This is a genomic window from Myroides sp. C15-4 (assembly GCF_050522745.1).
GTDB lineage: Bacteria > Bacteroidota > Bacteroidia > Flavobacteriales > Flavobacteriaceae > Flavobacterium.
On sequence record NZ_JBMVQX010000005.1, the window covers coordinates 115343 to 162130 of the forward strand.

General features: G+C 38.1%; 40 protein-coding genes and 3 tRNA genes (1 of these 43 running past the window's edge). 17 read left to right on the plus strand and 26 right to left on the minus strand.

Annotation, left to right across the window (positions count from 1 at the left end):
* The 10 genes from ACPDHL_RS03970 to gpmI all read right to left on the minus strand — a co-directional run.
* On the minus strand, nucleotides 1-638 hold the start of the coding sequence (locus ACPDHL_RS03970) for a BCCT family transporter (RefSeq protein ID WP_430531505.1). 949 nt of this gene lie to the left of the window's left edge; 638 of the gene's 1587 nt are visible here — the first part of the coding sequence; it begins with the start codon at nucleotides 636-638; the stop codon falls past the left edge of the window.
* 205 nt (nucleotides 639-843) lie between these two features.
* A complete protein-coding gene (gene pruA, locus ACPDHL_RS03975; protein ID WP_430531506.1) occupies nucleotides 844-2469 on the minus strand; it encodes an L-glutamate gamma-semialdehyde dehydrogenase in 1626 nt (541 codons plus the stop codon).
* A gap of 98 nt (nucleotides 2470-2567) precedes the next feature.
* A complete protein-coding gene (gene apaG / locus ACPDHL_RS03980) occupies nucleotides 2568-2954 on the minus strand; it encodes a Co2+/Mg2+ efflux protein ApaG (RefSeq protein WP_430531507.1) in 387 nt (128 codons plus the stop codon).
* A gap of 18 nt (nucleotides 2955-2972) precedes the next feature.
* Entirely contained in the window at nucleotides 2973-4217 is a 1245-nt protein-coding gene (locus ACPDHL_RS03985; protein WP_430531508.1) for a DUF5103 domain-containing protein, read from the minus strand.
* 13 nt (nucleotides 4218-4230) lie between these two features.
* Nucleotides 4231-4896: a hexitol phosphatase HxpB gene (gene hxpB, locus ACPDHL_RS03990; RefSeq protein WP_430531509.1), complete on the minus strand. Its 666-nt coding sequence runs from the start codon at nucleotides 4894-4896 to the stop codon at nucleotides 4231-4233.
* Between the two features lie 69 nt (nucleotides 4897-4965).
* A complete protein-coding gene (locus tag ACPDHL_RS03995) occupies nucleotides 4966-5736 on the minus strand; it encodes a class I SAM-dependent methyltransferase (protein ID WP_430531510.1) in 771 nt (256 codons plus the stop codon).
* 13 nt (nucleotides 5737-5749) lie between these two features.
* The gene (gene map, locus ACPDHL_RS04000; RefSeq protein WP_430531511.1) at nucleotides 5750-6568 is read right to left on the minus strand and encodes a type I methionyl aminopeptidase; all 819 of its coding nucleotides are present in this window, start codon (nucleotides 6566-6568) and stop codon (nucleotides 5750-5752) included.
* A gap of 117 nt (nucleotides 6569-6685) precedes the next feature.
* Nucleotides 6686-7351, minus strand: coding sequence for a VOC family protein (locus ACPDHL_RS04005; protein WP_430531512.1), 666 nt, complete (start codon nucleotides 7349-7351; stop codon nucleotides 6686-6688).
* A gap of 130 nt (nucleotides 7352-7481) precedes the next feature.
* On the minus strand, nucleotides 7482-8054 hold the full coding sequence (locus ACPDHL_RS04010) for a hypothetical protein (protein WP_430531513.1): 573 nt from the start codon (nucleotides 8052-8054) through the stop codon (nucleotides 7482-7484).
* 218 nt (nucleotides 8055-8272) lie between these two features.
* The gene (gpmI, locus tag ACPDHL_RS04015; protein ID WP_430531514.1) at nucleotides 8273-9790 is read right to left on the minus strand and encodes a 2,3-bisphosphoglycerate-independent phosphoglycerate mutase; all 1518 of its coding nucleotides are present in this window, start codon (nucleotides 9788-9790) and stop codon (nucleotides 8273-8275) included.
* A gap of 303 nt (nucleotides 9791-10093) precedes the next feature.
* Here gpmI and ACPDHL_RS04020 point away from each other — a divergent pair, with 303 nt between their 5' ends.
* Both ACPDHL_RS04020 and ACPDHL_RS04025 read left to right on the plus strand, forming a co-directional pair.
* The gene (locus ACPDHL_RS04020; RefSeq protein WP_430531515.1) at nucleotides 10094-10876 is read left to right on the plus strand and encodes a murein L,D-transpeptidase catalytic domain-containing protein; all 783 of its coding nucleotides are present in this window, start codon (nucleotides 10094-10096) and stop codon (nucleotides 10874-10876) included.
* A 154-nt stretch (nucleotides 10877-11030) separates the two neighbouring features.
* Nucleotides 11031-11471: a MoaF-related domain-containing protein gene (locus ACPDHL_RS04025; RefSeq protein WP_430531516.1), complete on the plus strand. Its 441-nt coding sequence runs from the start codon at nucleotides 11031-11033 to the stop codon at nucleotides 11469-11471.
* 107 nt (nucleotides 11472-11578) lie between these two features.
* On the opposite strand, the gene ACPDHL_RS04030 is transcribed toward ACPDHL_RS04025, so the two are convergent.
* Nucleotides 11579-13171, minus strand: a complete 1593-nt coding sequence (locus ACPDHL_RS04030; protein WP_430531517.1) for a L,D-transpeptidase family protein — start codon at nucleotides 13169-13171, stop codon at nucleotides 11579-11581.
* A 225-nt stretch (nucleotides 13172-13396) separates the two neighbouring features.
* On the opposite strand from ACPDHL_RS04030, the gene ACPDHL_RS04035 reads away from it, so the two are divergent.
* A complete protein-coding gene (locus tag ACPDHL_RS04035) occupies nucleotides 13397-15274 on the plus strand; it encodes a TonB-dependent receptor plug domain-containing protein (RefSeq protein ID WP_430531550.1) in 1878 nt (625 codons plus the stop codon).
* A 141-nt stretch (nucleotides 15275-15415) separates the two neighbouring features.
* Here ACPDHL_RS04035 and ACPDHL_RS04040 read toward each other — a convergent pair whose 3' ends face one another.
* Genes ACPDHL_RS04040 through ACPDHL_RS04070 form a run of 7 tightly spaced genes read right to left on the minus strand, consistent with a single transcriptional unit; the run spans nucleotide 15416 to nucleotide 21654 of the window.
* Nucleotides 15416-16078: a WG repeat-containing protein gene (locus tag ACPDHL_RS04040; RefSeq protein ID WP_430531518.1), complete on the minus strand. Its 663-nt coding sequence runs from the start codon at nucleotides 16076-16078 to the stop codon at nucleotides 15416-15418.
* 27 nt (nucleotides 16079-16105) lie between these two features.
* Complete coding sequence (locus ACPDHL_RS04045; RefSeq protein WP_430531519.1) at nucleotides 16106-16861, minus strand: SDR family NAD(P)-dependent oxidoreductase; 756 nt, start codon at nucleotides 16859-16861, stop codon at nucleotides 16106-16108.
* 11 nt (nucleotides 16862-16872) lie between these two features.
* Nucleotides 16873-19161 (minus strand): hypothetical protein, encoded by a 2289-nt coding sequence (locus tag ACPDHL_RS04050; protein WP_430531520.1) that lies wholly within the window; start codon nucleotides 19159-19161, stop codon nucleotides 16873-16875.
* 50 nt (nucleotides 19162-19211) lie between these two features.
* Nucleotides 19212-19784 (minus strand): pentapeptide repeat-containing protein, encoded by a 573-nt coding sequence (locus ACPDHL_RS04055; protein WP_430531521.1) that lies wholly within the window; start codon nucleotides 19782-19784, stop codon nucleotides 19212-19214.
* A 50-nt stretch (nucleotides 19785-19834) separates the two neighbouring features.
* The gene (locus tag ACPDHL_RS04060) at nucleotides 19835-20977 is read right to left on the minus strand and encodes a glutathionylspermidine synthase family protein (protein WP_430531522.1); all 1143 of its coding nucleotides are present in this window, start codon (nucleotides 20975-20977) and stop codon (nucleotides 19835-19837) included.
* 9 nt (nucleotides 20978-20986) lie between these two features.
* A complete protein-coding gene (locus ACPDHL_RS04065) occupies nucleotides 20987-21355 on the minus strand; it encodes a hypothetical protein (protein ID WP_430531523.1) in 369 nt (122 codons plus the stop codon).
* Between the two features lie 2 nt (nucleotides 21356-21357).
* A complete protein-coding gene (locus tag ACPDHL_RS04070; RefSeq protein ID WP_430531524.1) occupies nucleotides 21358-21654 on the minus strand; it encodes a hypothetical protein in 297 nt (98 codons plus the stop codon).
* A 153-nt stretch (nucleotides 21655-21807) separates the two neighbouring features.
* Between ACPDHL_RS04070 and ACPDHL_RS04075 the strand changes: the two genes are divergently transcribed.
* Nucleotides 21808-22683, plus strand: a complete 876-nt coding sequence (locus ACPDHL_RS04075; protein WP_430531525.1) for an AraC family transcriptional regulator — start codon at nucleotides 21808-21810, stop codon at nucleotides 22681-22683.
* A gap of 57 nt (nucleotides 22684-22740) precedes the next feature.
* On the opposite strand, the gene ACPDHL_RS04080 is transcribed toward ACPDHL_RS04075, so the two are convergent.
* From ACPDHL_RS04080 to ACPDHL_RS04090, 3 genes are all read right to left on the minus strand, one after another.
* A tRNA-Trp gene (locus ACPDHL_RS04080) sits at nucleotides 22741-22811 on the minus strand.
* 44 nt (nucleotides 22812-22855) lie between these two features.
* Entirely contained in the window at nucleotides 22856-23224 is a 369-nt protein-coding gene (locus ACPDHL_RS04085; protein WP_430531526.1) for a DUF983 domain-containing protein, read from the minus strand.
* A 248-nt stretch (nucleotides 23225-23472) separates the two neighbouring features.
* Nucleotides 23473-24222 carry a hypothetical protein gene (locus tag ACPDHL_RS04090; protein WP_430531527.1) on the minus strand — a complete coding sequence of 250 codons (750 nt, stop codon included), beginning with the start codon at nucleotides 24220-24222 and terminating at the stop codon, nucleotides 23473-23475.
* A 471-nt stretch (nucleotides 24223-24693) separates the two neighbouring features.
* Here ACPDHL_RS04090 and ACPDHL_RS04095 point away from each other — a divergent pair, with 471 nt between their 5' ends.
* The 6 genes from ACPDHL_RS04095 (at nucleotide 24694) to ACPDHL_RS04120 (ending at nucleotide 29927) form a co-directional block, all read left to right on the plus strand.
* Nucleotides 24694-25158 (plus strand): hypothetical protein, encoded by a 465-nt coding sequence (locus ACPDHL_RS04095; protein WP_430531528.1) that lies wholly within the window; start codon nucleotides 24694-24696, stop codon nucleotides 25156-25158.
* A 150-nt stretch (nucleotides 25159-25308) separates the two neighbouring features.
* Nucleotides 25309-26082 carry a hypothetical protein gene (locus ACPDHL_RS04100; protein WP_430531529.1) on the plus strand — a complete coding sequence of 258 codons (774 nt, stop codon included), beginning with the start codon at nucleotides 25309-25311 and terminating at the stop codon, nucleotides 26080-26082.
* 394 nt (nucleotides 26083-26476) lie between these two features.
* Nucleotides 26477-27034 carry a zinc ribbon domain-containing protein gene (locus tag ACPDHL_RS04105; RefSeq protein ID WP_430531530.1) on the plus strand — a complete coding sequence of 186 codons (558 nt, stop codon included), beginning with the start codon at nucleotides 26477-26479 and terminating at the stop codon, nucleotides 27032-27034.
* Nucleotides 27035-27277: 243 nt separating this feature from the next.
* Complete coding sequence (locus ACPDHL_RS04110) at nucleotides 27278-28828, plus strand: WG repeat-containing protein (RefSeq protein WP_430531531.1); 1551 nt, start codon at nucleotides 27278-27280, stop codon at nucleotides 28826-28828.
* Between the two features lie 84 nt (nucleotides 28829-28912).
* Nucleotides 28913-29743 (plus strand): hypothetical protein, encoded by an 831-nt coding sequence (locus ACPDHL_RS04115; protein WP_430531532.1) that lies wholly within the window; start codon nucleotides 28913-28915, stop codon nucleotides 29741-29743.
* 34 nt (nucleotides 29744-29777) lie between these two features.
* Nucleotides 29778-29927, plus strand: a complete 150-nt coding sequence (locus ACPDHL_RS04120) for a hypothetical protein (RefSeq protein WP_430531533.1) — start codon at nucleotides 29778-29780, stop codon at nucleotides 29925-29927.
* A gap of 74 nt (nucleotides 29928-30001) precedes the next feature.
* On the opposite strand, the gene ACPDHL_RS04125 is transcribed toward ACPDHL_RS04120, so the two are convergent.
* The 3 genes from ACPDHL_RS04125 to ACPDHL_RS04135 all read right to left on the minus strand — a co-directional run bounded on the left by ACPDHL_RS04125 (nucleotide 30002) and on the right by ACPDHL_RS04135 (nucleotide 31292).
* Entirely contained in the window at nucleotides 30002-30925 is a 924-nt protein-coding gene (locus ACPDHL_RS04125; RefSeq protein WP_430531534.1) for an Abi family protein, read from the minus strand.
* 192 nt (nucleotides 30926-31117) lie between these two features.
* Nucleotides 31118-31191 (minus strand) — tRNA-Ile (locus tag ACPDHL_RS04130).
* Between the two features lie 27 nt (nucleotides 31192-31218).
* Nucleotides 31219-31292 (minus strand) — tRNA-Ile (locus ACPDHL_RS04135).
* 713 nt (nucleotides 31293-32005) lie between these two features.
* Here ACPDHL_RS04135 and rbfA point away from each other — a divergent pair.
* From rbfA to ACPDHL_RS04165, 6 genes are all read left to right on the plus strand, one after another.
* Nucleotides 32006-32398, plus strand: coding sequence for a 30S ribosome-binding factor RbfA (gene rbfA, locus ACPDHL_RS04140; protein WP_430531535.1), 393 nt, complete (start codon nucleotides 32006-32008; stop codon nucleotides 32396-32398).
* Between the two features lie 3 nt (nucleotides 32399-32401).
* Complete coding sequence (locus ACPDHL_RS04145; protein ID WP_430531536.1) at nucleotides 32402-33607, plus strand: ABC transporter permease; 1206 nt, start codon at nucleotides 32402-32404, stop codon at nucleotides 33605-33607.
* A 221-nt stretch (nucleotides 33608-33828) separates the two neighbouring features.
* A complete protein-coding gene (locus ACPDHL_RS04150) occupies nucleotides 33829-36342 on the plus strand; it encodes a tetratricopeptide repeat protein (RefSeq protein ID WP_430531537.1) in 2514 nt (837 codons plus the stop codon).
* On the plus strand, nucleotides 36342-38120 hold the full coding sequence (locus ACPDHL_RS04155; protein ID WP_430531538.1) for an HSP90 family protein: 1779 nt from the start codon (nucleotides 36342-36344) through the stop codon (nucleotides 38118-38120). The genes ACPDHL_RS04150 and ACPDHL_RS04155 overlap by 1 nt, the downstream gene beginning before the upstream one ends.
* Before the next feature lies 1 nt (nucleotide 38121).
* Entirely contained in the window at nucleotides 38122-39198 is a 1077-nt protein-coding gene (locus ACPDHL_RS04160; protein ID WP_430531539.1) for a hypothetical protein, read from the plus strand.
* Nucleotides 39199-39203: 5 nt separating this feature from the next.
* Nucleotides 39204-40262 (plus strand): hypothetical protein, encoded by a 1059-nt coding sequence (locus ACPDHL_RS04165; protein ID WP_430531540.1) that lies wholly within the window; start codon nucleotides 39204-39206, stop codon nucleotides 40260-40262.
* Between the two features lie 99 nt (nucleotides 40263-40361).
* Here ACPDHL_RS04165 and ACPDHL_RS04170 read toward each other — a convergent pair whose 3' ends face one another.
* Nucleotides 40362-41951 (minus strand): ABC-F family ATP-binding cassette domain-containing protein, encoded by a 1590-nt coding sequence (locus ACPDHL_RS04170; RefSeq protein WP_430531541.1) that lies wholly within the window; start codon nucleotides 41949-41951, stop codon nucleotides 40362-40364.
* 369 nt (nucleotides 41952-42320) lie between these two features.
* Entirely contained in the window at nucleotides 42321-43502 is a 1182-nt protein-coding gene (locus ACPDHL_RS04175) for a hypothetical protein (RefSeq protein ID WP_430531542.1), read from the minus strand.
* Between the two features lie 156 nt (nucleotides 43503-43658).
* On the opposite strand from ACPDHL_RS04175, the gene ACPDHL_RS04180 reads away from it, so the two are divergent.
* A complete protein-coding gene (locus tag ACPDHL_RS04180) occupies nucleotides 43659-46412 on the plus strand; it encodes a DEAD/DEAH box helicase family protein (protein WP_430531543.1) in 2754 nt (917 codons plus the stop codon).
* Nucleotides 46413-46788 lie beyond the last annotated feature (376 nt).

Genomic DNA, 46788 nt, shown 5'->3' on the forward strand with positions numbered 1-46788 from the left:
CCTAATCCCAAAGAAGTAGAGAGTCCAAATACGGTAGCTAGTGTAGAGAGGATATCGATGGTGTGTCCCCACCAACCGTGAATTTTTTCCTTTAAGAAAGGATATAGCAAGGAGCGAAAGGTCATGGGAAGCTTGCGATTAAAACTAAAGAATGCCAAAGCTAATCCCACAATGGCATAAATAGCCCATGCGTGCAGTCCCCAGTGTAAGCTGGTAAATTCCATGGCTTGGATAACAGCATCAATATCGTTATCTGTAGGTCGCGGTGGATTGAAAAAATGGGAAACAGGTTCTCCAATACTAAAGAACATGATTCCGATTCCCATACCTGTACTAAAGAGCATGGCAAACCAAGAGGGTTTAGAGAATTCGGGTTCGGCATCATCTCCACCAAGACGGATATTGCCGTATTTGCCAAAAGCTAAAAAGAGGGCAAAGATGAGTATGATATTGACCGTAAGGATAAAAAACCATCCAAAATTTTCTGTGACCGCCAATTGACCGACGTGAAACCAATCACCTACTTTGCTGGGAAATAGTAAACAGACCGCAATTAGTAAGGTTATTAAAAATAAGGAGGTGGTAAAAACAGGTGGGTTGATCACCAATTGTTTCTTTTCAAGTAATTTTTTAAACATGAGTTATATACTATTTGTTAATAATTATAACCCAGCACTTTAAAAATATAAAGGTTCTTTTTCTGTGGAAAAAGAATAAAAGCAAAATATAAACGTCATTTCTACTTAATTGCCTTCTCATTTTGAGGGGGCAATCCCAATAAAAAGCACTGAATTGTGAATAAAAAAGGCGGTTAGTAAAACGAACCGCCTTTGTATGTATAGTTTATCCTAAGAAAGGATATTTGTAATCTTTTGCAGGAACAAATGTTTCTTTAATTGTTCTTGGCGATACCCAACGCAATAGGTTTAAGATAGAACCTGCTTTGTCGTTTGTACCAGAAGCTCTTGCTCCACCAAATGGTTGTTGACCTACAACAGCACCTGTTGGTTTGTCATTGATGTAGAAGTTCCCAGCAGAGTTAACTAAAGCTTCCGTAGCTTCTACAATGGCGTAACGACATTGAGAGAAGATTGCTCCAGTTAAGGCATAAGCTGAAGTCTCATCTACTAATTTTAATGTTTCAGACCATTTAGCATCTTCGTATACATAAATCGTTAATACAGGACCGAATAGCTCCGTTTGCATGGTATCGTATTTCGGATTTGAAGTTAAGATAACCGTTGGTTCTACAAAGTACCCTACTGATTTATCGTATTTTCCACCCAATACTACTTCTGCATCTGGTGCTGCTTTAGCCGTTTCGATTGCTTTTGCCAATTTGTCAAAAGAACCTTCAGAAATAACAGAAGAAACGAAGTTTGATGGATCTTCAGGAGAACCCATTTTGATTGACGCTAAGTCAGCAGCCATATAGTCTTTTACTTGAGACCATAAAGAAGCAGGAATATACGCTCTTGAAGCAGCTGAACATTTTTGTCCTTGGTATTCGAAAGCCCCTCTAGTTAAAGCTACTGCCACCTCTTTTGGACAAGAAGATGGATGTGCTAACACATAATCTTTTCCTCCTGTTTCCCCAACGATTCTAGGGTAGGTTTTATAGTTGTTGATGTTTTGTCCGATTTTTGTCCACATGCTATTGAAAACACCTGTTGATCCTGTAAAGTGGATACCAGCGAAATCAGGACTAGCTAAAAGTGTATCTGTAATCATAGCAGAATCACCGTATACTACGTTGATTACACCATCAGGTAAACCGGCTAATTTAAACACTTCTACGATTACTCTAGCCGAGTAAATTTGCGTTGCAGATGGTTTCCAAACTACTACGTTCCCCATCATAGCTACTGAAGACGGTAAGTTTCCAGAGATAGCTGTAAAGTTGAAAGGTGTAATTGCATAAACGAAACCTTCTAAAGGTCTGTGCTCTAATCTATTCCAAACGCCATCCACAGATAAAGGTTGCTCTGAATAGATTTGTGTCATGTATTCCACATTGAATCTCAAGAAATCGATAAACTCACAAGCAGCATCAATCTCCGCTTGGTGTAGTGTTTTTGCTTGAGCGATCATTGTAGCAGCGTTGATTTTAGCACGGTAAGGACCTGCTAATAATTCAGCAGCTTTTAAGAAAATAGCAGCTCTATGCTCCCAAGGCATTACAGCCCATTTCTTTTTTGCTTCTAATGCCGTTGAAATCGCTTTTTCAACTAACGCTTTGTCTGCTTGGTGGTAAACACCTAATTTATGTTTATGATCGAAAGGAGGGAATAAATCTTTTGTATTTCCAGTTCTGATTTCCTCTCCACCAATGTATAATGGAATATCAACTAATTGGCTATATTGCTCTTTGAAAGAGTTCAAAGTCAATTCTCTCTCTTGCGTTCCTGGCGCATATGATTTTACAGGCTCATTGATAGCACTTGGAACTTTGTAGAATCCTTTTGACATAATGTACTTTTTTTCGGGTTTATTAAAAAATATAAATACAAAGGTAATTAATTTTACTCGAATTACAGGTTATCATTCACTAGTTTAACTTAAAGTAACTAGTTTAAAATAAATGGAGCTACGAGTTTGAAAAAGGGAATTTCGACGGTAATCATCTGTTGGTCTTCTGTGCGAATTACGTTGTAATATCCCTGCATAGCACCTGAGGTTGAGGTTAATACACAACCACTGCTATAGGTGTATTTTTCATTGGGCAAGATAAAGGGTTGTTCGCCAACTACACCTAATCCTTCTACTATTTCTTTCGCTTGTAGGGAATCGTATATTTCCCAATGACGCGAGTGGATCTGAATGGTCGAATCACTGTGATTTTCGATGGTAATTTCATAACTAAAGGCAAATTGCATGCTATTGCTTCGTTGAAAAAAACCTTCATATAGTGTTTCTACGGTTACCTGTACTCCTTTGGTTTGCTTTGATACCATACTGTTAGCTTTTTGTTTTTAATAGGTTATTTGTTCAGCGTTCGCTTCTGCAAAACCAATCACGCGATCGTATAAATCGGTTGCTCCTCTATAATATACTAAAACTTGATATTTATTTGTCGTTAAGGCATGATTGCCATCAGGATTGTTAGCCGTACTGACTTTGCCCTTTTTAACTGCTGTAATATTGTAGTTGGTAAAGCCTTGTTTAATGAGAATCGCCTTTTCATAACGATCCGTTTCAGCGTTGTATTCCAACAAATGTTCGGGTGTTAACTCATAATTGTTGAACATCCCTGTGATGAAATAGGACAGATCTTTGTCATCGGACATCGGCTGAAACACGAAGTAAACCCAGCTGTATTCTGCTTCTATACTCGCATTTTTTCCATACATATTACGCACTTTAAACGATCCGTTGATATCGGGATAATAGGAGTATTTCTTGTCCAACCAACCCGTAATTGGATAGAGATTTGTGCGATACATATCGTTTTCTCTACCATTGAAAAAAATCATATTATTGGTTTGTTTCAAATCGCTATTGTCAAAGTAGCGAAATTGATTGGCGCCCCAAAAACTGGTTTCTTGGTCATACTTGTAAATCAAATCAGTACCAATGGTGTATTGAGGGGGAATTTTAGTGACATAAGAATCCCAACGACCATTTTGAAATAGCGCTATCTTGATATTGGTGGTTGGATTTTGATACGTTTGGTCTCCCAATTTGATGGTGAGTTCCATGGTTTGTTTCGTATCCGTATAGGTAAGATCGCGCATGCGTTTTATCTGAGCCCCTACGCCAACTGTATTTTCATAGAGTACAAATTTACGTCGGATGACTACTTGGTTGTCTTCATCGTAAATTTCTAAGATGTAATTGCCACTTTTAGTAATACGATAGACCGAGTTGGGAAGGGTTAGTCTATAATGGGTGTACATTTGTAGCGTATTGAACGAATTGCTATATTGTTGAATACGCTGATTATCCATGCCCTGTATGTATTCAATTGGTCGCAATTGAGAAGGTGTCCAATCGTAATTATAGGCCTGAACGCGATAGTAATAATTTCCCTCATCGCCATATAAATCGTCAAATTCGATAGAGAAGCTTTCGTTCAAAGGGAAAAAAGGAACTTCTGCAAGATCGTTTTTGATAAAGGCAGCCATCTTAATGTAATTAGCTGTAAAATCTTGTGTTTTTTGACCGTAGCTAAAGGCGGTGCAAAAAAATAAAAGGAAGAGCCAATTCTTGTGTAGCATGAGCGATACAGGATTAAGGGGTTACATGACTTAAAGCTAAGAAATTTTCTTTAAATTCTTCTAAATTAACTAGTTTTCTATCGGCTAAATCAAATTTAGGATCGTTGTAAAATAGCGCTTCTGGTACAGCAAAGACGATCATTCCCGCGCGTTTACCTGCCGTTGCTCCTGTAAAAGAATCTTCGATAACCAAACAGTGTTCGGGTTTACTTTGCAGGTTTGCCGCAGCTTTCAGATAGACATCGGGTGCAGGTTTTCCCTGAGGAACATCTAATGCAGATACGGTGGTTTGAAAGAAAGAAGCAATTTCCAATCGCGCTAATACGGTCTGAATCAGTGAAGGAGTGGAGTTTGTAGCTAATCCAATTTTAATTCCTTCGGCTTGTAAAAAGCGCAAGGTGTCATAGACGCCTTGTTTGATTTCTCCATCTTGGCGGATTAATTCATCCACGCGATCCACAACTGCTTGTTCTACTTCTTCTAGGGTTTTGCCTTCCCAAGGAAATAGTTGAAACCAAAGTTCCGTAACGGCTCGAGTGGTTTGTCCTGTAGTTTGATGGGCGATTTCCTCACTCCATTGACAGCCTACGGAAGTAAAAACTTCTCTTTCTGCTTGTTGCCAAAATTTTTCGGAGTCAATTAGAACGCCATCCATGTCAAAAAGTACGGTCGTGATCATAGCTATTTACGTAAACTAAAATATAGTTGTACGAAGATACGCAAAACGGATAGAATGAGAAAGGAAGGACTAGTTTGCTTTGAAACAAACCGGGATAATTTCACCTGCTGCCAAGCAATAACGGTCTATTTCTTCAGGAGAAAGCTTTTGGGTGTAATCTTCTTCAATAACAGTAAAACCAATTTGACGTAATTTGTCAAAGTAGTCCAAACCATATACGCGAACATGATCATACTGACCAAAAATTAAGGTGCGTTCTTTTGGATCGGTAATGCTGTCATCTTGAAAGGTCGTTGGGCGTTTCAAGTCTTGTGGAACCTGAAAAATACCCATGCCTCCAGGTTTTAGAATCCGGTAAAGTTCTTGCATCGCTTTGGTATCGTCGGGAATGTGTTCCAAAACGTGGTTACACAAAATAATATCAAAGGAATGATCAGCAAAAGGCAAGTTGCAGATATCTGCTTTGACGTCCGCTAAAGGCGATTCTAAATCAGTAGTGGTATAGGTTAAGTTTGTTTGCTTTTTAAAGCGTTTGTAAAAGGCTTGTTCTGGAGCAAAATGTAAGACGCGATGTGGAGCAGTGAAAAAATCAGTTTCGCGTTGTAAGTACAACCACAACAATCGATGTCTTTCTAAAGACAAGGTACTGGGGGATAATACATTATTTCGCTGTGTTGCATAGCCGTAAGGTAAAAAACTCTTAAAACTCTTCCCGTCAATTGGATCGGTATAGCGATCGCCTTTGAGGTAGCATGCAAAAAGCGGTCGAACAACATAACTCAACCGAATTAAAATCGGTCGAGGTATAATGTTCAGTATTGTTTTAAAAAGTTTTTTCATTCGGGAGGGTGAATTATAAAACTAAAGGATTAGCTCTAAACTCATCTTCTTCGTTGCTTTGGATTCCCAAAGCTTGGTAAATGTATTGGAAGGTAGAAAGTAACTCGGGCTTGCCGTTTACTAAAGCTACATCGTGCTCAAAGTGAGCGGAAGGTTTTCCATCGCGGGTAACGATTGTCCATCCGTCATTTAATTGTTTGATGTTTCTCGTTCCTAGATTAATCATCGGTTCGATAGCAACCACCATGCCTTCAACGAATTTCTTTCCTCTACCTGGTTTACCATAATTTGGCATCTCAGGAGCTTCGTGCATTTTTGTTCCTAATCCGTGTCCAACTAATTCGCGAACAACGGTATAGCCTTCTTTTTCACAGTAACGTTGAATAGCACTTCCAACATCCTCTACGCGGTTTCCTAATTTGAATTCGCGGATTCCTACGTATAGTGATTCTTTGGTGATTTGCAATAAACGCTTCGTTTCTGGAGCCACTTCACCTACCTCAAAGGTATAAGCATGATCCCCGTAGTATCCATTCATAACCGTACCACAGTCAATCGAAACGATATCACCTTCTACGATGGGTTTGTCTGTAGGTAATCCGTGAACAATTTGCTCGTTCACACTGGTTAAGATGCTTGAAGGGCATCCGTATAGTCCTTTAAATCCCGGTACTGCACCGTGATCTCTGATGAATTCTTCTGCTTTTCTGTCTAATTCTAAAGTCGTTACTCCTGGCTTTAGCTCTGTTGCAAGCATCCCTAGTGTTTTAGAAACTAATAGGGCACTTTGTCTCATCAACTCAATTTGTTCTAGAGTTTTTGGAATGATCATACTTTATTTATTTAAGAGCTACAAAATTACGCTATTCCACCGAATCAAAAAAATCAAAAAAAAGTGATTTTGTAGAAATACGCGATTTCTATCTTCTTGAGGAACAAAATCGTTGTATTACTCCCAATCTAAGGTTTCAATCGTATGCAGTTGTCCTTCCACTTCTACTTGGATGGTAGCCGGGCTTCGTTGGGCCAAAATATCCGTAGGATACCATGTTCTGTTTGGAGTAACAAGGATTAACAAACCGTCGTCATCTCCTAATGCACAAAATTCAGCTAAAGGTGTGGCTTTGGAAAAGAAGTCAACTCCTATTTGTTGTTGAATCGCTTCTCCCGTAGCAATTGGTTTTTTCGTAATCAATCCAATTTCGCTGATATTCAACATTTCCTTTGGAGTAAAGGGAACTTCTTTTTGGATCTGTGTATCTTCTCGTGCAATAAACTCCAAGAGGTTTCCATTCTTGTCCCAGAAGTAAATCGATTGGGCTTTCCAGGTGTCAAAATAGGTAATGGTTTCGTCTTTAGGCGAAGGAAGCAGCATAAGACCAGTGGTTTGTGCCCATTCAATCGCTTGGTTTACGTGATTGGTCGCAATATTGAAGGCAAAGTGATATTGTGCCTTAGTTGTCGATTTAGCAATAAAAGTCAGTTGGGTATCACCTGCTTGAAAACGAAGTGCTGTTGGCGTTTGTTCCAAAATTTTTAACCCTAGGGTTTCGCTGTAAAATTCGAGAATTGTATCTAAGTTATTTGCTTCTAATTTGAGGTCGAGTATTTTCATAAGTCTCTTTGTTTTTGTTTAAAGTAAAGGTAGGCAGAGAGACTTGTTTATACTAAGAATTTACATTGCATAAAATAATACTGACATAAGAAAAAGCAATAAAAACAGAACGAAAAAAACCTTTACATCGTTACGGTTGGATGAATTTAGGTTCTAGTTGTAACAAGTCACGGGTATGTTGGGTGAGCTTGCCATTTTCAAAAGCGAAGAGATCGGAATAGTTGCCTTTGACAAGCGCTTGTGCATCTGCTTCATTTTGAAGTAAATCGAGGCGGAAACGCTTGTTGTATTTTCCATACATATTGGAGTTATAGGCTTTGTGGTTGACAATATACAAAGGCATATTCAGCTGTTGAATATAGGTAGCTCCCAGATTATTATAACTCGTAGCGACAAAATAGATCTTATATCCATTTTCGTCTGCCCATCGTTTGAACGTAGCTAAGGGATAACAGGTAGGCCCACTACAACCATTGGCAAATAGATACACTAACACTTTTTCTTGTTGTTCAAATTGTTGGCGAATTTGTTCTCCTGTGATGGTATAAAAATGATTGGGAAGGGTGTCTTTTCCAACTTCATAGGTACTGATATGGGAGTGAGCTGCTGGATCTAATTTTTTATAATCGCTGGTAAGTCCAGCAATTTGTATACAAGAGGTACACAAAAGTAGTAAGGATAAAAGCGCGAGTGATTTTGCCATGGTTTGTCTTTTAGACGGTTAGTAAGTATACGAATATAGAAAAAAAAGGCTGTCTTTTTCGGACAACCTTTATTTTATCGTTTTAGTGTCAGTACAATGGGAGCATACTGTGTCCATTGTGTGTCTATAGGAAGGACTTGATTTACTGGTGTCACTATGGAGTCATAATGGACTCATTCCAAAGAAAACCTGTCTCACTTTCGCACGGGTTTCGTTGTTTATACCAACGAATGTCTTGTCATCTCTTCAGGTTGTGGCAAGCCCATCAATTTTAGAATTGTTGGAGCAAGATCACCTAAAATTCCGTGGTTGATGGTTTTAATGTCTTTGTCAACTAAAATAATCGGCACTGGATTTGTGGTATGTGCCGTATTCGGCGTACCGTCCTCATTGATCATGGTTTCACAGTTTCCGTGGTCTGCTAGTACAATGGTAGTATAGTCATTAGCCAAAGCAGCTTCAATCACTTCTTTGACGCATTGATCAACCGCTTCACAAGCTTTGATTGCCGCTTCCATTACGCCTGTATGCCCAACCATATCGCCATTGGCAAAGTTTAAACACACGAAATCAACTTCTCCTTTTTGCAATTCAGGAATTAAAGCATCTTTTAAATCAAAAGCACTCATTTCTGGTTGTAAATCGTAGGTTGCTACTTTGGGAGAAGGACATAAAATGCGTTGTTCTCCTTCAAAAGGCAATTCTCTCCCTCCTGAAAAGAAGAAGGTTACGTGTGGGTATTTTTCAGTTTCTGCAATTCGAATTTGCTTCTTGCCATTTTTTGAAATGATTTCCCCTAGGGTTTGGTGTAAATTTTCCTTGTCGTATACCACGTGTACATTTCTAAATGTATCGTCGTAGTTCGTCAGGGTAACAAAATACAACGGCAAGGCTTTCATATGGTGTTCAGGGTAATTGTCTTGTGATAGTACTTGTGTTAACTCTCGACCGCGATCGGTGCGGAAGTTGAAGAAAATAACCACGTCATCTGCTTCGATGTTTCCAACGGGATGATTGTTATGGTCAACCATTACTATTGGTTCGATAAACTCATCCGTAATATCATTGGCATAGCTTGCTTCTATACTCTTCACAGCATCTGTGGCGTGAATTCCCTTTCCTTCCACTAAGAGATGGTAGGCTTTGGCAATGCGTTCCCAGCGTTTATCGCGATCCATTGCATAGTATCGACCAATAATAGACGCTAGTTTAGCAGGAGAATACGCCAAGTGCTCTGTCAATTTAGCCACGTGTTTGACTCCCGATTTCGGGTCAACATCGCGTCCATCGGTAAAGGCGTGAATAAATAGATCTTGTAAGCCGTAATCTACTGCAGCTTCTACTAATCCATATAGGTGTTTTTCGTGTGAGTGTACACCACCATCAGACAATAAGCCTAAGAAGTGAACTTTTTTATTATTTGCTTTGGCATAGGCAAAAGCAGCTTGTAATTCAGGTTCTTGAGCAATCGTTTTATGTTCAACTGCCATATTGATTTTGACTAAATCTTGGTAGACAATTCGACCTGCACCCAAGTTCATGTGGCCTACTTCCGAATTCCCCATCTGTCCTTCTGGTAGTCCTACATTTAATCCATCCGTTAATACATAGGTATTGGGATATTGGGTGTATAAGCTGTCAATGAAAGGCGTATGCGCTTGTTCAATGGCCGAAACTTTTGGGTCTTGTGTTTTCCCCCAGCCATCGAGTATCATTAAAATTACTTTTTTATTCATAGTTGTATTTTTTAGTGGTTTGATTCTATTCTAAAGACAAATTTACAGATTGTATTTTGAACACCTAGGGTTCAAGTGTAGATTCCTGCATTTTATTTTATTGAAAAAGTATGGGGACTGTACTCCTTTTGCCGTGTGACCTATTGTGATTATTTGAAAAGTTTATTTTCTTAAATTGAAGGATTTCATTAAAAAAAACACAATTATTTACTTAGTTGTGTGATAATCATTTGTTTGGTAAGAATATTTTTTTATTTTTACGACTTCGTAATTATAAATAACCCCTTTTAGAAAAACTGAATCATGAATTATAAGCAGTGGATAGTAGCTTCAGCAGCTTTGGTATTAGTTGGTGCAGGTATTGCAAAAAATTCAATACAATTTGAGATTTCATCCCTTCAGTTGGATATTGATATAGCAGATAAAACAGAAGACGTTCAAGAAGTCGAACATATAGAGAAAGTAGAATTAACGGCTGAGGAGCAATTTGCTTTGAAAGCAAATACACTTTACCAGACCTTGGATTTGAATGAGTTTGATTCTCCTTCAGAGAAAGTATTTACCATGGCTTTGAAAGGCTACTATAAGATGGAAGAAGAAGGTTTGTTAAAAAACAACAAATTGACCATTGTAGATTTTAGCGTTTCATCTACACAAAAACGACTATGGGTGATTGATATGGAGGAAAATGCTATTGTTTTGGAATCCGTAGTTGCCCACGGAAAACGAACAGGAGATGAATTTGCCACGGCTTTTTCAAATCGCATCAATTCCCATATGAGTAGTTTGGGGTTTTATAAAACAGGTGAAACCTACCAAGGAAGTAATGGATTTTCACTGCGTTTGGATGGTTTGGAAAAAGGAATCAATGACAACGCCAGAACGCGTGCTATTGTAGTACATGGCGCTGACTATGCTTCACCTTCTTTGGCTGTAAAACAAGGTAGATTAGGGAGAAGCTACGGATGTCCTGCTGTTCCCAATGAAGTAAATAGAGAATTAATCGAATTAATCAAGGATGAGTCGTGTTTGTTTATCTATTCTTCTCAACAAGATTACTTAAAGAAATCAAGATATTTGATCTAAACTCCTAGGAGTAATAGAAAAAAAATGCCTGTCAAAAGTTATACTTGACAGGCATTTTTTTTGATAAAGGATAAAAAAAGAAATGAAAAAAGTGATTATGTTGTACTTTTGAATAGAAACAGTCTAAATAATTTATTTTTTAATTCGAAAGAGTATGATGAAAAAAGGGGTAGTACTCGCCATGGTAGCCATGGGGATACTTTCTTGTTCACAGAAACAAGAGTCAACAAGTATTCCAACAACAGAAGTAGAAGAATCATCCTTTGCGCCTGTAACCTTAATTGGCAAGAAAGGAATTTTAACCTATCCTGATTTTACGGCCTATATGACCTATGAGTCTGAAAACCGTTTGCATTGGAAAACGGTAACCAAAGAGGGGGAAGTTGCAGAAGGAGAGGAAACAGTCAGCTATAAACGCATCAACGACCATGTCTTTTTTCTGAGTTGGATTGAAGCAGATGGATTTACCGTGAGTCAAGTCATCGACGTTCACCAGGGGAAAGTAGAAGCCTTTTTGAGTTTTGAAGAGGAAGAAAGTGAAAGAGGGAAGCGCGGTTCCGTAGCTACTTCTGCAACGTTTACTTTTGCGGAATAGTTCACCTCAATAAAGTGTAATATTGTGTCCATTTCCTTACAGGTAGAAAAACATAAAAAGCCAGTAATTAGTTGTAATTACTGGCTTTTTTATAGCCTATGGAGACCTTATTTGCTTAGGCGCTTATAGAGATCTTCATCGTATTTATAAATGTCTTTGAAGTATGTAAAGGCTCCGTGAGCATCAATTTGTACGGTCCAATACAACAAGTGTACATCAATGGGATTATTGCTTACAGAAACACTTTTGGTTTCTTTTGATTCAATGATTTTTTCTACGTCTTCTTTGCTGAGGTTCTTTTCTGCTTGAGCAAAAATATAAGCGGTTAAATCAAAAGGATCTTGAACGCGAACACAACCTGAGCTTAAGTTTCGATCATTACGAGCAAATCCCCATTGACTTGGTGTATCGTGTAAGTAAACGGCGTGGTTATTGGTAAACATAAATTTCACACGACCTAAAGTATTACCAGGTCCTCCTTTTTGGACATAGCGATAGGAAGTTCCTTTGCTCGCATCCCAATTCTCAGGGCTTACCACCTTTCCTTGACTGTCATAAATCGTAAAATTAAGCCTCGAAAAATAAGAGAGATCATTACTGGCTTTGGGCACAAGGTCATTTTTCTTAATTGTTGGAGGCACCGTCCAAGTCGGGTTGAGTACAACGTTGGTTAAGGTTGAACTTAAGATTGGCGTTTTTCGAGCCGTCGTTCCGACCACCACCTTGTGTTGCTGAATCGTATCTTGTTTGGATACAGAAACTAAACTAAAAGCAGGGATATTCACTAAAATATAATTGTCTGAAAACTCGCGTGGAAACCATCTCCAACGTTCTAAATTGACAATAAGCTTTTCTTTTAGTGTATTTTCATCTTGCAAGATGGCTGCAATGGTTTTGGTATCCGAATACCCTGTGGCATTTAATTTTTTCTTTTGTTGAAATGCCTTGATCGATTGGGCTATGGTTTTGGTATAAATCGCATTGGATTCGATACTATCTGCCAATTGATTTAAAAAGATCAAGTGTTTTTTAAGGGCAATGAGCTCGGGAATGGTATCGTTTATTTTCGCTTGCTTAAAGGGTTTTAGACTGTCCTTTTCTAAGGCATAATAGGACGATAGCTTGTTTCTTAACTGGGTGTAAACGGGCTGTTTGGTTCGAATACTGTCATACGTTAGCGTAATGTTTTTGTGTTCTAATGCTAGGAGTAAGGTTGCACTTGTATTGAGCGGTTTTGGCGTGATTTCCCAATCGCCATAGATTCGCTTCGCCTTTACACTTCCATTGTATAGATTGTTTAAGGTATTGACATACATCGTAGAAAATAGAAAATCCGCTTGAATTTTTTCACCTTCTTCAAGCTTATCATAGGTGGCATCTAAATCGACAAGTTGATGTAAATCTTTGGTTGCAACGTTAATTCCATCTAATTTAAGTTCCTGTAGACTTTCCAAGAGCTGTTGTCTATTTAGTTCATTAAACCAGCCCAAATGGTAGTTGTTAGTCTTGTAAAACAATCGCACATCTTCTTTGAGCTCACTTGTTTGCAAGGAATCAAATTGAATATCAGGAACTTCGAGCAGGGCTTCCACTTCAGGGTTTTCGCCGTAAATGACTCGCATGGCCTGTTTGCTTTTCTCGTTGCATGAGGAGAGCGCACAGGTTAACAATACTGCTGGGAGTAGCATCTTTTTTATCATATAGCAATTTTATATGTCAAAAATAATGAAAATAATTAATATGGAAAGCGGATAGTGTATTTGATTTTTTTGTATAACTCATAAAATGAGGAGAATAAGTTAAAATTTTTGGAATAAAAAAACCGGAGGAGTTACTATATTTAAACTGGACTAGAACAGGGAGATAGCGCTCTTATACTTTTGCATCATACAAATGAAAAACGAATGAAGTATCCCGATTATTTTATGAAGCGAAAATTTTATGCAACCTTCTTGTTTTGTAGCTTTTTATCTGTGACAGGACAAGCGCAAGAAAAAAGTAGTACCACTGTTGACGATGAAATGGATGAAATTGTAATCTACAATCAACGTTTACAACTTCCTAGTACGTTAAAAAATCGAAATATCACGATTGTTGGACAAGACCAAATTAAACAATTACCTGTGAGTTCTGTTCACGAATTGTTGAGTTTTGTGGCAGGTGTTGATTTGAGACAACGCGGACCTAATGGAACACAAGCGGATTTGAGTATTGACGGAGGAAGTTTTGAACAAAATATACTGTTGTTAAATGGGCAGAAAATTTCGGATCCCCAAACGGGACACAATTCTTTGAATATTCCCATTCCGTTAGAAGCGGTAGAACGCATAGAAATTGTTCGTGGGCCTTCTGCTCGACTGTATGGAATTAACAGTTTGACAGGAGTTGTTAATATTGTGACGAAAAACCCAAAAAAGGATGGTGTATTTGCTGCTGTGTATGGTGGTACGAGTTTTAAAAAGGACAAAGAGGATGACCATGGGGAAACCTATAATAACCGCGGTATTCAATTGGGAGGTACCCTGGTTCGTGCTAAGGATAATCACCTGTTGTTTGGAAGTCATGATTCGGGAAATGGATATCGCTATAATACAGCCTATCACAACAACAAGGTGTTTTATCAGGGGAATATCGTACCCAATGAAAACAATACAGTGATGATTTTGGCAGGTCATGCGACTAGTTCTTTTGGGGCTAATGGCTTTTATGCCGCACCAGGGGATAAGGAATCACAAGAAATTGTAAGTACAACACTGTTTAATCTTAGTTCACGCCATTATCTATCTGATCGATTTACTTTAATGCCAAGTTTGGCCTACCGTTATAATTTTGATGATTATCGCTATTTGCGCAATAAATTGGATGTAGCTAGAAGTAGACATTACACGCATGGAATTACTTCCAATCTCAACGGAGAGTATCGTGCAGATTACGGAAAATATACCTTTGGTGGGGAAATGCGCTATGAAGAAATAAATTCCACCAATATTGGTGATCACAGCAAGAGCAATTATGGTTTTTTTGCTGCTTTTCAACGCGAATGGTTTGAGAAATTAGATGTGAATCTAGGAGCCTATGTCAACTATAATACGCAATATGGGTGGGAAGTGTTTCCAGGTATTGATGCGAGCTATAATTTCAATTCGCACTGGCAAGCTACGTTCAATGCAGGAACGGCAAGTAGAATACCGTCTTTTACAGATCTTTATTTGGATCAACGCCCAGGTAATATCGGAAATCCGGACCTAACGCCTGAAAAGGCTTATCAAGTAGAGGTAGGAGGAAAATATAGAAAGAACAGATTCCAAGCGGAAGCTTTTGTTTTTTATCGCGATATTGATGATTTTGTCGATTGGATTCGAGAGGATACTAATCAGCCTTATCAACCCTATAATGCGTCAAAAAATAAAACAAAAGGAATGAATACCGCCATTCGCTATCGCCTTGGAACGGATACTTCGCTTTGGAATTTAGGACTGTCGTATACCTATTTATCACCGACGATTGAAAATAAAGCGGGAGGAATGCTATCTAAATATTCCTTGGAAAGTCTAAAGCATCAAGTGGTGGGGACGGTAAACTATACCAAGGATGCATTTAGTGTAACCGTAGCCAATCGCTTCAATGAACGATTGACGTATAAAAGTTATTGGATTACAGATATTCGTCTAAATTATGCCTTGGAAAAGGTGAAATTTTATATAGATGCTCAGAATATATTTGACACAACCTATATCGAAGCAGGAGCAGTACCTATGCCCGGTAGATGGTTTACACTGGGAATAAAGTTTGATGGACTATAAACAGACGAATGTTTTGGTTAGTTGTTAATGGAAATGGGAGGAGAGAAATGAGAAAGGAGTATTGTATACTCTGCTCTAATTTCCCTTCTCCCATTTCCTATTTTATTCATTAGGGTGCGCGCGCTCACCATTCACCACTCACTAATCACTAATTTTCATTCCTTTTTTATTAATGGTAAAAGCGCGAAATTTTACTTCAACTTGGGCTTGACCATTTTCAAAGTTACTGGCATATTCATATTGGAAGGGAATAATTACCTTTCCTTGTTTATTGATGTAACCAAATAAATTATCTTTAGAAGCCAAGGCTAATCCTTCCGAAAAATTACCTACAAATTCATAGGTAGCAGGAATGACTTTATCCCCTGAGGTAGAAAAGAACCCCCATAAACCGCCTTCATAAAAGGCTATGCGTTCTTCGCTACTGGTTTGTAGCTCTTCGTATATGTAAGGGATGACGATTTCTCCTTTATCGTTAATTGCTCCTTGAAAATCTTCGAAAGTCACGATCGAAATATTGTCAACAAATGATTCGATTTGGTGAAATAGTGGCTCAATATACAGACTACCTGTATTTGTTTTGATCCCAAAAAGGGCAAGTTCAGGATCTTGAAACCAGCGTAAATTAGTGACAAATTTAAAGTCTGGATCGTTTTTTAAGTCGATAAAGACTGTATCTGACACGGTTCCCATTAGGGGGATTAGATTGTCTTTCCAAGTTATCTTTGTTTCACGAGCTTGAAGAGATAAACTAAAGGCGCAATGAAGTCCAATAAAGAGACTAATTGCATAGAAGTGTTTCATAAAATGCTTTATTTAACGCGGTTTACACTATTCTGACTTTCTGTTGAAAGTTGTTCCGCTAGCTTGGGCTTTTGGGAAGATGGTCATATCAGCAAGTTGTACGTGTTCGGGTTGATTCACTGCATAGGCGATTGCCTGTGCAATGTCTTCTGGGTGTAAGGGTTGATATCCTTTATATACCTGATCTGCTTTTGATTGGTCTCCTTTGAAGCGAATGACAGAGAATTCTGTTTCTACTGCGCCAGGCGCTACATTGGTCACTTTGATTCCCCTTGCATTTAGATCGATACGCAAACCAGCTGAAATCGATTCAACCGCTGCTTTGGATGCACAGTATACTGCACCATTGGCATAGGTTTCTTTACCAGCAATGGAAGAAAGATTGACAATATGCCCCCCTTCATTGTGTGCTAATAGTAAGGGTAAAACGGCTTTAGTAACATAGATTAATCCTTTTACATTGATGTCGATCATCGCTTCTAAATCTTCTAATGCTGCGTCTTGAAAAGAAGATAAGCCATGTGCATTTCCTGCATTATTAATTAGAATATCGATTTTTTTCCACGTATCAGGCAAGCGATCTACCGCTTGAAATACTTCTGTTTTATTGCGAACATCAAAGGTTAGGATGTGGGTTTCTGTTGTTGCTTGAAGCTCTTGTGCTAAGGCTTCTAAGCGTTCTTTTCTTCTTCCACACAGGATTAAACGGTGATTGGGTGCTAATGCTTTGGCTGTCGCTTGTCCAATTCCTGAAGAAGCTCCTGTGATAAAAACTGTTTTCATAGGTGCGTGTGTTATAAAATGGTTTGTTTTAGACCTTGTAAAATACATAGCCAAAGGTAATTGAAAAAAGACTTCTCTTCTATTCGATTTACCTTTTTTATCTCAACTTGTTTGAGTTCGCCTGCAGAATTTTTGTGAATAAACCAATTGCCGACTTTGGAGAGTATTTTTCTCTTCTTCTCGCCATTTTTACGATATAAATTTACTTTTAAATCATGGTAATTCATGGCAAAAGTTCCTGTAGCAACTTTGTTATTTCCAGAAAAATTAAACTTGACTAAATCTAAGTTTCCTTCCGTAGAGGCTTTGACATAGGGTTGCAAAAACGGTTGCATAGCTGTAGCAGGGAAGTTTTGTATGGTTCCGCTAATGTGAAAAGCATCGTTTCGGTTTAAAATATTGAATGACCAATCGACATGCAGTGGTGCCGCATTCATAAAACGCGCATCCACAGCAATTGTCGTGGTTGGCAATTGGGTTTGTTGATAACCGCTATATACGTTTTGGATGGTGGCATTAAAACTACCAAAGGTCAATTTACCTGGAGCAACTGCCTTGGCATCGTATTCTTCATATTCCAAGGTAGAATTCGCGATTTGCACTTTTTGAACAGCTAAGGTAAAGGGAATTTCGCGTAGTTTTTTGCTAAACAACGGTTTGATACTCATGTTAAAGGTTGGGGTCTTATCGCGGAAAATATTGGCTTGAATCTGATCTAAGCGAATTTGATCGGCTTTAAAAAAGAGTACCGCTTGCTTGTCAAAACCCCAGTTGTAATTATCCAAGACAATGGATTTGGTTTTGATGGTGAAAATATCATCAGCATACTTAAACATACTCACCATTTTCTTGCGACCATATTTGGGGAGTAGTTCAAAATCACTACAGGTTAATGCCGTATTTTTTCCTTGAATCTTGCCTATTTTGACGTCGTAGAATCGACCCGTATTCCATTGAATATCCTCAGATGAAAACGATAAACCACGATACGTAAAGGGAACTGTTTCTGCTAGGGTTTGCGCATCGATGCGAATGTTTTCAATAGCGGCTTCAATGGCTTTTGTTTGCAAGACGAGTTCCTTGTTCTGCCCTTTTGTTGAGGTAAAGCTACCTTGGTGTATGGCTAAGGTGTCAATCTGAACCAAATCATCAACGTGTATGCTTGGTTGTGGGCTTTTTGTTTTTTTATTTTTTTGTTGCTGTTGTTGTTTAATTTTTGGACTATTGATGTGAATGGAAGCAACGTGTAGCTGCTCTTGTGCTTTGTTTTCGATCTGCTGTAGTACCAGTTCGCCTTGTTCAACAATCCATTGTTCAAGGGAATTTAGCTGAATGTCTCCTACAGAAATCTTGGTAATGCTGAGATCAAAAGGCAAGAGCTTGGGTGATTTTATTGCTTTCTCTTTGGGTTTTATCAATGAGTTTGTATTCTCTTTTACGGTTAAGGTTACCCCAGGGGTTTGTATGGAATCAATGTGTAAATAGAACTCCATTTTATTTTTATACCCCCAGTCTGTTCCTTTAAATACCAGTGCAGGTGCTTCAATGGACAGTAGACGAGGAGGTAAGTCACTTTTTTCCTTTAGATCCAGTAGCGGTTGTAGCGATAAGTTTGATGTACTAATTTGATCTTGACTAATTTTAATCGCGCCTATTTTCAAGCGGTGATTGTTGTGGATTATGCTGTACATCGAATCAGAGGATATCGCATAATCTTTATAGGTAAAGGGAATTGGCTTGTCTTGGGTTTCTACCCCCATATGAATGCCGTTGAGTTCAGCATTGAAATTGTAAATTTCTTGTATGCGCAAGTCTTGAACCGCATCGTGAATAGCTACATGCGCCTGTTTGACAAGGATTTCTTGAATATCAATGGATTTGATAAATTGTGATTGATCCTCTTTCAAGGTATCTTGAACGACTTTGTTTTGAAAGACCTCGATGTCGGGCTGGATAATCGCAATGGATTGAGCGCTTAAATTGTGTCGCTTGATTAAATTCCAAATCGCCACCTGTTGAATCTTGATTTGTTTGATGTGTCCCTTGATATAAGAAATTGAATCTGTTGATGAGGCTACCTTTGGATAGATTTCAACTCCCTTTACAGTCAGTTTACGCTCCGCTAAAGAATAGTGAACCGATTGGTATGCCAAGTCATAGGGAGAATCATTTTTTTCTTTGATTATTTCAGGTAAGTATTGATCCAATAGATAGTTGATAATCCATTGACTCGAACTGTATAGTACTATTCCTAAGGTAAGTACAAGCAATATGATCTTGTGTTTTCTTTTCAAACGCATACGTTAATTTCCTTAAGATTTAGACTTAAAGATACATTTTTATTTTTTATTTATTTTAAAATGAGCTGGTGTTTTCGCAACAGCCCTTCCAAACTATGTTTGGAGAAAATCGCGTTTTTAAGTTTAGTTGAATCAGGGTCAATATCAAAATCATAGCTGGTATAGAAATCTGTTTTCTCTGCTTTGGCTTTAGTGAAATTAGCGCGATACAAATTGCAGTTGTCAAACATGGCCTGCGTTAAATCAGCCTCCATAAAATCCGCACTGATTAAGCTGCAATTGATAAAACTGGTCTTTTTTAAGTTTAAACCATAGAATAAAGTAAACTCCAAATTACAATCCGTGAATGAAAACTCAAAAATAGTTTGGTCCATCATCGTAAAGTTAACATGCGTAAAATTACAGGTTTGAAAGTGACAGTTTCTCAGTCCGACATAGTTAATAGCGGCATTTTTGAAATTGCAATCTTTAAAATCGCAGTCGATGAATAAAGTCGAAAGAAAAGAACATGCACTAAAGTCGCATTGAATAAACTTGCAATTTTCGTATTCTCGAAATGAAATTGCATGGGGTTCAAATACTTTATTTTCGAAGGTTTGGTCGTATATAAAATCGGGCGTCATAGGATATAATGGATTAAAAAAAGCCTAATAAAGGTCATTAGGCTTAGGCGTTATTCAATAATATGGGGTACAAATCTACTCTTGTCTGTCGTAATGCGTTTGTCGCTTTCTCTAAAGGTAATTCCACAAGGTTCTTGTCCGATGAGCCAGCTGCCAATGATAAAGTAGCCTTTGCCTTCATTGGGAAGATTCGCTAGGGCTTGACAAATGTAGCCTTCATCTCCATAGTCGCCTTTTGTCGCTTCGACAATTTGGTTGTTGATATACAAGGTTACATTAGCTCCTTCACGAGATAACAGCGGTTTTTTGACAAAGTTTTGCATGCCATGGGGGTCGTCAAAATACGCTTCCAATAGTAAGGGATGATTCGGATACAACTTCCAAAGAATCGGTAAAATAGCTTTGTTGGATAAAATCATCTTCCACGAAGGTTCAATCCATTGCGCTTCTGCCATATCATTGGGTATATGCAAGGCAAAAGGTTCGTAGATCAACCATTCCCAAGGGTATAGTTTAAAAATATCCGTGATTACTTCATCTTCTAGATCGGTGAACGTTTCTCCATCCCAACCAATGTCATCGATATAAATCAATTTGGTTTGAATGCCTGCTTGAATAGCGCAATCACGTAGGTATTCAATATTGGTAAGGTCTTCTAGCGTTTCACGCATACAAGAAAAGTGCAGGGTAGTACCTTTCATATGAGCTTTAGCTTCTGTCCACGTTTCAATTAAGCGATCGTGTACCGAATTGAATTGATCTTTAGACGATCCAAAATACGTATTCATCCATTGCCATTGTACCACACCTGTTTCATATAGGGAAGTAGGTGTATCGGCATTGAATTCTAATACTTTCAACTGTTGGTGAACAGTGTCATAAACAAAATCAAAGCGCCCATAAATACTAAGTTCATCGTTTTCCCAAGAGCGTTCGATATGCTCGTGAAAGAACAAGGGAATTTGAAATTGGTCGTATAATTTATTCGCTATCACATGGTCAACAGCTTCGAGACACATTTGCCATAGGTCTGCTGTAGCAGCATAGACTTCATCTGCTAAGTCTTCCGAAATACTATAGTAGTATTCTTCTATCCAATAAGGAAGGTTGTTTTCATCGGTATGATAGCCAAAACCCTGCTGTTCCAATCGGTTTTGCCAATTGGATTGCGGTGTTATATATTTTATTTGCATGTGTTACAATTAAGAAGAAGCTGTATTGCTTTTGGCTGTACTGCCAAAACCACCCCGGGCGGTTTGTTTTTTGTACGCATCAGCTTTGGTTGCATTGGTTCCTACATTGGATTGGGTTGCTATACCTGGACTTGTATAGCCCATACCGCCACCCATCATTGGACGGAAGGCCATATACCACAATAAAGCACTTCCCATACCCATTCCTCCACCACTGCGTTGCTGTTGGTATTGATCTGTTACTTCAGTATAAGGTGCGCTGCTGTCTGCTCGCATAAACACACGCTGTTGCTCTTCTTTGGTTTCTGTAGGTTTAGAACAAGAAGCTAACGTTGCGGTGATTAAAACTAAGGAAACGGCTTTACTACTTTTTTTCATAATTATTCTACAGTTACGTAAATTGGAATTTTATCTAGACTTGTTGGTTGAGTCGCTCCCCAGTCGTTGATGTTTTTAGCGGTGGTAAGCGTATCTACTTTTTGAAGAACTACTTGCCCATTAGCCCAAATGGTTTGCGCGGTTATATGATAGATACTATCTCCAGCTGGAATTGTTTTTAACGTAACTTCTCTTGCGGATTTTTTATCTAGTGATTCTAAGTTTTGTGACGGCTGTTGTTGTGAACAAGCAGTCGAGATTAAGGCAATAAGGCCCACTACTACTATTGCTTTTTTCATTGGAGCAATTCTTTTTAGATTGAGTAACAAAGTTTGAAAATAAAATTTGCTTATGCAATTCTTATTTGCCAATAATCAAAGTTCTTGTAAGATAGTTAATTAAATTGGGCTTGGTGGGATTTCTTTTTACTTTTGTTACAAAAGGGGAAGGGCATGGATGAAATAGCAATTTTACAAATTAACGATATCACACATAATAATCTGCAAACGGATTTTTATGCTAATACGCTATCGCAACATTTAATTGACAATCACAGTCATATCGAACGGCCTCATAAGCACAATTTTTATGTAGGTGTTTTGTTTACCAAAGGAGAAGGTATGCACGAAATTGATTTCAATCGCTATGAGGTAAAGCCTGGAACAGCCTTTATGTTGGCTCCAGGACAGACCCATAGCTGGGAGTTGTCGGACGATATTGAGGGGTATATCTTCTTTCACACGCAGAATTTTTTAGATTTGTATATGTTGAAGGAATCGCTGCGTGATTATCCTGTATTTCGATCCGCTTTTTATCCCAATCGCGTTTGTTTAAATGATGCAGATACGCAGATTTTGGCTTTTGTACTCCAACGCATGGTCAAAGAAGTACGCGCAGAACAATGGAAGCGCAATCAGCAATTGGTGAGCTTGACTTTGCTGTTCTATATTGAAACGAATCGCATCTTGTTACAAGGAGAAACATTTAAGACGATCAACAATAATTTATATGCAACCCATTTGCAGCTGTTTGAAGAATTAATTGAACAACATTTTGCAGAAGAAAAATCCGCTGCAGTTTATGCGGGGTGGATGAATATGACGCAAAAGCATTTGAATCGCGTTTGTAAGACGATGGTCAACCAAACAACAACGGATATTATTTTAGATCGCGTGGTCTTAGAAGCCAAGCGAATGATGATTTATACGGACTATCCACTCAACGACATCGCATCTATGCTGGGGTATGATGATTATTCGTATTTCTCCAAGTTATTTAAAAAGCGAGTAGGTGAAACACCCAAAGAGTTTTTTAAGCGATACCAGTGATGGGGTACAGTTGACGGCAAATAAAAAAGTCCTTACAAGTTGTAAGGACTTTTTTTGCACGGGTGGAGGGATTCGAACCCCCATCAACGGTTTTGGAGACCGCTATTCTACCCTTGAACTACACCCGTTTTTGTTTCAAGTGGTGCAAAGATAACTAACTTTTCGAAAGAAACTATTCTTTTTTATAAAATATGTTTAACCAAATGATGCGTGATAAGCGGTAGTTAAACGTCCAAGATAAAAGGATAACAACTACAATAGCGATAAAGGTTTGAAGCAGAGTGATCTGCGTATCAAATAGCGCATTAATGATTAATCTCAATACCATCACCGCACACATTTGGGCAACCGTAAGTCCGTAGCTTACATACATCCCTCCAAAGTAAAAACCAGTCTCTCTATGGAAATTATAGTGACAATGTGAGCATTCTTTCGTCATTTTCGGCATGCGCATGGTTATGGGGTTTCCCTTATCATAGAATAAATCTTCTTTGCCACAGTTTGGGCATTTTCCACTAAGAACTCTTGATATGTATGACATAAGATAATTTTTATGCAAAGTAAAGTAAAAATACTGAAATGCAACGGTTTTAAAATGCTGTATTTTGGTGTAATTCGGACATTTTGAATTATCTTTTTATTTTTTATATTTTTCGTTTTTCTATTTATACCCTTGATTGTCTTTCCAAAAGAAAAAGAAAACAGACATTCTCTTAGAAAAAGATGAGGTATAAAAACACAAAACAGCAGTAAGCTCGAGTTTACTGCTGTTTGATCAGACGTATTTTTTTATTCCGTTTCGGATTCTTCAGAATAATTCTCTTCAGAATAATTCTCTTCAGAGTAGTTTTCTTGTTCAACTTCTACCTCATTAGTAGAACGCTCTCTGATATTTAAGTATTTCAACGGATTCGTTTCATTCTCTCCATTGTAGTAATCATCAAATTCTTTCACCAAGTTTGCGATTTCTTCTAATGACATCACATCATTTTCCTCTTTCTCTGCATTGTAATATTGGGCTAAGTTAAGGCGATCCGTTTCGTATTTTTTGCGAAGTGTTGCTTTTTGGGCAGCGTATATTTTTCGGTCCATGCCATACTTTCTGTAGATTTCTTTTTGGTCTGCTTTATAAATGGCATCCAACTCTTTTAAATCTACCTTGTAGCCATTGTCTTGCGTATTGGATAAATCGTATTCTACTTTTTTCTGTGCCCAAATATCCATTTGATCTTGGTTCAATGTACGTTGAATGAATAAGCGGTATGAATCTTTAATTTTCTTTGCTGTTTCTTTTTTCTCAACGGGTAACATATCAGTTCTATCATTTAAGGCTTGAAGATCTCTTTTGATGTATTCGTTTTTAACGACAAAAGAAGCTTCTTGCTTATGGCTTAGACCCAATTCCGCTTTATGCTCTAGAATTGTTTCTATGTCTTTGTATACTACAACGTCATTCGCTGTCATGATCACAGGTTTTCGCTGTGCATAAGTCGCAGACATCGTTAACAATAGGATGGATAATGAGATAATCTTTTTCATCTTTTCTTTTATTTCTTTCAATTGCAAATTTAATATAAAATAATCTTTTTCCTCTCGAAGTATAGTTAAATAAAGTGTCGTTTAACGTGTTGTTTTTCGCACTATTCCATACCGCGGTTTATGGTTCTCTATCAATTTTTGGCTTTGAACTTTACCCTATTTTTTTTCGATCATTGTGGGAGATTATCATCGTCCACAAAATTAAACATATGTTTATTAAAATTAGTTAAAATTTTTTAAAAAGTGAATTCTAATAACGTTTTGGCTGTTTTTTCTCGTTTGCTCTGTTTTTTGTCTTTGATTATAGGGGTAAACACCTTAAAAATAAACGCTAATTGTACGTTTTTGGTATGTCTCGTTTTTTGAATTGCATAAATATTTTGTTGATTTCTTTGGTCTCTGACTTTTTTATTTTTTTATTTGTTATGTATTTTTGGTTTTTTTATGATAATTAATTACATATGTGATTATATGCAAGAGTTGTGCCGAATTTTAAATTTTAGTTTTTTTTATGATAAATTGCGATTTAGTAGCGGTCTGCTTTTAGCTTGTTGCTTTCCCATTTTTCTTCAGGGACAAACGACAGAACCTCGAATACACGCCTTCCATGCAGGTACAACGACCGACTCAATACAAGTGGCTCCTGTAACCCAAGGCGGTATGTTTCTTGAAATTAAAAGCTATTTTGAAGAGTATAGTACCACAAAACCAGGGAGTATTACCCAGTTTTATTGGGTGGATCAACAAAAAAATGGCGATTTAAACGTACGTTATGTCTTTGCCAATAAGATGATCGACTTTCAAATGCAAACAATTATACAGTATGCGAATAATGAGCAGCAGATTTTGGAATTGAATTTAGGACGACGTATGCCCTTGCTTCTTCAAATCATGCTAGGTGTGAAAGAGGGAAAACTTCACGTCGATTTATTGTAAGGCACTCGTTTTCTCGCATCTAGATCGAATAGGAGGGGTGTTTTAAGTTAATTTTTAGTATTCGTTGACTTTATTTTTTGTAATGGTTGGTTTTTTTTCTACTTTGCGTACTCCTACGAGGAAAATGAACAACAAAACCTTAGATAATCAATGAAAAAGCCAGCGATTCTTACCTTACTATTGTTATCGATGAGTACTGGTGCATTTGCACAAATGGCACTCGATCGAATTGATTCTAATCCACAATGGAAACAGTATGATCATTTTTTTGAGAAAGATGCAGAAAGTGTATTTCCCAGTGATCGCATTGAGTATGAATTGAAAGATGGACGCATCAAGAGCTATCGTTTGTATTATAAAGATGAATTAGGAAAGTTGTTTGATGTTTTCTACGATGACAAAGGGCAAGTGTACCAAGAAGTACTCATGTATGATGCCGATCGCGGTCAAGTTCGCGAAGTGGTGTATCAAAGTACTTTTACCTATGATGACAAAGGGATGATGGTGGATGATGGGGAGCGTACCTATACTAAATTTGTGAAAGGTAGACCCATGTTGGTTACCTCACGTGAATATTCGGAGGAGTATGAACGCGGATTTAGTACCGTTAGAGCCTATAATGAAAATGGTTCTATACGTTTAGAAAAAACGACTTTTTTTGATGGGAGTCAGAAAAAAATTCGCACGACTACCTATAAGTATGATTCGTGTAACAATGTGATAGAAGCAAATAGTAGAACTATTGTAGCGCCCTCGTTTAGCAAACAAAAGAAACGCAAAAAAGACCGTACACCTCCGCAACGTCCTGTGATTGTAAAAGAAGTATTTGCTTATGATTACAACGATGACTGTCTATGGACAAAAAAATACAAAGTGGAAAACGATACAAAAACGGTAGTACGCGAAAGAGAACTTGTAAAATAGCACAAAAACCAATCAAACTATATTATGTTCGGCTCAATGAATTCTTATTCATTGGGCTTTTTTTATATAGGTTGGTTGCCAATTTATTTACAGCGTGATTGGCCGTGATTTGACCCTAAGTCAATCGACTCAGTTGTTCTTGTTTTATTTAGATACAACTTTAGATCATATTTTGATGTAGAGACTAGGCCTCAAATAAGACACAGGTCGGCCTGTACTTTAGGTGTGAAGTAGTAGAGGCGAAAAGAGGAATAAAAGCGGGTATTTTGAAAATGGGATTTGGGAATTTGGTAACTTTGCCAACTGAAGGAAGAAAGTAGAAAACGCAAACGAATAGAAGCGCCTATACTTCTTTGCATTACAGCGATAAAACCAACTAAAGTAAGTACAAAAGATGAAGATTATTTGTCAAAATTGCGATATAGAAAATGTGACTACATCAAAGTATTGTTCGAATTGTGGATACCAACTACCCAAGATCGAGGTCGAAACAGCAACACCTGTACAAACGGAAAAAGAGAAACCCAAGAAAAAAATGCCCCTTGCGTCATTGCTGGGTATTATTTTTGGCGTTTTACTCTTTGTTGGTGTAAGCCAATATTTTTTGAGACCGACACTTGATATTGATGAAACCCTAGCTGTAGTGGCTTCAGAGATAAACAAAAACTGCCCGATGTATATCGATCAGGAATTGAGAATGGACAATACGATGGCAATGCCGAATAAAACCTTGCAATACAACTATACAATTGTCAATTATGCATTAGAAGAACTCAATATGGAGGTCGTGGAATCAATGCTTTTTACGGGTATTTTGGAAAACATCCAAACGAATCCCGACCTGAAAGAAATGAGAGAAGCTAAGGTGACATTTAATTACTATTACAAGGATAAAAATGGGGTTTACGTAACGAAATACGTCGTTACTCCCGACATGTATGCAGCCAAATAGCAGTAGGTAAAGATAGCAATTCAGTCATCTAAACATGACGGAAAACCTCCTTGATCTTGGATTGAGGAGGTTTTTTTATTCATCCTGTACATGTGAGAGGTAAGTGGTGAACGAGCCTTGTTTTTTAGAAGATTTGTTTGTTGCGTTCCAAGTTTCAGTCCTAGTGCTTTAAGAAAAAGTAAAAGGATAACACCTACTTCATTGGTTTTTATCTAAATGGATGGTTAACTTTGTTAAAAAAAAATGAAAAAGTTACTACTGATTATGGTACTACTGTGTGGTACACTGACGCATGCGCAAAAATTTTTATCTAAATACAAAAAAAAGTACGAGGTTGTTACAGTTGATGATAGCTATCTCGCTATATCTAAAGGAGATGATCACGGATTCAAAATCTTAGATGAAGAAGGAAAAATCGTATTAGAGGGCGATAGAAAAACAATTGAGGGGTTTGCCTATCATCCCGATAATCAAACGTTATTATACTTAACAGGTCCAAGAGTTCCTGGCTATTTGTGTGGCACGAGTAAAAAAATGAACGTATTGAATTATTACGATTTTAAAACCAAAGAAAACAAACAATTTCCCTATCCAGTAGATTATTTTACGAAAATCCAAGAGAAGAAGTATTTAATCTTTGCCAATGAATCCAATACGAAATTGGGATTGATTGACCTCAATTTAACGGAATTACTAAAACCAGAATACGATCAACTGTTTCCCTTTGACAACGATTTGCTCTTTGTTTCTAAAGACAAAAAAAGCTTCTTAACTGACCTAACTGGAAAGAATATTTTAGGAGAAGAGTTTGCGAGTTTATCCAGTAAAATCTATCACATCAAAGACAAAATTTGCCTCGAAGCCTCTCGTGATGGACAAAAAGTGGGACTATTCGACATCTATGCGAAAGAAGCGGTGCTTCCTTTTGAATATAAATCTATTGGAATTTACCATTCAGCGCGTAATTTAATCGAATTGCGCAAAGATCAATACAGCTATTTGGCTCATTTTGATCGCCCTACAGAACTAGTGATCGATGAATCTTTTAAAGTAAATCGATTTAATGCGATTCACACATTCAATGGTGAACCTTTATATGAAACCTCAGAATACTTTACTGATGAGAAAGGGGCAACAAGTGAATATATCAATTTTATTTACAAAGGAGCGTATTTATTTGAACAAGGCGATGCGGTAAAAATTACCCGTGCCAAACTTGAAAAAGGATTTATATACGGGATATACAAAGAAAATAAAACCCTAATGTTTTATGATCTCAATAAGGAAAAGCTCATCTTTTCTCCAGCGGATAAAATGTTGCCGAAGTATCAATTGGAAGACGTGGATTACTTTAATTCCAAAGACAAAAAGGAGTATCGCTATACCTTCATCAATCCATCCAAGGAAAAGTTAAACTTTCTCTTTGATGAGGATAATGAGTGTTTGATGTTGATCCAGGGAACTGCTACCAAACTAGTCCTTGATCCAGAGACAGGGGAAGCGTTATATGAAACCATTCGCAAAGAAGGCCAATCCCACTATGTATCTGTTTATGTTGACTGTGTAAAGACAGTTGTTTTCAATAAAGATAAGCGAACGTTTTTGTATGGAGTAGACCCAGAGAGAAAGTTATTCTATACCTCAGAAACTGTTACGAGACAAGAGAGCAATGGGGATAAGTACTATCCGCGTACGCTGAACAATATGTACAGCATCAAATCGTACTATAATGGCAAAGGAGAACTAGTGGATACGGTAGAACAATACGAAGGAGAAAATACACGTGGGCTTTAAAAGAGAAACCACTAATGGTTGTTTTGCTCTATTTTAGCAATTGCTTAGCAATTGGCAACAAGAGTGATCATAAAAAAGAATAAAATGACAGTACAAGAAAATACACCACAAGAAAATACACCGCAAGAGCCTATAGTTCAAAAGGATCTAACTCAATCAGTCCAGTTTTATTCGACCGGGGCTATTGGGATGGCTACTTTTTTAGGCGGTCCTTTAATTGGAGGGTATTTGATTCGAGAGAATTATCGAATGCTTCAAGAAGAAAAGAAAGGCAAGCAGGCTCTTTTGTGGGGAATAGCTATTACAATTTTGGTCTTTGGGGGACTACTATTACTTCCAGCTTCTGTTTTGGATCGTCTGCCCAGCTATGTTTTACCTGCTATTTTTGCTGGTGTTGCCAGTTGGATTGTAGAAGTGAAACAGGGCGCTATATTACGCCAACACAAGGAGCAGAATCGTGCGTTTTATTCCAATTGGAAAGCAGCTGGACTTGCGTTGATTGCCGCTCTTATTCAGGTTGTCCTCATCTTTGTGACCGCCTTTTTTTTACCCAATGATCCCGCGTACGAAACCTATCAAACGCAATTGGATGTATTTACGCAAAATGAACAAAAGACGTTGGTTTTTTACGATGATCTGTATACGAAGCCCAACCGCGTTTTGTTGTATGAACTAGAGGAAATTGCCCTTCCGTTGTGGAAAGAAAATCTCCAACTGATCAATCAAACTGCTCAACTAGAAAATTTACCCAAAGAGCTGAGAGAGCACAATGACAAATTAAGGACATATAGTGAATTGAGAATTGAGGCCTTCGAGCTTTTTAAGCGCGCATTAAGTGAAGATACGGATCAATATGACTCGGAAATACAGGTGATTCACGAGAAAATAGATCAATTGTTGAACGAGTTGAATTAGCACGACACACCAAATGCACACATAAAAAAGTACAATGAAAACATCATTTACGGATAAAATAGGGATAGGCGTAGGAGTGGTTGTCAATCTCGTACTCAATATCCTACGGATGGGTATACTGCTTGTGGTGGTGTTAGGAAATAATCTGATCTACCTTTTGCGCAAAGCAAGGAGAAGAAAATAATAAAACAAAAGGATATAAAATACAAAACCTCGGAGCAAGTCCGAGGTTGTAATTTCTTATTTTATAGTGCTGCTCTATAGCAGAATGTATAGAGGGGCACTTTTGTTATACAAAGGTATGACATTTTTTGTAAAATCCAACTTAATATGATCCTGAATAATTGGATTTAACATTGCATTCTGTTGCTTTTCGTTGACTTTTTGGTAGAATAATTGCTCTAATTCATCGGCTCTATTAATTGAAATCTGACTTAGTATGAAGAGAATTAAGTTTAAGGAAGCGTTTAAGTTTGTTGTATTTCTAGATTGAATTCTAAATCGTTTATTTGGGATTCTAGTTATCCCTTTGGGTTGATTGTAATCAAAAAGAACATTGCTGTGTGAACAGATATTCCTAATATTAAGAATGGCTGTTAAGTAGTTTATTAATGTGTTATAGTCTCTTAGTTTGTAAGTGAGTGCAATATTACTTTTTAATTGTTCTTTTTTTAAATTTGAATAGATTTTAAGTACTTGTCCAAAGGTTAAAAATTCCATCGTTTTCCATGCAGGAGCATATTGATCGTCTGTATACTTTAGATGATGCTTCTTGATGATATTATTCTTAAATTTTAAGACTTCATATGATTTATGGATTTGAGTAACAACATTTTTATGCACGATCCTTTTATTAAGATACCAATCTGGTGTATTAGTATAGAAGTTGGATGCGTAATAAATCAGCTGTGTTCTGAAGTGTACCTCAATTCGATAAATATATTTTAGAAGTATGTTTTTTAAATCAATATCCAAATAGTATAAATCGATCACATCATCTAAATTGGTATTAGGTGCAAAATTATGTGTTTTGTCTATTTCAAAATAGTACCAATAAAAGCCTAATCTGTAGTAACCAATATCTAACAGATGCTCTTTTGCTTTTGCTTCATCAGGAATTGTCATTCCCCTATTGCGCAATGTTTCTATTTGTTCTTCGATAGTTGTTGCTGTTTTTCCCATATAGACTAGTTCACCACTAAAGATACTAATTTAGTGTGTTTAATGGGGATTAAAGAGAAGCTAAGGTTGAGAATATTTGAATCTTTAAGTTTTAAAAAGAAAAAAACTAGATTACAACTCTAACTTTTTTAAGTTATTTTAGTTTGAAAAAATAAAAAACCCTCAAACACAAAGTGTTGAGGGGTTTTTCTGTGGTCCCACCTGGGCTCGAACCAGGGACTTGCTGATTATGAGTCAGCTACTCTAACCAGCTGAGTTATAGGACCGGTCGATTTGACTGTAAATTTTGATTGTGGTCCCACCTGGGCTCGAACCAGGGACTTGCTGATTATGAGTCAGCTACTCTAACCAGCTGAGTTATAGGACCAGTCAAATTGACAATTAGAGGTTGCAATATTACTGCGTATTATTGGTTTTTGCAAGAAATAGATTTAAAAAATATTAATTTTATTCCCCCACGGTACTGCTTCCCTTTCTTGTCTGTGCTTGACTTTTACTCGGGGGATTCTCTCGCTTTTTCCTTTTTGCCTTCTCCTCGTTTTGTTTCTCTTTTTACCCCAAACAGTAGTGTGTTCAGTTCCAAAGTTTTGTCTGCTTTTTAGTCCCATACCGGATAAGGAGATCAAACGAAATAGCGACACTTTTTTCTTTCTTCCTAAGATCAACTAAAGGAAATGCATTGTGATTCGGTTATCCGTAAGATTGTAGCAGAGCTAACTTCGGAGTTGCTTCGACAGTTCTTCGACAGTCCTTCGATAGTGCTTGGGAAAAGTCCTGTTTTGTCGAAGGAATCTTCAAGAGAACTCGAAGGAATCTCCCTACAAACTCTTGTTTATCCCTTGTGAAGGTCTACTTCTTCCAATCTTAAATTAGCCTAGTACGTATAGAAATAAAATTGCGTTTTACAGCAGTATCACTACAGGAGTGTAGGTTACTCACCCCGCAACAGAGCGGAGAGATTCTTCTTTTAGTTCGAGGATGAATTCCTTTTTAGCTGTAGAAGTAGTAATTTTATCAAACAGAAGTAATTGAAGCGTGAAATATAAAAAAATCCTATCCAAAAAATTGTATTTTTGCACCATGGAGACAAATAGACAAAAGAAGATGGGAGCGCTTCTACAAGGTGACCTCGTAGATATATTACAAGGTGAAGTGCGCAAGAACGGAATAAGCAATTTGATTATTTCTGTTTCTAAAGTAAATGTTACAACGGATTTATCCATTGCGAAGGTGTTTTTGAGCATTTTTCCAGCGGAGCGTGGAAAAGAATTGTTGAAAGCCATTCAATCGAATGCGCCGCTAATCAAGCATGAGCTTGCACAACGCGTAAAAAATCAGTTGCGTAAAGTGCCTGATTTAGTGTTTTATGTAGACGATAGCTTAGAGTATATCGATCAAATTGACAAAGCATTAAAAGGAGACGAAAACCCAATTGCCAATCCAGACTTATTGGCGAAGAGAAAGAAAAAGTAAAGGTTGAAGATATCATTTTACATAGCCAAACGCTACGCTTTTAGTAAAAGCAAGAGCAAAGCAATTAACGTCATTACGGCAATAGCCTCCATCGGTATTGTGGTAAGCGCTATGGCGATGTTAATTGTATTAGCTGTGTTTAGTGGTCTTCGTTCGTTTAGTTTATCGTTTACCAATGAGTTAGATCCTGAGCTAAAAGTATTTAGTAAGCAAGGAAAGAACTTCGTTGTGGACGATGCTCAATATGCAAAATTGAGTCAATCCCCTTTATTTACGGGGGTTGCCCGTGTAGTAGAGGACCGTTTGCTTTTTACCTACAATGAAAAGCAAACCGTTGCTATACTCAAAGGCGTGGATGCTGATTTTCCTAAAGTCAGCCAATTCCCTGACAAAATAGATTTAGGTAACTGGATTCAACCAGATTCAGATGAGGTTGTTGTGGGCTTGGGCATGGCGTATTTACTGTCCATGGGATTATTTGATGTAGAACATAGCCTACAAGCCCTATCCATCAAACCGGGATCAGGTGTGGTCAGCAATCCAGAAGATGCCTTTTTGCGTACGTATTTACATCCCGTAGGTATTTATTCCCTTCGCAATGAAGAGCTAGATAGCAAATATGTATTTTGCGATATCGAATTAGCACAACACTTACTCAGTCTGTCCGAAAAAGAGTACACCAATTTGGAGCTTGCCCTGAATAAAGGGGTAACGGAAAAGCAAGCAGCGGACTTTATTCAGGAAGTCATGGGGGATACCGTTGTATTAAAAAATCGTATTCAATTGAACGATAGCCTTTATCGCATGTTGAATACCGAAAATGCCGTGGTGTATTTTATCTTTCTATTGGTGGTGATCATTGCCCTGTTTAACTTAGTAGGGGCCTTGCTTATGATTATCTTAGAAAAGAAAATGAACATCAAAACACTAAATGATTTAGGGGTTTCTTTAAAGCAACTCAAGCGAATCTTCTTGTTACAAGGGATGATTATCAGTACCGTTGGTGGAATCTTGGGGATTACGCTGGGGATTATTTGCGTATTGATCCAAGAGTATTTTGGATTAATCCTAATTCGCCCAGGCTTTGCTTATCCTGTAGAATTTAATATTAGCGATGTGTTTGTCGTATTCTTTTCTATCTTTATTTTAGGATTTATCGCTTCCTATATTGCTTCTTCTCGCGTAAATAAAAAATATTTACACGACTAAAATTCAATTGTTTTTCTATTTCCTTAGCATAAGACGGTAGGTCTTTTATTGTCATGGAAGGGTAGTTGTTTTTTACGTTCCCTATAATTGGGGAATTTTCCTTTTCCTCTGCACACTTTTTTATAATTAACAAATTATGTCGTTCGTGTTTCATAAATTTGTTGTTGGTGGAATAAAGACCATCCAGCAATAAAATTGTATTATTTGAAAAAGAAAAAATTATGGGCGAGTTTAATGTGAAATACTTGAGCTACATCAGTGAGTTTGCTAATGGGCAAGAAAGTTTAAGTGGAGCTGCACAAGTGTATTTGACAGCGAATGACTATTCAGATCCAGTACACTGGTTTAAGGCACATGCGTTGTGTATGTTGGCGTTGCAAACAGGAAAAGAGGGAGAAGTATTCCAACAGTTATACGAACAAATTAACGAGGATGCAAACCGCGAGCGCAGTAGTTTTTATTTGAATGACAAAGATTATGCCCTTTGGTTTGACGATGTTGTTTTACTCAATCAGTTGTTTATTGACAAAGGATATGCAAAGGCTTATACGTTTATGCATGAACTGTATATGAATGCGCGTTACGGGTTTAAAAACGACGAAAAAGCAACAGCCTATTTAAAACAAGGTTTTGAAACAGGAGACCATACAGCTCAAGCTTTTATGGGGTACAATCTGTACTATGGTAATTTAGGATTTGAACAAGATCAAGAAAAAGGATTGGAGCTGATTCACACTTCTTATGGTCCTGACAATCGTGTAGGTCCTTTATTTGCCTTAAATATTGAGTTTCGCGCTTGCGAATCTGGAGAGGAAGCACAAGCAGTGTTAGCGAAATACCACGATTTGATTCACCAAGAGAAACGTGGATTATACGTTTTAGCCGATTATTATCTACGTGAAGGAGAGGATGAAAAAGCAGTAGAAACCTTTTTGGAGGGAATCAAACACAACAGTGGTTATTGTAACTACATGATGGGCTTGATGATTTGCAATACGCGTTTTGCTCCTTTAGGCTATGAGATCGCACAAGGGGTTCCCTACTTACAAGTGGGGTTTGAGCACGGTATTGCTTATGCTGGTTTTGTTCAAGGATACTACTACTTATATCCAGCAGATCAAAGTGAACCTCAATTTGAAAAAGCCATCCAATCTTTGGAAAAAGCAGCGCTATATGAATCAAATGAAGCCCTGTTAGAACTGGCAATATTATACCTATACCACAGTGATTATAAAAATATCGAACGTGCATTCGCTTATTTAGATCGTGCAATTGATGCAAAATCTACACGTGCGATGAATGAAAAAGCTGTGGCATTACTCGAACACCAAGAGATAGAACACAACCCAGCAGAAGCAGAAGCGCTTTTGAGACAAGCGATGGAATTAGGGGATGATTATGCACCTTATCGCTTGGGATATGGGTATCAGTTTGGTGAATTTGGTACGGAAGAAGATTTTAATAGATGCATTGAATACTACGAAATTGCAGCAGAACGCAACAGTGGATTGGGAATTGAATATGCAGGTAGATACTATCGTTACAATGAAAATCCTGACTTGGATAAAGCGATTGCTTTCTATGAAAAAGGAGTAGAGCTATACAATTCCAATTACTGTAAAGTAGAATTGGCGATGATGTTGGAACGCGGCTATGGATTAGAAGCAGATCCCGCAAAAGCAGAACAATTTTACCTAGAAGCATTGGAAAATAATTACCCATTTGCAGCAGTTCGCCTGGGTTATTTGTATGAAGATGGTTTACTAGGAGAAGCAGATGTTGAAAAAGCGAGATCGTACTTTGAACTGGCAGCTGATGCTGATCTAGCAGAGGGGATTTATCAATTTGCGCGTTGTAACCGCTACGGCATTGGAGGTCCTGAAAATCGAGAGTTGGCGTTTGACCTCTTTGAAAAAGCCTTAGAATATGGCTATCAGGATGCGAATGTAGACTTAGCCTTAGCACATGAAGAAGGAATGGGAGGCCGAGAGGAAAACCCAGAAAAAGCAGTCGAATACATGACGGCAGGTGCTGAAATAGGTTTCAGCTATGCACAATATAAATTAGGGTGTTATTACCTCTATGCCTATGGTTTAGAAAAAGATTTAGATCTAGCCAAATACTGGTTGGAAAAAGCCAATGAAAATGGATCTGCATTAGCGATGCTAACCTTAGGAGATTACTATCTATACGGGTATGAAGAAGATCAACCCTATGATTTAGCTTTCCCTTATTACGAAGCTGCTGAACAGCGTGGTTATGTGTCAGAAGGATTGGGAATTTGTTATCAATTCGCCATTGGAGTTGAACGCGATGAGAAAAAAGCCTTCCACTTCTATAAAATGGCGGTAGAGCGCGGTTATGATGCAGCTTATTTCCGTATGGGGATGTGCTATTACTACGGCATTGGTACAGAAAAAGACTATGTAGAAGCGATGTACTATTTGAGAGAAGTAGCCGATCGCGGAAATATGGAAGCAGCTGCTTATGTCGGGGTAATGTTAGTCAAAGGAGAGGGCGTGGCACAAGAAGCAGAAGAAGGCGTGAGCTACCTAGAGAAAGCAGCAAATAATGGGTATGAAATGGCACAGTATGAATTAGGTAATTGTTATTTAAAAGGAGAAGGTGTAGAGCAAAATGATGAACTAGCCCTACATTGGTACCAACAAGCGGCAGAGAATGGAAATGAAGATGCACAAAAAATTGTTGGTGGCCCAAGAAAAAGAAGAAGATAATGGACAATAAAAAGAATTATCAGTTCCAAGTCAATATGAAGGGAATGATCGAACTGTTGAGCGAACACATTTACAGTTCGCCAACAGTATTCATTCGCGAATTATTGCAAAACGGCGTGGATGCCGTTACAGTGAGAAAGGGAATTGATGAAAGTTTTCAAGGAAAAATAACCTTGTTTTTTGATAAGGATCAGCTGATTTTTCAAGACAATGGCGTTGGATTAACACTGGATGATATGCACCAATTTTTATCGGTTATTGGACAAAGTTCAAAACGCGGTGAATTGGCAGAAAAGGACTTAATCGGTCGTTTTGGAATTGGATTGCTTTCGTGTTTGGTCGTATCTGAGGAAATTGTCGTGGAATCTCGCTCGTTGTACAAAGAAGAATCTGTGCGTTGGACCGGTCGAGCCGATGGAACCTATGATGTAGAAATGATTGACCTACTTCCTGAAGTGGGAACACGCGTGATCTTACAAGCAAAGAAGAACTGGAGATCCCTATTTAAAAAAGAAGAGGTCAAACAAAATGTACTGTTTTACGGCAGTGCTTTGCCCATTGAAATCAAATTGGTAGAAGATGGAGTGGTTGAAGTTCTATCTGATGGAAATCCGATTTGGTTGAATCCAAATGCGTCTAAAGAAGATTTATTGGCTTATGGAAAAGAAATTTTTAAAACGAAATTCTTAGATGTGTTTCCAATTTCATCCGAAGCAGGGGATATTCAAGGAGTCGCTTATGTTATTCCCAACAAAGTGAATACCTCTACCTCTAAAGAGCATAAAATCTTTTTGAAACGCATGTATTTATGTGATCAAGCGACTAATTTGTTGCCGGAATGGACGTCGTTTGTACGTTGCATTATCAATTCCAATGGATTACAACCGACGGCATCTCGTGAATCACTGATGAATAATGCCTTGTTAACCGAGGCAAAAAAAGAGCTAACAACGTGTTTCAAAGACTATTTGAAACTCTTGTCTGTGTCGAATTTGGAAAAGTTAGAACACCTGATCTCTATTCACCATTTGTTTATCAAATCACTGGCAGCTTCAGATAATGAAATTTTGAAATTATTTGAAGACTATTTGCCGTTTGAAACCAATCAAGGGATGTTGTTGTTTCGAGATATTCGAACGAATTACAGCTCTATTTTCTATACGCCTTCCCTGGATGATTTTAGACAAATTCGCCGTATTGCGGGATCCCAACAAAAGTTGGTGATTAATGCTGCCTATAGCTACGAAGCAGATTTGATTCAGAAGATAAAGGCAAGCAATCCAGCATTAACCATTGCATTGATCAAGCCCAATGATGTACTAGATAGTTTTGAAGCCGCTTCGATTACAGATGATAGCATTGATACTTTTATCGAAAAGGCGAACAAAATACTAAAGCAACATTACTGTAAGGCGGAAGTAAAGCGATTTGACCCCCAAGATACTACGGCAATCTATATTGCCAATGAAGAAGCATTGAGCAGTAAGAGTATGCAAAATTTATCACAGAGTTCAAATCCTTTTGCTGCAGCTTTAGGTCATTTTAAAAAACAAGAAGAGGTATTGCCTACCTTGTGTTTTAACCAACAAAATGATTTGGTAGCTAAGCTTTTAGTGATTAAAGATCCCGAGCTTTTTGAGGCGTTGATTAACGTTTTATATGTACAAGCCTTAATGTTGGGTGGTTATACAATCAATAAGCAAGAAATGGATATTTTTAACCATGCCCTTTATCAATTTGTGATTTTGGGAATGACTAACTTTTTGCCTGAATTCTAGGATGTTTTATCGTTTAGAGATACAAAAGATACTCCTGCAGATTCAAGAGGAAGTACAAGATTCAAAGCATTGTATTGCTTTGCTGAAGCAAGCCATTCATTTGGCGGATAAGCATGGTGATCTCAGTTGGGGGATCGATTTGCGCATTATGCTTATACGCGAAGAGCGCTGTTCTTCTGCCTGTATCGAAAGCCCTTTGGCTTTTGCCTGGCTCTTAGAACAAGCGCGTTTACACCCCGAACTGTTATCAGAAGCTGAATTTTTGGAAGAATACGAATGGATGATTTGCTCGGCTTATGGAAATGTTGCTATTTCCTTAGCACAAGTTTACGCCATTGCCGAAGATCTTGAACAAAAGTTAGAACAATTCAAGGTGTCTAAACGAAGCTATTACTATACCATGGCTGGTTTTGCACAGCATTTAGGAGATTATCTGTTAGGGGCGACCTATGTGGCAAAGGCTAGAGGGGAAGCGCTAGGCGAAGATTGCAGCGAAGCTATGGCTTATGACAATGAAATTGAAAGTGCCGCTCGCTTAGGGCATTTTGACGAAGCCATCGCGCTGATGCAACAAATGGAGTATAAGAAAATACGCGATTTTTCCTTGCCTTTTGAAACTTATATCTCTATGGGGTATTTTATGGCTCGCTATGGCGATGAACGCGCCTCACAGTATATCGATAAAGCAAAAGAGGAATTCACAAAACTATCCGAAGTAAATAGTTCGTTGCTCTATGGCTTAACCCGTCTCATTTACGCCTTGCATTTATTGGAAGATGAAGATCTATGGGGGTATTATGAAATTGTTGCGGGCTGGGATATCGATGCAGAAGATGACTTACAATTAATGCTGAGCCGTCATATGATGTTCGTCTTAGATCAACAAGAAAAGAAACAATTAACCTTATCGCCTTCTATTCCCTTTTATCAAGAAGATGGATGGTACGACTTGAAAGAACTATCCAAGGCATATCGTGAAAGTGCCTATGAATGGGCGAGGAAATTCGACCTGCGCAATGGAAATACCTTTGCTCAAGACGATTTACAGCGAATGGAAGAAGAGAATAAAAGAAAATAAATGCTATGAATTACAATTTAGAAATCCAAAAAATCCTCCTAAAAGTAGAGGGATTAAAGAGTTTAGAAGATAAAATAGTCGCGTTAAAAGAAGCAATTCAACTCGCAGATCAACACAATGATATCGATTGGGGATTTGATTTGCGTTTGGATTTAATTCGTCAAGAGCGCAATACCTCGCGTTGTAATGAGAGTTTCCCCGCTTTTGCGTGGATCTTACACACCAGTGACGCCAATGAGGATTACTTTGATGAATCAGAGTTCTTATGGGAGTATAAGTGGATGTTTTGCTCAGCCTACCGCAGTGCACTGATTCCATTAGAGGAAATCGAAAAAATTGGAGAAGACCTCAAACGCAGGTTAGAGAAAAATGGTTTCAGCTCCCGTGCCTATCACAATGTAATGACGGGATTGGCTTTCCATTTGCGCGATTACGATTTAGCCAAAACCTATATTGATGCAGCGAATGCCGCATTAGTAGACGATATGACCAATTGTTCCGCTTGTGAGTTAGATACCGAAGTGGAATTGTTGTTGTTTCAAGGAAAACTGGACGATGCAATCATTAAAGCGCAAGACTTAATTCACAAAAAGTTGACTTGTTATTCTATGCCTTTTCAAACCTTTTGTAGCTTGACGTACTATTCTTGGTTGGCAGGTGATGCAGCAGGAGCAGCCAAATATTTTGATAAAGCGATCGAAGAATACGAAGCTCATGATCAATATGACAGCTCAGTAGGCTATTCTATGGGATTGTTGATGTCGTATATGCACGCGATTAATCACCCAGAAACTTGGTCTATTTTTGAGCGTATTGCCACTTGGGATATCGATGCAGAAGATATTCACCGTTACAACTTCGCCCGTTATATGTTGCCTATTATGAAGCAAGGAGGAAAAAGAGAACTGCAACTATCTCCTCAATTGCCGTACTACAAAGAAAGTGGCATATACGATTTGGAGGAGCTTTACGCTTACTTCAAACAACAAGCGGAAGCATTTGCTACGCGTTTTGATGCGCGTAATAAAAATGCCAATTACACAACTGAAATTGCTGCATTATAATTAAAACGGGAGACGATGAAGTCTCCCTTTTTTTATACTTTCATTCTTCTGTATCCGGTGTAATTGCATCTTAAACGAAGTATTTCGTTAAGATTGAATCTACAGCTGGACGATGCGATTCGGCTGAATAGCTTGGCGTAAATTGACATCATGGGACACAAATACAATTGTGCCTTTATAGGTGCTCAAGGCCTGATACAAGCTTTCTAAACCAAAAATGTCCAAGTTGTTACTCGGTTCATCTAGCACTAAGACATCTATTGTATCCAGGGATAGATTCAAACAGCAAATAGTCAGACGCAAACACTCTCCACCACTTAACTGGGTGATGGGTTTACTCCAAATGACAGGCTGAAAACCATACTGAAACAAGGTGTTTTTTAAACTTGCCTCATCGAGTAAGCGGAGGTTAAAGGTTTGGGCTTGTTCAAGTACTGTTTTGGTGTGATCCAAAAGGGAGTAAAATTGATCCAAGTACACGATTCGAGACGTTAGTCGCTCAAGCTGACCCGATGTTGGTTGAATATGTCCAACCAATAGGTGTAATAACGTCGACTTTCCTGAACCGTTTTTTCCTTCGATTAAGATTCGCTCTCCGCTTCGAATTTCAAGGGTTAGTGGATCCACCCAAACAGGAGCTTCTGCTGTATCGTATTGAAAATTGAGATCTTTGCCTTGAAAAAGAACTTTATTTACATGAAGATCAGAGTCATTGAAATGCAACTGAAAAGGTTTAGCCTGTTCCAGTTGATCTTTTACATGCCAAAGCTCTTCTTGAAGTTTCGCTTGTTTAGCAGCTTGAACTTCAGTGCTTTTGGCATTGCTGTTTTCTGCTGCATTCTTTAAGGTATTGATCACAATCTTTGGCAATCCGCCTTTTTGTTCTGCTTTTTTATTTTGCCCTACTGCTTTTTGTTGTTTTTGTAACAGCTTCTGTTGTTCGACCTTAACGCTTTTCAAGTCCTTGTTCAGCACGTCTATTTTATGCTGTAAGGTCGTTAATTCCTCTTGTTTTTGAACCTTGTAGAAATCGTAATTTCCCTTGTATTGCTGAATGCCATGAGGGGTAATTTCAAAGGTGAGGGCTTGTCGATTTAAAAGTTCCATATCGTGACTCACCACTAACACGGTTCCCTTGTATTGATCCAAAAAGTGGAACAACAACTGTCGGGTATCTTGGTCGATGTGATTGGTCGGTTCATCTAACAAGAGTACATCGGGCTGGTGAATGTGGATAGACGCAAAGTAGACCCGCATCTGTTGCCCTCCACTGAGCTGATTCATCGGTTGGGTTAGATCTTTTCCCTCCAATTGCCAATACTGTAAGGCTTGCGCTATTTTTTCTTCGATTAGCCAATCGTCATTTAGATCGATATAATCTTGTTCGTCTATAGAACCTTGTAAAATACGATGTAACGCTTCTATTTTTTTGTCGATAGCCAAGGCTTCCTGTATAGTTTGTACAACGGTTTGATTGGCGTTGATCTGTGGCAAATAGTAAGCTGTTCCATCCAATTGAATGGCTGGAAGCTCTGCCGTTGCGATAAGTTTTAATAGGGTGCTTTTTCCCGTGCCATTGGCTCCAATTAAATTGGCTTTTTCGCCTTTGTTCAACACCAGGTTTACTTGATGAAATAAGGGAGTTTTATCCGAATGCGCGTAGGATAAGTTTTTGATAACGATAGACATAATAATCAAAAGTAAGATTAATGAGTATACATACTTGTGGCCCGTATACCACTACTCACGGTCTTGGAGTAAAAATCACATAAATAAATAAGTATTGTGGGTCTAGAAGATAGACACCAGTAAAATAGGTTTGCTCCTATCAGTCGGGTACAACTGATACTACTAAAACGAAATACTTATTTATATATCCATTCGATTATTTATTCGTTACTACTGCTACAAAGATATAAAAAAACAAATTCTTTTTGTTATGCAACTAGGAAAATTGACTGGGAAAGGGGTGAAGACGTGTGTTATAGCGAAAGAGAAGGCGTTTTTTTTTGTATAAAAAAGAGGATGACTGGTTTAGACATCCTCTGGTTGTATGTGTTAGAAAAGACTAATCTGTCCTTGTTGACTATTGTCCTTTGCGGGTTTCTTTTTTTCTCTCTTTCCTTCTTTCTCTACCTTTTCTTCTTGGGAGGGAATGGAAAGAATTTCACCTTCAAAGAGATCGAGTGTTTCTTCCTCTTCGGGTTCTATGGGTGATGTGATAACACCGTCTTCTGGTTCGATGCAGATGGATGTTTTGGTCACAATACCATCAAAAATAGGAGTAGAAGGTTGTTGTGCCCAAGAGGGAACAGATTCTTCTTGTTGGTGTGTAGGTTCTATAGTAGGGGTTGGTTCTTCTAAAGCTGCATCTTCGTCTGTAGCTAGTAGAATTTCTTCCGCTGGGATTTGCGTTAATTGCGCAGCTGTTACTTCCTCTTCTGCTAGGAAACCCTCTTGTATTGGGGCCGTTTCGACTTCCTCCACAGGCTTCTCCTCCCCTGGAGTATCAACTACTTCTGTTGATCTAGTTTCGGCTTCAAAAGTATTGTATTCGTTTGACTGAGGTGGTACTGGATCTATTACAGTTTCAGCAGCTACTACCTCTATAGACAAGCTGTGGGGCTCTTCGATAGGAAGTGTTGCAGGATCTGTTTCTTCCAAAATATCAAAAATGGAGTAATTCTTCACCATAATTTCATTAACATCCACCGTAGGGTCTAGTATGGGATCCTCTTCCTCATCTAAGGGATCAGCCTGAAGTTCTTCATTTCCTTCGTAGTCTAAAATCGTGGCTTCTTCAATGATAATTTCATTAACGCCTAAACTAGGAAAAGCAGGTGCAACAGGTGTAGCTGTTTGCGTCGTTTCAATTGCTTCATTTTCGGTGGTAAAGCTTTCTACTTTATTTTCGAGGTCCACCAAAAGGCGTTTGATTTTTTTGATATGCGGATGATCTGCGAAGGTCTCTTTTTCGTAAACGAGCTCCAAAAGCTTATACATCGTATAGGCTTCGTGGTACTTTAAAACGATCGCATGCTTCTTATTGTGGTCTAAAATTGATATTTGCTTCTGAATATTTTTGGCTTTGTCTTCCAGTTTAGCAATCAGATCTTCTTTTATACTAACCAATAAAGCATCCTTTATTGATCGTACAATATAGTCATCTGTTTTTTCAACCATCTGAATAACAGTAAGAAGGACATCATTACTTAATTTGAATTGAATTTTTGTCGTCATTGTAATTATGGGAAAGCCAGTTTAGTCGTATCAAATATTGATAGTTGTACAAAATAATGAAAAAAATATGACTTTACACTGTGTTCGTAAAAACATTTAAAAGGCTTTGTTTCCTAAAAAAGCTTGCTTATTTTTAAGGTAGAAATAACAAACCTATTGAGACATTTTCCTCCTTCCATTGCCTTTAAATATCCATGGCGCGACTATCAACAAAAAGTGTTAAATCAACTAGACATCCATTTAGATGACGATAAGTTGCACTTGGTTGCACCACCAGGATCTGGTAAAACCGTTTTGGGGTTAGAGGTGATTCTTCGTTTGAATAAACCGACCTTGATCTTGGCACCTACACTAGCGGTAAAGAACCAGTGGATTGATCGCTTTTGTTCGTTGTTTTTACAAGTAGAGGAAGTACCAGAATGGATTTCTACACAGTTGGGACAACCGAAATTCTTGACCGTTTCCACCTACCAAGGCTTGCATGCAGCATTTAATTATTTACGTGAAGACGAAGAGGGAGATGAAGAAGTGATCGTAGAAGAAAACACGGTCTATACCAATGCGCATGCAGAAGAAGTAATTGCAAAATTGCAAAAGGCAGGTATTCAAACATTATTAGTTGATGAGGTACATCACTTGCGCAAAGAATGGTGGAAGGCATTGGATTTGTTAGATAAAAAACTCAACCCAACGGTTGTAGGATTGACGGCAACACCTCCTTATGGAGCTACTAACTTCGAATGGCAGCGTTATATGGAGTTAGCAGGACCTGTGGATGAGGAAATTGCCGTACCCACGTTGTTAGAAGTAGGTGATTTATGTCCCCATCAAGATTTTATTTACTATAGCCTGCCATTAGAGGCGGAACGAGAGAAGATATTAGCCCATAAAACCAATGTATTTACCTGCTACACAACGTATAGGACGGACGGTGTTTTAGCTCAAACCCTTAAAGAGATTCCCTTATTGCAACAGCCTTTGGCACATTTGGATTGGATTTACGAAAATCTAACAACCTATGTGGCGTGTTTGGTCTTTATAAAAGATGTTGAGCAGGATCTAGATAAAATACACCTAAAGGTATTGGGCTTAGCTCAAGATGAACTACCTCCTTTGGATTTGGTCTGGTTTGAAAAAATGCTCAATTTTTATTGTTTTCAAGGACGAGATTTTTTTGAACAAGTCAAAGAATATGAGTTGTTTAGAGAAGAATTGACGCAAGATTTAAAAAAGAAAGGATTAATTGCTTATCGACAAGTCCAACTGGTGCAAGACAATAAAGGGGATGATGCTCTACTATCCAGTTTGAGTAAACTCGAGAGTATCGTCCAAATTGCACGTTTTGAATTTGCAGCACTTGGTGAATCTTTGCGCATGGCTATTTTGACGGATTATATCCAAAAAGAATATTATAGCACCACGCAAGCACCACCCGATGTTTTGTCGAAATTAGGCGTCATGTCTATTTTTGAGACCCTACGTCGCAAGGAAATACCAGCCTGTTCGCTAGCAGTATTAACAGGTTCCGTAGTATTGATCCCCCTTATTTGTTTAGAGGCTTTGCAACAAAAAGCCAAGGTAAGAGGCGGGGCCTTGGCGTATACTCCCTTAGCGTATGATGAGCACTATGTGGCTATACAGCCAACCTTGGTACAAAAAGCACAGCTTGTTCCTTGGATAACGCAGCTAGTGGATGAAGGGAAGATTCATATTTTGATTGGAACGAAAGCATTACTTGGAGAGGGATGGGATGCACCAGCGATTAATTCCTTGATTATGGCCAGTTCAATCGGTGCCTACATTACGTCCAACCAAGTGCGTGGACGTGCCTTTCGCATGAACCCGAAAGAACCGACGAAGACAGCTAATATCTGGCATTTAGCCTGTATTGACGATTTTGCAACTACAGGAGGAAAAGATTGGGATATTATCCACAGGCGATTTCAAACCTTTGTTGGAATCTCGGCCACTGCCAATAAAGAAAAGGTCTATATCTCCAATGGAGTAGCGCGATTACAAGAGATAAAACCCAAACAAAAATTTACGTTGGACTATGTTGAAGCCCAAAATCAACAGACTTTTCAACTCGCACAACAGCGAAGTGAATTGAAGGATAAATGGCTCTATGCAATTCAACAAGGAACACATTTGGCGGAGGGAATTAATGTGACTTTTTCATCTTCTACAGCAAGACGAGATATTCAAAAAGCTAAGCGATTTTATACCAATAAAACGATTATAGCTGTACTTTTTAGCCTTGTTTGTTCGGCCATTTTGTTTTTTACCTACCAGATGATCGGATTGGGCAAGGGGATTTTACTGCACGGATTGAGCTTGCTGTCCTTAGGATATTGGGTATTTCAGACGTTCTTTTTAGGCTTGGGCTTGCGTTTTGGTTGGAAGGGATGGAAGTACTATAAGATGTATCGAAAATTTGGAGATATACGCCAAGACGTCCATCAAATTGGAGAAGCTTTGTGTAATACCTTGTGCCATTTTGATTTGTTGTCTACACCTAGAACTGCTATTCGCCTTGTTAGTGAATTGGAATTTGGCGGAGGTGTTTTTTGTTCTTTAACAGGAGCAACCCTACGTGATAGCCACATTTTTGCTTCTTGCATGAAGGAAATTCTTTCGCCTATAGAAAATCCACGCTATGTAATAGAACGCAAAACGCTATTGCCCATTCAAGACAGTGAATCCGACTATCACGCAGTACCTGAATGTATTGGAGTGAATAGAGAACGCGTCAATCATTTTGCTCAGCAATGGACACAGCGCGTGGGAAAGAATCGAATTGTCTATACGCGTACCCCAGAGGGAAGAAAAGAGCTGTTACAGGCACGTACATTTGCCCTCGTCAATCAACTGCAAGAACCTAGCGTGAAACAAGAACACCTATGGCTTTAATAAGAACGTCCCTTGTATGGGTATACAAAGGACGTTCAACTAACTAATCAATTAAAATGGGTCATCACTCCACTTTTATAAAAGTGTTTAGACTTACAGTGTTTCGGTGAAGAAGAGTATAAGTTAAACAGACTTTTCTGAGAATTAAATTATTACTTTTTTAGCAAAACAACGTTATATTGTTAGCATTGTAAGGTATTAGTAGGTGTATTGTTCCGTTTGTTACAGCTAGAAAATATTTTTTTTGTGTTAAAATTTTCTATTCAATAGGCTGTAGGTATTACGCGCTTTTATTACTTATGTACGTCCCTGACATAGGTTGACCATAAAAATTCAATTTTCCTATGAAAGTCAACGTTCAACAAATTAAAAAAAA

Bases quoted from the DNA above. Each gene is read 5' to 3' on its own strand.
- pruA (WP_430531506.1), bottom strand. From the start codon at position 2,469: ATGTCAAAAGGATTCTACAAAGTTCCAAGTGCTATCAATGAGCCTGTA.
- apaG (WP_430531507.1), bottom strand. From the start codon at position 2,954: ATGGTATCAAAGCAAACCAAAGGAGTACAGGTAACCGTAGAAACACTA.
- ACPDHL_RS03985 (WP_430531508.1), bottom strand. From the start codon at position 4,217: ATGCTACACAAGAATTGGCTCTTCCTTTTATTTTTTTGCACCGCCTTT.
- hxpB (WP_430531509.1), bottom strand. From the start codon at position 4,896: ATGATCACGACCGTACTTTTTGACATGGATGGCGTTCTAATTGACTCC.
- ACPDHL_RS03995 (WP_430531510.1), bottom strand. From the start codon at position 5,736: ATGAAAAAACTTTTTAAAACAATACTGAACATTATACCTCGACCGATT.
- map (WP_430531511.1), bottom strand. From the start codon at position 6,568: ATGATCATTCCAAAAACTCTAGAACAAATTGAGTTGATGAGACAAAGT.
- ACPDHL_RS04005 (WP_430531512.1), bottom strand. From the start codon at position 7,351: ATGAAAATACTCGACCTCAAATTAGAAGCAAATAACTTAGATACAATT.
- ACPDHL_RS04010 (WP_430531513.1), bottom strand. From the start codon at position 8,054: ATGGCAAAATCACTCGCGCTTTTATCCTTACTACTTTTGTGTACCTCT.
- gpmI (WP_430531514.1), bottom strand. From the start codon at position 9,790: ATGAATAAAAAAGTAATTTTAATGATACTCGATGGCTGGGGGAAAACA.
- ACPDHL_RS04020 (WP_430531515.1), top strand. From the start codon at position 10,094: ATGAATTATAAGCAGTGGATAGTAGCTTCAGCAGCTTTGGTATTAGTT.
- ACPDHL_RS04025 (WP_430531516.1), top strand. From the start codon at position 11,031: ATGATGAAAAAAGGGGTAGTACTCGCCATGGTAGCCATGGGGATACTT.
- ACPDHL_RS04030 (WP_430531517.1), bottom strand. From the start codon at position 13,171: ATGATAAAAAAGATGCTACTCCCAGCAGTATTGTTAACCTGTGCGCTC.
- ACPDHL_RS04035 (WP_430531550.1), top strand. From the start codon at position 13,397: ATGAAGCGAAAATTTTATGCAACCTTCTTGTTTTGTAGCTTTTTATCT.
- ACPDHL_RS04040 (WP_430531518.1), bottom strand. From the start codon at position 16,078: ATGAAACACTTCTATGCAATTAGTCTCTTTATTGGACTTCATTGCGCC.
- ACPDHL_RS04045 (WP_430531519.1), bottom strand. From the start codon at position 16,861: ATGAAAACAGTTTTTATCACAGGAGCTTCTTCAGGAATTGGACAAGCG.
- ACPDHL_RS04050 (WP_430531520.1), bottom strand. From the start codon at position 19,161: ATGCGTTTGAAAAGAAAACACAAGATCATATTGCTTGTACTTACCTTA.
- ACPDHL_RS04055 (WP_430531521.1), bottom strand. From the start codon at position 19,784: ATGACGCCCGATTTTATATACGACCAAACCTTCGAAAATAAAGTATTT.
- ACPDHL_RS04060 (WP_430531522.1), bottom strand. From the start codon at position 20,977: ATGCAAATAAAATATATAACACCGCAATCCAATTGGCAAAACCGATTG.
- ACPDHL_RS04065 (WP_430531523.1), bottom strand. From the start codon at position 21,355: ATGAAAAAAAGTAGTAAAGCCGTTTCCTTAGTTTTAATCACCGCAACG.
- ACPDHL_RS04070 (WP_430531524.1), bottom strand. From the start codon at position 21,654: ATGAAAAAAGCAATAGTAGTAGTGGGCCTTATTGCCTTAATCTCGACT.
- ACPDHL_RS04075 (WP_430531525.1), top strand. From the start codon at position 21,808: ATGGATGAAATAGCAATTTTACAAATTAACGATATCACACATAATAAT.
- ACPDHL_RS04085 (WP_430531526.1), bottom strand. From the start codon at position 23,224: ATGTCATACATATCAAGAGTTCTTAGTGGAAAATGCCCAAACTGTGGC.
- ACPDHL_RS04090 (WP_430531527.1), bottom strand. From the start codon at position 24,222: ATGAAAAAGATTATCTCATTATCCATCCTATTGTTAACGATGTCTGCG.
- ACPDHL_RS04095 (WP_430531528.1), top strand. From the start codon at position 24,694: ATGCAAGAGTTGTGCCGAATTTTAAATTTTAGTTTTTTTTATGATAAA.
- ACPDHL_RS04100 (WP_430531529.1), top strand. From the start codon at position 25,309: ATGAAAAAGCCAGCGATTCTTACCTTACTATTGTTATCGATGAGTACT.
- ACPDHL_RS04105 (WP_430531530.1), top strand. From the start codon at position 26,477: ATGAAGATTATTTGTCAAAATTGCGATATAGAAAATGTGACTACATCA.
- ACPDHL_RS04110 (WP_430531531.1), top strand. From the start codon at position 27,278: ATGAAAAAGTTACTACTGATTATGGTACTACTGTGTGGTACACTGACG.
- ACPDHL_RS04115 (WP_430531532.1), top strand. From the start codon at position 28,913: ATGACAGTACAAGAAAATACACCACAAGAAAATACACCGCAAGAGCCT.
- ACPDHL_RS04120 (WP_430531533.1), top strand. From the start codon at position 29,778: ATGAAAACATCATTTACGGATAAAATAGGGATAGGCGTAGGAGTGGTT.
- ACPDHL_RS04125 (WP_430531534.1), bottom strand. From the start codon at position 30,925: ATGGGAAAAACAGCAACAACTATCGAAGAACAAATAGAAACATTGCGC.
- rbfA (WP_430531535.1), top strand. From the start codon at position 32,006: ATGGAGACAAATAGACAAAAGAAGATGGGAGCGCTTCTACAAGGTGAC.
- ACPDHL_RS04150 (WP_430531537.1), top strand. From the start codon at position 33,829: ATGGGCGAGTTTAATGTGAAATACTTGAGCTACATCAGTGAGTTTGCT.
- ACPDHL_RS04155 (WP_430531538.1), top strand. From the start codon at position 36,342: ATGGACAATAAAAAGAATTATCAGTTCCAAGTCAATATGAAGGGAATG.
- ACPDHL_RS04160 (WP_430531539.1), top strand. From the start codon at position 38,122: ATGTTTTATCGTTTAGAGATACAAAAGATACTCCTGCAGATTCAAGAG.
- ACPDHL_RS04165 (WP_430531540.1), top strand. From the start codon at position 39,204: ATGAATTACAATTTAGAAATCCAAAAAATCCTCCTAAAAGTAGAGGGA.
- ACPDHL_RS04170 (WP_430531541.1), bottom strand. From the start codon at position 41,951: ATGTCTATCGTTATCAAAAACTTATCCTACGCGCATTCGGATAAAACT.
- ACPDHL_RS04175 (WP_430531542.1), bottom strand. From the start codon at position 43,502: ATGACGACAAAAATTCAATTCAAATTAAGTAATGATGTCCTTCTTACT.